The organism is Sinorhizobium sp. BG8, from assembly GCF_016864555.1.
Taxonomy (GTDB): domain Bacteria; phylum Pseudomonadota; class Alphaproteobacteria; order Rhizobiales; family Rhizobiaceae; genus BG8.
On the sequence record NZ_CP044011.1, the window covers coordinates 2,691,659 to 2,747,903 of the forward strand.

55 protein-coding genes, 2 tRNA genes and 2 pseudogenes (2 of these 59 cut by a window edge) are annotated in these 56,245 nt (G+C 59.7%); 31 read left to right on the forward strand and 28 right to left on the reverse strand.

The window, feature by feature from the left end; genetic code table 11:
- Positions 1-215, forward strand: partial view of a hypothetical protein gene (locus tag F3Y30_RS12755; RefSeq protein WP_203423076.1) — the 3' portion only. 1,396 nt of this gene lie to the left of the window's left edge; only the last 215 of its 1,611 coding nucleotides appear in the window; its start codon lies beyond the left edge, outside the window; it ends in the stop codon at positions 213-215.
- 131 nt (positions 216-346) lie between these two features.
- On the opposite strand, the gene F3Y30_RS12760 is transcribed toward F3Y30_RS12755, so the two are convergent.
- Complete coding sequence (locus F3Y30_RS12760) at positions 347-508, reverse strand: hypothetical protein (protein ID WP_203423077.1); 162 nt, start codon at positions 506-508, stop codon at positions 347-349.
- Positions 509-955: 447 nt separating this feature from the next.
- On the opposite strand from F3Y30_RS12760, the gene F3Y30_RS12770 reads away from it, so the two are divergent.
- From F3Y30_RS12770 to F3Y30_RS12800, 7 genes are all read left to right on the forward strand, one after another.
- On the forward strand, positions 956-1,282 hold the full coding sequence (locus tag F3Y30_RS12770; protein ID WP_203423078.1) for a hypothetical protein: 327 nt from the start codon (positions 956-958) through the stop codon (positions 1,280-1,282).
- Positions 1,279-1,665, forward strand: a complete 387-nt coding sequence (locus F3Y30_RS26715) for a Rha family transcriptional regulator (protein WP_348649843.1) — start codon at positions 1,279-1,281, stop codon at positions 1,663-1,665. The genes F3Y30_RS12770 and F3Y30_RS26715 overlap by 4 nt, the downstream gene beginning before the upstream one ends.
- 515 nt (positions 1,666-2,180) lie before the next feature.
- Entirely contained in the window at positions 2,181-2,531 is a 351-nt protein-coding gene (locus F3Y30_RS12780; protein ID WP_203423079.1) for a hypothetical protein, read from the forward strand.
- The gene (locus F3Y30_RS12785) at positions 2,528-3,136 is read left to right on the forward strand and encodes a hypothetical protein (RefSeq protein ID WP_203423080.1); all 609 of its coding nucleotides are present in this window, start codon (positions 2,528-2,530) and stop codon (positions 3,134-3,136) included. Before F3Y30_RS12780 ends, F3Y30_RS12785 begins: the two co-directional genes overlap by 4 nt.
- A 367-nt stretch (positions 3,137-3,503) precedes the next feature.
- Positions 3,504-4,070, forward strand: a complete 567-nt coding sequence (locus tag F3Y30_RS12790; protein WP_203423081.1) for a hypothetical protein — start codon at positions 3,504-3,506, stop codon at positions 4,068-4,070.
- 152 nt (positions 4,071-4,222) lie between these two features.
- A complete protein-coding gene (locus F3Y30_RS12795; RefSeq protein ID WP_203423082.1) occupies positions 4,223-4,684 on the forward strand; it encodes a BRO family protein in 462 nt (153 codons plus the stop codon).
- 514 nt (positions 4,685-5,198) lie between these two features.
- Positions 5,199-5,834 (forward strand): recombinase family protein, encoded by a 636-nt coding sequence (locus F3Y30_RS12800; RefSeq protein ID WP_203423083.1) that lies wholly within the window; start codon positions 5,199-5,201, stop codon positions 5,832-5,834.
- Between the two features lie 288 nt (positions 5,835-6,122).
- Here the strand turns inward: F3Y30_RS12800 and F3Y30_RS12805 are convergent, their stop codons facing one another.
- On the reverse strand, positions 6,123-6,836 hold the full coding sequence (locus F3Y30_RS12805) for a hypothetical protein (protein WP_203423084.1): 714 nt from the start codon (positions 6,834-6,836) through the stop codon (positions 6,123-6,125).
- Positions 6,833-7,960: an AAA family ATPase gene (locus F3Y30_RS12810; protein WP_203423085.1), complete on the reverse strand. Its 1,128-nt coding sequence runs from the start codon at positions 7,958-7,960 to the stop codon at positions 6,833-6,835. Before F3Y30_RS12810 ends, F3Y30_RS12805 begins: the two co-directional genes overlap by 4 nt.
- 808 nt (positions 7,961-8,768) lie before the next feature.
- Between F3Y30_RS12810 and F3Y30_RS12820 the strand changes: the two genes are divergently transcribed.
- A complete protein-coding gene (locus F3Y30_RS12820; RefSeq protein ID WP_203423086.1) occupies positions 8,769-9,305 on the forward strand; it encodes a transporter suffix domain-containing protein in 537 nt (178 codons plus the stop codon).
- Between the two features lie 103 nt (positions 9,306-9,408).
- Here the strand turns inward: F3Y30_RS12820 and F3Y30_RS12825 are convergent, their stop codons facing one another.
- From F3Y30_RS12825 to F3Y30_RS12835, 3 genes are all read right to left on the reverse strand, one after another.
- The gene (locus tag F3Y30_RS12825; RefSeq protein ID WP_246752739.1) at positions 9,409-9,534 is read right to left on the reverse strand and encodes an integrase core domain-containing protein; all 126 of its coding nucleotides are present in this window, start codon (positions 9,532-9,534) and stop codon (positions 9,409-9,411) included.
- Between the two features lie 108 nt (positions 9,535-9,642).
- Positions 9,643-10,245 carry a hypothetical protein gene (locus tag F3Y30_RS12830; protein WP_203423087.1) on the reverse strand — a complete coding sequence of 201 codons (603 nt, stop codon included), beginning with the start codon at positions 10,243-10,245 and terminating at the stop codon, positions 9,643-9,645.
- Between the two features lie 90 nt (positions 10,246-10,335).
- Entirely contained in the window at positions 10,336-11,790 is a 1,455-nt protein-coding gene (locus tag F3Y30_RS12835) for a TrkH family potassium uptake protein (RefSeq protein WP_203423088.1), read from the reverse strand.
- A gap of 201 nt (positions 11,791-11,991) precedes the next feature.
- On the opposite strand from F3Y30_RS12835, the gene ilvA reads away from it, so the two are divergent.
- From ilvA to F3Y30_RS12855, 4 genes are all read left to right on the forward strand, one after another.
- The gene (gene ilvA, locus F3Y30_RS12840; protein WP_203423089.1) at positions 11,992-13,242 is read left to right on the forward strand and encodes a threonine ammonia-lyase; all 1,251 of its coding nucleotides are present in this window, start codon (positions 11,992-11,994) and stop codon (positions 13,240-13,242) included.
- Between the two features lie 80 nt (positions 13,243-13,322).
- Positions 13,323-13,637 carry an HlyU family transcriptional regulator gene (locus F3Y30_RS12845; protein ID WP_203423090.1) on the forward strand — a complete coding sequence of 105 codons (315 nt, stop codon included), beginning with the start codon at positions 13,323-13,325 and terminating at the stop codon, positions 13,635-13,637.
- 377 nt (positions 13,638-14,014) lie between these two features.
- Positions 14,015-17,200, forward strand: coding sequence for an ammonium transporter (gene amt / locus F3Y30_RS12850; RefSeq protein ID WP_203423091.1), 3,186 nt, complete (start codon positions 14,015-14,017; stop codon positions 17,198-17,200).
- Positions 17,201-17,357: 157 nt separating this feature from the next.
- A complete protein-coding gene (locus tag F3Y30_RS12855; protein ID WP_203423092.1) occupies positions 17,358-18,605 on the forward strand; it encodes a GGDEF domain-containing protein in 1,248 nt (415 codons plus the stop codon).
- Between the two features lie 9 nt (positions 18,606-18,614).
- Here the strand turns inward: F3Y30_RS12855 and F3Y30_RS12860 are convergent, their stop codons facing one another.
- A complete protein-coding gene (locus F3Y30_RS12860) occupies positions 18,615-19,076 on the reverse strand; it encodes an Lrp/AsnC family transcriptional regulator (protein WP_203423093.1) in 462 nt (153 codons plus the stop codon).
- Positions 19,077-19,228: 152 nt separating this feature from the next.
- Between F3Y30_RS12860 and ald the strand changes: the two genes are divergently transcribed.
- Positions 19,229-20,347: an alanine dehydrogenase gene (gene ald / locus F3Y30_RS12865; RefSeq protein ID WP_203423094.1), complete on the forward strand. Its 1,119-nt coding sequence runs from the start codon at positions 19,229-19,231 to the stop codon at positions 20,345-20,347.
- Positions 20,348-20,456: 109 nt separating this feature from the next.
- On the opposite strand, the gene F3Y30_RS12870 is transcribed toward ald, so the two are convergent.
- From F3Y30_RS12870 to F3Y30_RS12900, 7 genes and pseudogenes are all read right to left on the reverse strand, one after another.
- The gene (locus tag F3Y30_RS12870) at positions 20,457-21,503 is read right to left on the reverse strand and encodes a phosphotransferase (protein WP_203423095.1); all 1,047 of its coding nucleotides are present in this window, start codon (positions 21,501-21,503) and stop codon (positions 20,457-20,459) included.
- A gap of 179 nt (positions 21,504-21,682) precedes the next feature.
- Positions 21,683-22,233 (reverse strand): annotated as a pseudogene (locus F3Y30_RS12875) (OmpA family protein).
- Positions 22,234-22,367: 134 nt separating this feature from the next.
- Positions 22,368-22,934 carry a GNAT family N-acetyltransferase gene (locus tag F3Y30_RS12880; RefSeq protein ID WP_203423097.1) on the reverse strand — a complete coding sequence of 189 codons (567 nt, stop codon included), beginning with the start codon at positions 22,932-22,934 and terminating at the stop codon, positions 22,368-22,370.
- A 4-nt stretch (positions 22,935-22,938) separates the two neighbouring features.
- Entirely contained in the window at positions 22,939-23,793 is an 855-nt protein-coding gene (gene sseA, locus F3Y30_RS12885; protein WP_203423098.1) for a 3-mercaptopyruvate sulfurtransferase, read from the reverse strand.
- Positions 23,794-23,806: 13 nt separating this feature from the next.
- The gene (locus tag F3Y30_RS12890; protein ID WP_203423099.1) at positions 23,807-24,550 is read right to left on the reverse strand and encodes an alanyl-tRNA editing protein; all 744 of its coding nucleotides are present in this window, start codon (positions 24,548-24,550) and stop codon (positions 23,807-23,809) included.
- Positions 24,551-24,555: 5 nt separating this feature from the next.
- A complete protein-coding gene (locus F3Y30_RS12895) occupies positions 24,556-25,596 on the reverse strand; it encodes a cysteine synthase A (protein ID WP_203423100.1) in 1,041 nt (346 codons plus the stop codon).
- 174 nt (positions 25,597-25,770) lie between these two features.
- Positions 25,771-26,595 (reverse strand): alpha/beta hydrolase, encoded by an 825-nt coding sequence (locus F3Y30_RS12900; protein ID WP_203423101.1) that lies wholly within the window; start codon positions 26,593-26,595, stop codon positions 25,771-25,773.
- Between the two features lie 403 nt (positions 26,596-26,998).
- Here F3Y30_RS12900 and F3Y30_RS12905 point away from each other — a divergent pair, with 403 nt between their 5' ends.
- The 3 genes from F3Y30_RS12905 (at position 26,999) to F3Y30_RS12915 (ending at position 30,715) form a co-directional block, all read left to right on the forward strand.
- Entirely contained in the window at positions 26,999-27,835 is an 837-nt protein-coding gene (locus F3Y30_RS12905; RefSeq protein ID WP_203423102.1) for an SDR family NAD(P)-dependent oxidoreductase, read from the forward strand.
- Between the two features lie 515 nt (positions 27,836-28,350).
- The gene (locus F3Y30_RS12910) at positions 28,351-29,397 is read left to right on the forward strand and encodes a hypothetical protein (RefSeq protein ID WP_203423103.1); all 1,047 of its coding nucleotides are present in this window, start codon (positions 28,351-28,353) and stop codon (positions 29,395-29,397) included.
- Positions 29,398-29,464: 67 nt separating this feature from the next.
- Entirely contained in the window at positions 29,465-30,715 is a 1,251-nt protein-coding gene (locus F3Y30_RS12915; protein WP_203423104.1) for a right-handed parallel beta-helix repeat-containing protein, read from the forward strand.
- 1,389 nt (positions 30,716-32,104) lie between these two features.
- On the opposite strand, the gene F3Y30_RS12920 is transcribed toward F3Y30_RS12915, so the two are convergent.
- Positions 32,105-32,917 (reverse strand): nickel-binding protein, encoded by an 813-nt coding sequence (locus F3Y30_RS12920; RefSeq protein ID WP_203423105.1) that lies wholly within the window; start codon positions 32,915-32,917, stop codon positions 32,105-32,107.
- A gap of 338 nt (positions 32,918-33,255) precedes the next feature.
- Positions 33,256-33,330: transfer RNA gene (locus F3Y30_RS12925), tRNA-Asn, on the reverse strand.
- Between the two features lie 166 nt (positions 33,331-33,496).
- On the opposite strand from F3Y30_RS12925, the gene F3Y30_RS12930 reads away from it, so the two are divergent.
- Positions 33,497-33,835, forward strand: a complete 339-nt coding sequence (locus F3Y30_RS12930; RefSeq protein WP_246752740.1) for a hypothetical protein — start codon at positions 33,497-33,499, stop codon at positions 33,833-33,835.
- A 446-nt stretch (positions 33,836-34,281) separates the two neighbouring features.
- A tRNA-Cys gene (locus F3Y30_RS12935) sits at positions 34,282-34,355 on the forward strand.
- Positions 34,356-34,532: 177 nt separating this feature from the next.
- Here the strand turns inward: F3Y30_RS12935 and F3Y30_RS12940 are convergent.
- The 5 genes from F3Y30_RS12940 to F3Y30_RS12960 all read right to left on the reverse strand — a co-directional run bounded on the left by F3Y30_RS12940 (position 34,533) and on the right by F3Y30_RS12960 (position 40,002).
- Positions 34,533-34,787 (reverse strand): DUF982 domain-containing protein, encoded by a 255-nt coding sequence (locus F3Y30_RS12940; protein ID WP_203423106.1) that lies wholly within the window; start codon positions 34,785-34,787, stop codon positions 34,533-34,535.
- Between the two features lie 618 nt (positions 34,788-35,405).
- Entirely contained in the window at positions 35,406-36,356 is a 951-nt protein-coding gene (locus tag F3Y30_RS12945) for a M15 family metallopeptidase (RefSeq protein ID WP_203423107.1), read from the reverse strand.
- A gap of 15 nt (positions 36,357-36,371) precedes the next feature.
- Complete coding sequence (locus F3Y30_RS12950; protein WP_203423108.1) at positions 36,372-36,704, reverse strand: M15 family metallopeptidase; 333 nt, start codon at positions 36,702-36,704, stop codon at positions 36,372-36,374.
- Positions 36,705-36,748: 44 nt separating this feature from the next.
- Positions 36,749-38,611 carry a lytic transglycosylase domain-containing protein gene (locus tag F3Y30_RS12955; protein ID WP_203423109.1) on the reverse strand — a complete coding sequence of 621 codons (1,863 nt, stop codon included), beginning with the start codon at positions 38,609-38,611 and terminating at the stop codon, positions 36,749-36,751.
- A gap of 407 nt (positions 38,612-39,018) precedes the next feature.
- Positions 39,019-40,002: an aldo/keto reductase gene (locus F3Y30_RS12960; protein ID WP_203423110.1), complete on the reverse strand. Its 984-nt coding sequence runs from the start codon at positions 40,000-40,002 to the stop codon at positions 39,019-39,021.
- A 69-nt stretch (positions 40,003-40,071) separates the two neighbouring features.
- On the opposite strand from F3Y30_RS12960, the gene F3Y30_RS12965 reads away from it, so the two are divergent.
- Entirely contained in the window at positions 40,072-40,467 is a 396-nt protein-coding gene (locus tag F3Y30_RS12965; protein WP_203423111.1) for a MerR family transcriptional regulator, read from the forward strand.
- Here F3Y30_RS12965 and F3Y30_RS12970 read toward each other — a convergent pair.
- From F3Y30_RS12970 to F3Y30_RS12985, 4 genes and pseudogenes are all read right to left on the reverse strand, one after another.
- Positions 40,455-41,486: pseudogene (locus F3Y30_RS12970) on the reverse strand (NAD-dependent epimerase/dehydratase family protein). The gene F3Y30_RS12965 and the pseudogene F3Y30_RS12970 sit on opposite strands and share 13 nt — an antisense overlap.
- Before the next feature lie 28 nt (positions 41,487-41,514).
- Positions 41,515-42,099 carry a TetR/AcrR family transcriptional regulator gene (locus tag F3Y30_RS12975; RefSeq protein ID WP_203423112.1) on the reverse strand — a complete coding sequence of 195 codons (585 nt, stop codon included), beginning with the start codon at positions 42,097-42,099 and terminating at the stop codon, positions 41,515-41,517.
- A gap of 110 nt (positions 42,100-42,209) precedes the next feature.
- Positions 42,210-42,494, reverse strand: a complete 285-nt coding sequence (locus F3Y30_RS12980; RefSeq protein WP_203423113.1) for a DUF1330 domain-containing protein — start codon at positions 42,492-42,494, stop codon at positions 42,210-42,212.
- 65 nt (positions 42,495-42,559) lie between these two features.
- Positions 42,560-43,264 carry an SDR family oxidoreductase gene (locus tag F3Y30_RS12985; protein WP_203423114.1) on the reverse strand — a complete coding sequence of 235 codons (705 nt, stop codon included), beginning with the start codon at positions 43,262-43,264 and terminating at the stop codon, positions 42,560-42,562.
- A 117-nt stretch (positions 43,265-43,381) separates the two neighbouring features.
- On the opposite strand from F3Y30_RS12985, the gene F3Y30_RS12990 reads away from it, so the two are divergent.
- The 5 genes from F3Y30_RS12990 (at position 43,382) to F3Y30_RS13010 (ending at position 48,345) form a co-directional block, all read left to right on the forward strand.
- Positions 43,382-44,293: a LysR substrate-binding domain-containing protein gene (locus F3Y30_RS12990; protein ID WP_203423115.1), complete on the forward strand. Its 912-nt coding sequence runs from the start codon at positions 43,382-43,384 to the stop codon at positions 44,291-44,293.
- A gap of 147 nt (positions 44,294-44,440) precedes the next feature.
- Positions 44,441-45,502: a DMT family transporter gene (locus tag F3Y30_RS12995; RefSeq protein ID WP_203423116.1), complete on the forward strand. Its 1,062-nt coding sequence runs from the start codon at positions 44,441-44,443 to the stop codon at positions 45,500-45,502.
- Positions 45,503-45,728: 226 nt separating this feature from the next.
- The gene (locus tag F3Y30_RS13000; protein ID WP_203423117.1) at positions 45,729-46,259 is read left to right on the forward strand and encodes a dihydrofolate reductase family protein; all 531 of its coding nucleotides are present in this window, start codon (positions 45,729-45,731) and stop codon (positions 46,257-46,259) included.
- A gap of 237 nt (positions 46,260-46,496) precedes the next feature.
- Positions 46,497-48,125 carry an arylsulfatase gene (locus F3Y30_RS13005; RefSeq protein ID WP_203423118.1) on the forward strand — a complete coding sequence of 543 codons (1,629 nt, stop codon included), beginning with the start codon at positions 46,497-46,499 and terminating at the stop codon, positions 48,123-48,125.
- The gene (locus F3Y30_RS13010; protein ID WP_203423119.1) at positions 48,118-48,345 is read left to right on the forward strand and encodes a hypothetical protein; all 228 of its coding nucleotides are present in this window, start codon (positions 48,118-48,120) and stop codon (positions 48,343-48,345) included. The genes F3Y30_RS13005 and F3Y30_RS13010 overlap by 8 nt, the downstream gene beginning before the upstream one ends.
- 146 nt (positions 48,346-48,491) lie before the next feature.
- Here F3Y30_RS13010 and F3Y30_RS13015 read toward each other — a convergent pair whose 3' ends face one another.
- Positions 48,492-49,010: a DUF6428 family protein gene (locus tag F3Y30_RS13015; protein WP_203426605.1), complete on the reverse strand. Its 519-nt coding sequence runs from the start codon at positions 49,008-49,010 to the stop codon at positions 48,492-48,494.
- A 42-nt stretch (positions 49,011-49,052) separates the two neighbouring features.
- Here F3Y30_RS13015 and F3Y30_RS13020 point away from each other — a divergent pair, with 42 nt between their 5' ends.
- The 5 genes from F3Y30_RS13020 (at position 49,053) to F3Y30_RS13040 (ending at position 53,911) form a co-directional block, all read left to right on the forward strand.
- Positions 49,053-49,406: a metalloregulator ArsR/SmtB family transcription factor gene (locus F3Y30_RS13020; RefSeq protein ID WP_203423120.1), complete on the forward strand. Its 354-nt coding sequence runs from the start codon at positions 49,053-49,055 to the stop codon at positions 49,404-49,406.
- Between the two features lie 8 nt (positions 49,407-49,414).
- Positions 49,415-50,122 carry an MIP/aquaporin family protein gene (locus F3Y30_RS13025; RefSeq protein ID WP_203426606.1) on the forward strand — a complete coding sequence of 236 codons (708 nt, stop codon included), beginning with the start codon at positions 49,415-49,417 and terminating at the stop codon, positions 50,120-50,122.
- Complete coding sequence (gene arsC, locus F3Y30_RS13030) at positions 50,119-50,547, forward strand: arsenate reductase (glutaredoxin) (RefSeq protein ID WP_203423121.1); 429 nt, start codon at positions 50,119-50,121, stop codon at positions 50,545-50,547. Before F3Y30_RS13025 ends, arsC begins: the two co-directional genes overlap by 4 nt.
- 241 nt (positions 50,548-50,788) lie before the next feature.
- Positions 50,789-52,417, forward strand: coding sequence for a DUF1254 domain-containing protein (locus F3Y30_RS13035; protein WP_203423122.1), 1,629 nt, complete (start codon positions 50,789-50,791; stop codon positions 52,415-52,417).
- Positions 52,418-52,762: 345 nt separating this feature from the next.
- A complete protein-coding gene (locus F3Y30_RS13040) occupies positions 52,763-53,911 on the forward strand; it encodes an MFS transporter (RefSeq protein ID WP_203423123.1) in 1,149 nt (382 codons plus the stop codon).
- Between the two features lie 141 nt (positions 53,912-54,052).
- Here the strand turns inward: F3Y30_RS13040 and F3Y30_RS13045 are convergent, their stop codons facing one another.
- Positions 54,053-54,943: a LysR family transcriptional regulator gene (locus F3Y30_RS13045; RefSeq protein WP_203423124.1), complete on the reverse strand. Its 891-nt coding sequence runs from the start codon at positions 54,941-54,943 to the stop codon at positions 54,053-54,055.
- 169 nt (positions 54,944-55,112) lie between these two features.
- Here F3Y30_RS13045 and F3Y30_RS13050 point away from each other — a divergent pair, with 169 nt between their 5' ends.
- Complete coding sequence (locus F3Y30_RS13050; protein ID WP_203423125.1) at positions 55,113-56,009, forward strand: DMT family transporter; 897 nt, start codon at positions 55,113-55,115, stop codon at positions 56,007-56,009.
- 102 nt (positions 56,010-56,111) lie between these two features.
- Here F3Y30_RS13050 and F3Y30_RS13055 read toward each other — a convergent pair whose 3' ends face one another.
- Positions 56,112-56,245, reverse strand: partial view of a DUF1194 domain-containing protein gene (locus F3Y30_RS13055; protein ID WP_203423126.1) — the end only. It continues 664 nt past the right edge of the window; only the last 134 of its 798 coding nucleotides appear in the window; the start codon falls outside the window, past its right edge — the gene reads right to left on this strand; it ends in the stop codon at positions 56,112-56,114.

Genomic DNA, 56,245 nt, shown 5'->3' on the forward strand with positions numbered 1-56,245 from the left:
GCAAGGATGTTGGCGTCAGGGACGAAGATATCAGGCCAAATCACGCTTGGCGTCATACCTTTAAGCGGAGGGCTGCTCGGGCTGGCATGGAGAAGCGCTTCAGGTTCGCCTTCTGTGGCCATGAGGATGGCGACGTAGGCGACCACTACGAGACGCCTACACTTGAGGACATGGCTGAAGAGCTGAAGAAGTTTCCAAGGTATGAGCTGGACTAATCTTATCTGTCCCCGGTTTCTTCCAGTATCGACCGTAGAGAGGCGTTTGGGGTGTGGCTGAACACAGGCCAGCCTAAGGGGACCGCGCGCCCACCCACGGTCGATGCAGCCCACGATGGATCGCAGCTTCGCTAGCCGTTGCCAATGATCTTATTTGCGTGCAGCGTACGTGCATCCTCTTCGTCAGACGACGCCTTGTCCTTCTCGTCTGCCTTTCTGTCCGAGGAATGGTCTTGCGCACCTGTGCCGGGGGCTTTCTTCTCAGGGGCAGATGGTTCATCAATCTTAGACATGTTCCTACTCCTCCACCTGTAAGGGCATCCTCAGTGTTGCACCTCGCACGGGTGGTGTCCAATCACACCTCTCGACACTGAACTCACCCCTATCGTCACCATCAAGAACAACGCAGTCGTCGCAGATAGCCGCAACGTTGCCGCCTACTTTAGCAAGCAGCATGCCCATGTCCTTCGTGACATTGATGACCTCATCTCATCGGCCCCAGAGGCAGCATCCAATTTTGGAGCCTGCGTTTATCAGGCTGTCGAAGGTGGCCGTGGATATCGGTTCTTCGACATGACCCGCGATGGCTTCTCACTCCTCGCGATGGGCTTCACTGGAGAGAAGGCACCGGTCCCAGCAGGTGGCCTTGTCGCAACAGAGCTTTACGCCTGAATGACAACTGTACTGATATGTCAGCTACGGCGTACTCTCCTGTCCTTGTGGTTGTTGGGAGGGGAGCCATGGAGACGGCATGGAACGTGAAGGATTGGGTGCAGATCATTCTGGTAGTGACCATACCGCTCACCTTGATCTTGATGAGTGCAGAGCGCGTCTATCTTGGAAAGGACTTTAAAGGCATCGGGTTACAGGTGCTGCGTCTTACCTCACTCGGTGTTGCCCTTCCGTTGATTGCCGTACTAGCTATCCAAGGCACGCTAGGAGGTGAGACGATTGGTACCCTCTTTGGGGCTGTCATCGGCTTCCTGTTTGGGCAGGGCGCACAGCAAGCCCAACCTGCTAGCGTTGTCCCCAGAGGTGAAGGGGACGGCAAGCCTACACAGCTTTGATAGGCAAACAGCCTTCCTCCGCAGTCCTCACCATGTCCAGCCGCGAGATCGCAGAGCTGACTGGCAAGCGCCATGACAACGTCATCCGTGACATCAAGGCCATGCTCACTGACCTCAGTTTTGAGGCAAGTGATTTCGCGGGTTCGTACATCGACCCAACCGGTCGGGAACTACCCTGCTTCAATCTCCCCAAGCGCGAGACCACGATCCTCGTCTCTGGCTACTCGGTCACCCTCCGTGCCCGTATCGTGGACCGCTGGATGGAACTGGAAGAGCAGGCTCGTTCTACGCCTATCACCACCCCGGCACTGCCTGACTTCTCGAACCCCGCTGAGGCTGCCCGTGCATGGGCCGAGCAGTACGAACATAGGCCCAGCCGTTGATCGATCCGGCTAAAGTCCAGTCACTGGAGGGACCATGCATGCGGCAACGCTACAACGCATTGAATTTCAACGAAAAATAATTACGCCGCCCTTAAGGAGAAAGAGAAGGACCGATTACCGTCCCCTAAAGGGAAAGGACAAGAAGGAATAGAGGATAACTTCAGGGGAGACTTCAAGCTGACTTCTTGAAGGAGGACTGAAGGGGATATCTCTATGAGGAATTGATGATGAAATACATCATGATCAATAACCCCTAACTCACCTTCTAGGTATCCCTCACGATACCCTTAACGTCCCCATCAACATGGCCCCATCGGGCACTCGATAACCGAGAATGTTCGTGGATGACATTCTTCCTTCTTTTTCTGTCCAGTCATGATTGACCCCGGCCCCTTGTCTTCGTGACAGGGCGTCGGGGTTTTTTCGTCCTGGCAGAACCTATCCACCATCCACAGCGACGACAGAGAAACAGAACCGACTGGAGCGTGACACCTCCAGCCTCGCAAGGAACATCCATGACCACCAAGATCACTATCACACCCCTGAAGCCTGACAGGCGGGGGCAGCCCTATGCTGTCTCCCTTCAGGGCCAGACCATCATTCCCAAGTCTCATGTCCCCTCCCATGATGCCTGCCGGTATCTGACCGAACGGGGATTTAGCGGCGCTGTCGAAGTCTGGTCAGATGGCGAAGCAAAACCCCGCCTGCTGATCGCAGACCTTCAGAAGGCTGCCAAGTTCACCGTGAGCGAGGACCAGAACCGTGGCCCCCGTGTCGTCCGATATCAACCGATGAGCATCGAAGCTCGCCAACGCCTGAGGGCATCACAGCGGCCTGCTGTCGAAGAGACAAGAGCCGCAGGATGATCTACATCACCGAGATATTGGACCGGAAGACCGGGGAACTGGTCTCGGTCGATCAGGGTGACTGGATCACCATCACAGAACTGGGGCAACTCTTCAGCCTCGGTCGTCGCCAGACCACCACTGTCCTACGCCAACTCGATTTCCTTCAGGTCGAAGGTGGTGGCCGCAACAGTCGCCACCGTATCGCTGATTGGGTCGTAGCCAAGGGCTGGGGGAAGCGGCTTCATCGCAAGTTCGACAAGTTCCCCTTCGATGTGATCAGCCCTGATGCTGTCGAGTGGATCAAGGAACGCTGGGCTGGTGCTGTCGCTGCCATCGAGCGGGAGACCCACAGCGGACCAGTTGCCGAAGCCAAGGCCGCACTGGCTGATTTCAAGTTGATGCATGGTCGTCGGGAAATGACGGTCCAGATGATGGTCTGCTGGCTGGCTGACTTCTTCCCCGATCTGACCCAGCAGCATATGGCCAGTGCGCTCGATGTCTCTCAGCAATTGGTCAGCCGGTTTCTGAAGATCAGGTCTGAGCAGTTGAAGGAAGCCAAGAACCTGAAGGTCAGCCGCTTCGATCCGGTTCCGGAAACTGCTTGTTGTACTCGTGTCGCCTAGGCCTATACGGAAGAGTACAACACCCCAGAAAATTACCAGATGACTGTCGGGCATCGTCCGGCGTCTCGACCCTGAGGCCTGATCTCCCCATTGACCATCGTTCTTTTGTGTCGGGGGTGGCCATTCTTAAGCGCCCTCGGTGCGGCTGGTGTCGTCCATCATCCAGACCCTAGAACCGCGTAAATGGTTACCCCCTGACAAGAAGCCAAAAGCCTTCTTCCGGTCCCTTTCATCGATCCCGCCCAGATTATCCAGATCATCCAGCGGCGTCAGTGAAGGGGCCGGGAGGTGGCCGGACTTCTCTGCTCTCCATGCAGCCAAACCAACCCCAATTGACACCACAATCCGACGCAGGACTGGACACCGCATGCCGAAGATCATGACCACCTTAAACGAGTTACGCCATTCGGGGCGGATGTGCCCGACTGGCTGGGCAACCATCTTGGCGGGGCTGAACAAGACGAAGGGCGATGATGCCCCCCTTGATGTGCTGCACTGCCTCCCGATCTGCGGCCACCATGACACCCTTTGGCATCTGCCGAACTGGCCACAGCATGACATGGAGTGTCGGTCGCTCGCACTCTCTTGTGCGAGCCGTGTGGTCCACATGGCGAATGACGAACGCGCTCACGCACTTCTCGCACTTGTCGAGAAACACGTAGCGGGGACGGTATCCTTCGCTACAGTTTGGGAGGGCATCCCTTCCCATTTCAGGCAAGTGCTGCATGAGCGTGGTCGTGACTGGGAAACTTGCAGCCAATCGGACGCGGCCATCTGTGCGGCCACCGTGACGGCCATGCGAGAAGGGTGTGCCACCCCGTATTTCGCAGCCATCGCAGCCGAGACAGCGGAGGGCAAGGCAGGTGGACAGGCTCAGCGTGCCGCCGAGGCTCGACACACAGCGATGCTCCATGAGTTTCTGTCGCAGGAGTAACATTCATCTCCCTGCGGGCCCAGGAATATCCGGTGAAAAATTCTGAGAGGGCAAATCATATAAGGGGAAAACGCACTTCCCCCGTGGCCCCCTCGATTTCATTGGCAGAGCAGTGTCCGTTTCCTGAGTGGGCCATTAGCAGGACACTTCCAATGACCAACCTCACCACCTTCAAATATCTCTCCAAGCTCGTCCGTGTGATCGAGATCGACGGCCAGCCGTGGTTCGCCGCTCGTGATCTCTGTGCCACCCTCGACATGTTCCAGCGCACACGGCGTGGCTACACCGAGGTAAACACATCCCGCTTCCGCGATGTCGTGGGAGATCAGGATGTTACCCACATCGCTGGTGTGGGTAATGGCGGAACAGGTCTGCTGTTCGTCTCCGAAGCGGGTCTCTACCGTCTGGTCATGCGCCCCGACAAACCGGAAGCCCGTGCGTTCCAAGACTGGGTCACCCGCGAAGTCCTCCCGGCGATCCGCAAGGATGGCATGTACGTGGCCGGTGAGGAGAAGCTGAAGACTGGCGATATGGACGAGGACGAGCTGACGCTGCTGGTTATGCAACGCCTGCGGTTTACTGACCTGCTAAGGTTCTTTCCTGCTTCAACCTAGCCAGCCGTTCATTCTCTTGTCGCAGTAGCGTATTGTACGTTTCCGTGCGCTTCTTATCGAGGTTTCGTTCTATAAGCCATGTGGTGAGACCGACCACGAAGACGACGATGTAAACAGCCCGTGTCTTCGCGATCCCGTCTCCAACGCCGAGCAGCTCTGTCAGCAGGAAGCAGATGAACCAAGTTATAGCAATGCTGGTTAGGGTAGGGATGATTGGCTGCCAGCTACCATGCTTCAGCCGCGTCTCACGTTCCACCATGTCGAAGTCAACTTGATCCCCAGTTCCCATTGTGCCCCCTCTGGTGACGTACACTTGACGACTTTATCGCACGTCAACGGCACTCACTAGTAGCGGAAGCCAGCGTCCACACCCTTTGTAGAAGCCGCATGTCCGATAGGGTATACCTAAGCGGACTGCCGGGAAGTGCATATGTTTTTGTCCGTTAGGGTTGACTATCGACTTTCGGACAATTATTCATTCGGACACAATCCATACGGACAGTCCGGAGAGAACATGTCAACCTTCCTCTATGCCCGCGTATCGACCGCAGAGCAGACCCTTGAGCATCAGCGTACCCAAGCGGAGCAGTCCGGCTTCAGGTTCGATTACATCATTGCAGACCATGGCGTTTCTGGTGTCTCCGTCTTGATGAAGGACAGGCCAGAAGGGAAGCGGCTCTTCGACATGCTGCGTTCAGGCGATACACTGGTGGTTCGCTGGGTAGACCGGCTGGGGAGAAACTATGCTGATGTCACGGATACTATCAGAGAGTTCATTCGGCGCGGCGTGGTGATCAAGACCATCATCAACGGCATGACCTTCGATGGCACAACTACAGACCCCATACAGATGGCTGTCAGGGACGCATTGATTGCCTTCATGGCCGCCACCGCACAGGCCCAAGCTGAGGCCACCAAGGAGGCCCAGAAGGCCGCCATAGCAACGATCAAGGCCCGTGACGATGGCACCTACAAGGGCAGGAAGCCTAGTTTCAACCGGAACCAAATGGCGTTGGTCATGGATATGGACGGCAAGGGAAACAACGTTTCCGAGATCGCCAAGGCTACGGGGCTTTCGCGGCAGACAGTCTATCGTATCAAGGATGATGCGGCAGGGGCAGAGAAGGCGCTGGCAACGTGGGGACTGTGAAGGTTTGTAAGCCTGTCTTTCACACCCTGATTATGCGTTTTGCCGGAAAAGGAAAAAGGCCACGGTCTGGATCACCGTGACCCTTTATCTAACCCTCTAGCGAAGGGGGATGGGGAGCCTAGCGGTTCCTCATCTCCTACATCTTACATGGAGTGTTGGCCACAGCAAGCAGGCAGCCTCCAACCCCACCACAGTCAATTACCGTCCAAGAAGGCGAGAGCAACAGACAGCCGTGGTTCGTTGTGCCTGACGCGTACCGCAGGACGACATTCCGGCCTATAACAGAAGTCAGCCTTGAAATATCTCTTCCACTCTGTCGATCAGGGGCACAACCGTTGGGGCTCTCTCCCCAGCGCTACCCTTAAATTCTGAGAAATCCAGCGCATCGACAGTACGTTGTATGTCGCCCCCCGTCTTTCCATACTCCTTGCCGACAATGCCATAAATTCTGTGGAGCTCAGTCGCTGGGGTTTCAATAATCTCACTATCGCCAGCGATGTTAACGCCCACGTCTTGCAGGATTTTTTCTACAGTTAGCGCCTCATCTATAGCGATAAAATGCTTATTCTCAGCAATAAACCAAGCCTCAACCTCCATCCTCGCGATTACGATCAGAGGTTTCAAAGCTTTGTTTTCGAAGTGTTTCACTGAGCCTTCTCTCAGCCTATCGTAGTCGTCATAGGTGAAGTTGGGCCGTAGGTCTCTGACCCCAATCAGATGCGTATATCCGTTCTTTATCAGCCCATCTATGCGATCGTTGATCATGGATATGACCCTCTCCTCGCCGCCGCAGTTCATGACAAGGAAGTAGAAGTCGTGGGGTTCGTTTTCCGCCACGCCTTCATGTTGGAGCCTAATCTCAATAAAGTCCGTCTTGCGCCCGCCGTACGCCGAGCTCTTTGTAACGTGGTAGGCCCTGTTGCCAGCAAAATGCTCAATCAATTTGCAGATAAACGACTGCTCGGTTTTGCCTTCTGTGAATATCGCAATTTTTTCGGTCAATGGCGTGTCACGTATGATTGGGAGAAAAAGTCAAAGTTGCTCAGCCCGGTAAACTTGAAATCTTTAAATTTTTCCGGAGAGTTAAACTTATTGAACGGCCTGACGGTTGTTTTATCTCTAACCAATACAGTCCAATAGTCCAAATTCATGGCGTTCATGATGAAACGATCATTTGACGTCATAATTATTTGTGCTTGGCTCTCAGTTATTTCTTCAACTAAAACCTCAATAAGCGCCGACGAGCGCTCAAAATCAAGCCCTTGCCCAATATCGTCTAGAAGAATGCATTCTGGACTTTGCGACAGCAGTCCATAAGTTAAATGAATAATAATGGCGAGCGCAGAGAACATGCCGTCGGACATGAACTGCTGTTCAACATATGTGTTTATTCCATCTTCTTTTACCCTAAGTGTTTCAACTTTGGCGTCCCCCCAACCCTGAATACGCAATTGGGTAGCATGCCCTACATCGACTGAATTAATCTTATAGCCGACGCGGTTCATAGACTTCAAAATCGAGGTTTGAAAACGACCCGAAAACCGTTTCATCCCCTCCCTAAAAATCTGAATAGTTTGGGTCTCATCCTTAAAATTGATTTCCGTTTCAATTCCAGACACAGGAAGAAGCAGATTGTTCTTGCCAAGCGTATGACCACCAAAGTGGAAGTGGTAGGTCTGGTCGGCCCACTTAACGAGTGGACCCAGAAATGCATGCTGTATTGTGTCGTATCGGGAGTACGCTGCCACTTGCGACTGTGGTGTCTGGAACTTCAGGTCCCGGTTCAGTTCCTCAGCCCAAATTTTACCCTCGCCGCCTTCACCGCGTTGCAGAAGGGTCTGATCGTTTCTAGTCAAGATTTCCTTCGTGACCAATTGGTCCTTGGTGTAGAGCTCGTAGCGCCACTCCTGATTGTCGTGTTCAAATTCGGCAATAAAGTCTCCCCCTGACAGGACAGGACCGCCATTCAGCATTTTGCTCAATGAAGATATCGTATTGAGGGTTCGCGACTTGCCCGTGGAATTGATGCCGACAATCAGATTGAGTTGTTGAAGATCGAGGGGCTCTAAAATCCACTCTTTCGGGGTGTCAACAAATTCGGTGTATGAATACTTCTTAAGGCGCATTGCAACCTCTTGTGGCGCTTCTTGCTGCACTTAAACCATATATCTCGCGCTCGGAAAAGAGACAGGAAACCTATTTCAGTTGTATCAAGCTCGCCGCTAAAAGTCATCCAATTCACTTGCGTACTATCTGTCCTACGGGAGTAGGCCCTGCATTGCCCACCGCTACAAAAAGCGCTACAAAGCGTCAAATCGCAGCGACGATTTAGTCAATGAAATCAATGTGTAGCGACGGTATCCCTCGACCCCCGTCGTCCGCACCATTTCAAATCAATCTCCTCGATCTTCCAGATAGCTCCGATATTCAGTGGCTTACCGTCGCCCTACCGTTACTAAGGGCACCTAAGGCGTTAGCCGTGATGAGCGTTTTCGCAAACCGTCGTCAATCTCCCTGTCGTCACCATCAAGAACAACGCGGTCGTCGCTAATAGCCGGGACGTCGCGGCCTACTTCGAGAAGGAACAAGGGAACATCCTGCGGGACATCGACAACCGGATCGAACAGGGTGTGCTCAATGTTGAGCTGGCCCCCTACATCAACGCTCAGAATTATCAGTCATATCGTGCACTCGATATGGCCCGTCATGGCTTTTCTACAGCGCAGCTTTCGCCTTCTCCTTAGTTCCAACACTGGCCACCTGCGATGTCCTCCCTGCTATCCGGAAGGATATCCTGTACGTGGCTTTAGGGTGTTGCATAGACGGATATGATACAACTTCATCTCGACGGTCTTGAATGCGCGTTACGTCTGCCAGAAACGATCAGTCCATTTGGAGAAGTGAAGCGGAAACTTGCGTCAGGGGGATGGAAGCATGAGAGACCACACGGCGGAACGTGATGAGCTGGGTAAGGCAACGTGGCGCTTCAAGCTCGGTATCCTATTGATCTGCCTGGTAGGGGCCGCGTGGCTGATAGTGCCAGCTCTAGCGTGGGCCGGAGCTTCTGCCGGGACTATCGCGACAGCAACCGGAATAATCTTCATCTGGAACAAGGTGGTCATACTGATAACCGTGGCAGTTATGGGAAAGCCGGGATTTCAGCAGCTCAAGAGCGCGGTCTTCGGCGTGTTCCGCCTTGGGCCCAAAAGCATCGTCGGGCCGCTACGTTACAATGTCGGCTTGGTGATGTTCACGGTCCCATTGATAGCCGCAATACTCGAACCATACATTGACGCTGCTTGGCCTGAACTTCGTCCCCACCTTTGGGAACTCCAACTGCTAGGCGACCTGATTTTCCTATCAAGCTTCCTCGTCCTTGGTGGGAACTTCTGGGAGAAAATCCGTTCGCTGTTCATCCGAACCGCACGAGTGGTTGATACAAAGGAGGAATTTCCAACGACCGCGAGCTGAGCAGTCTACATGCTTTAAGTCCTTCAGGTGACGCACTGAGCAAGTAACCTGAGCCCCAACTTCGTTCCAGTTTTCGGGAGAGTCGTGAGTTTTCGATCTGGCCTCATCTGGCCTCATGCGGCCTGTTTTCCATAGCCATTTTCATTGCGAGCTCGCCGGGAGTGATGTTGCCCAGCGATGAGTGCGGTCTGTTTCTGTTGTAATCCTCCGTACATGCGGTGTTGACCACAGGGCGATGCGGGAAGGCGAGGCTGGGACACGCGATGTTGCGGTGGCGGCGAAGGCCTCACTGCCGCCAACAGAAGGGGATGCACCCTCCCGGAGAAATGAGTGGACTCTAGGGCGTGATCTGGAACGGTTGTTCGCTTATCGCAACAGCGCCGCTTGCAGCGTCGCGGAAGCGGTAGCGCAGCACGTATGTCCCCTCCGGGGGAGAATCGAGATCGAGCGTCAGGTTGGCGAAGATCTCCTGGTTGCGGAAGCTTCCCTTGAAATTGAACGTGCCGAACGCCTTTTGCTCGGCCAGGATCTCGCCCTTGTCGCCCAGAAGCTCGAGATCGACCGTAAAAGCGGATTCGATCTTGCCGTCCGCTGTCGGTTTCCAGGTCAGCCCCACTGGCTCGACATAGGACATGAGCACCTCGCCGGGCCGAAAACTGTTCGATTCGCGAGGCTGGAACATGCCGTAGCCTTCCGGCGGCTTGTCGACGAAGGCCGTCCGGCCGATGCTGAAGGGTAGGGTGGCGCTGAAGTTGCCATAGGCGTCGCGCATCAGATCGTGGGCGCCCACGGGATCGCCGGCCGCGGCGAGTTCCTCGGCTTTCTTCGCGGCGTCGGCAAGCGGGCCGGCCGTTGCCACAGGCGGCACGGCGCTCACCGAAAACGCCAGCATGGCGGCGAATGCGGCCTTCGCACGTGATTCGAGCAACAACGAAAACATGACTGACTCCTCCGAGCGATGGGCGGAGGATGCGAAGAACCGCGCGGACAGTCAAGAATGCGCGGCCGCACTGCGGCATCTGTCCCCCGGTCAGCTACGCCAGAAGAGGGGCGTGAGCACCACGAGCACCGTCAGCACCTCGAGACGACCGAGAAGCATGAGGACGGAAAGAATGTAGAGGGCGGGATCCGAGAGCGTGGAGAAGTTGCCGGCCGGCCCGACGATTGGCCCGACACCCGGGCCGGTGTTCGAAAGCGCAGTGATCGATGCGGATATCGAGGTCATCACGTCGATGCCGAGAGCCCCGAGCGCCAGGCTCCCGAGCACCCAGAGCAGCAGATAGGTGCACACGAACATGAAGACGGTGCGCTGCGTGTCCGCATCGACGGTCAAGCCTCCGTAGCGGACGGTCTGGATGGCGTTCGGATAGATCAGCTTGTGAAGGCCGGCGCGGATCGAATTGAAAATAATGATGAAACGATACGCCTTTATGCCGCCTGCAGTCGAGCCCGAGCAACCACCCAGAAAGGTCGCGAAGAACGCGAGGACGACGACGAAGGGTCCCCAGAGCGTATAGTCCTCGCTTGCGACACCCGTGGTCGACATGATCGACGCCATCGTGAAGAAGGAGTGTGCGAGCGCGTCGTCGAAATCCACGCCGTTGACCAGCCGGTGATAGACCGCCGTCGCGACTGAAAAGGCCGTGAGATAACCGAGAAAGACGGCAATCTGGGGGTCGCGAAGCGCGTCCAGCCTTCCGCGGACGATGAAGACGATCAGGATGGAGAACGGCAGGCTGCACAGCGTCATGAAGAAGGTGCCTGCCCAAAGGATCGGAATGCTCTTGAAATAGCCGAAGGATGCGTCGTGGGTCGAAAAACCGCCGGTTGCGACCGTCGACATGGCATGGTTGATCGCGTCGAACCGGCTCATCCCGAGGAGATCGTAGGCAATGGCGCAAATGACCGTGATGAGCACGTAGACCAGCAGGAAGGCGCGCGTGAAGCTTGCGATGCGCGCGAAGGGCTTGTCGCCGGTGTCCGATGACTCCATCTTGAAGAAGGACATGCCGCCGACGCGAAGGTAGGGCATGACGAAAAGCCCGAGCGCGACGATGCCGATACCGCCGAGCCAGTGGAGCAGTGAACGCCACATCAGGATGCCGGGCGGCGCATGGTCTAGCCCCACGATGACGGTCGATCCCGTCGTGGTGATGGCCGAGACCGATTCGAACATGGCCTTGGCGAAATCCATCTTCATCGACGAGAGCATGAAGGGAACGGCGCCGACGAGGGAAAAGACAATCCACAGAAGGTTGACGAGCAGAAACCCCATCTTTTTGTTGAAGGGCGGGGGACCGGCGCGGGTCGCGGCCGCCGTCGCCAGCGAAAAGCCCCCGACGACGAAGGCCGAGATGACGAAAACGCGCCAGTCGGGATGACCGTAGTAGAGGTCGACCAACGCCGGGATGAGCATCGCCATCGAAAGGTAGAGACCACAGATCGCGGATATGTTGATGGCGGACCGGTATGTAGCTGCGTTCAACGGGGCACTATCCTGATGTTGCTGTCGGAATCTCGGTCCCGGCCCAGCGATGCGGCGGGTGGTATCGGTCGGCGCAATATGCAATAGCGGGTGACGGTTTCAAACTCAATGGACGCGGTTTCCCGCCCGTGCGGGCTCCGGGACGAAACGGGAGTTTCGGCCTGGCGAACGCGGACCGAACATCTGACCAAGGACGTGCCGATGCTGAAGCAGGAAGTCGATAGCGCCGCCGAGACCATGCGCGGGCTGTTTCCCGAAACGCCGTTGCAACTGAACGAGCACCTCAGTGCGCGCTATGGCGCCGAGATTTACCTCAAGCGCGAGGACCTTTCTCCCGTCCGTTCCTACAAGATTCGCGGCGCTTTCAACTTCTTCCGCAAGATCGTCTCTGAAGATGGAACCCAGAAGACCTTCGTATGCGCCTCGGCCGGCAACCACGCGCAGGGATTCGCCTTTGTATGCCGGCATTTCGGTGTCCAGGGTGTGGTGTACATGCCGGTGACGACGCCGCAGCAGAAGATCCAGAAGACCCGGACCTTCGGGGGCGAGTTCGTGACGATCAGGCTGGTCGGCGACTTCTTCGACCAATGCTACCAGGCCGCTCGAGACCATGCCGAAACGACGGGAGCGATCATGGTCCCGCCCTTCGACGATGCCGACATCATCGAGGGGCAGGCGACTGTCGCTGCCGAGATCGTTGCCCAGCTCGGGGAGGGCAATGCGCCCGATCTCGTCGTGCTTCCCGTCGGCGGCGGCGGGCTTGCGACCGGCGTGACCGGTTATCTGCAAGGCATCGTTCCGGACGACGGATTCCTGTTCTGTGAGCCCCAGGGGGCTGCAAGCCTCAAGGCCAGCATGACCGAGGGCAGGGTGGTCACGCTCGACCAGGTCGACAACTTCGTCGACGGCGCGGCCGTCGGGCGGATTGGCGACCTCAATTTCGCGGCTCTCAGCCGCTTTCCGGCGGACCAGGTGATGCTGCTTTCGGAGAACGCCATCTGCGTCACCATCATCGACATGCTAAATGTCGAAGGCGTGGTGCTGGAGCCGGCGGGTGCCCTGTCGCTGACGGCGCTGGAAGCACTCGGACGCGGCGGGCTCGAGGGCAAGAAAGTGGTGGCGGTCGTCTCCGGCGGCAATTTCGATTTCGAGCGGCTACCCGACGTCAAGGAGCGCGCGATGCGCCATTCGGGGCTGAAGAAGTACTTCATCCTGCGTCTTGCCCAGCGGCCGGGCGCGCTTCGCGATTTCCTCAACCTACTCGGTCCCGAAGACGACATCGCCCGCTTCGAATATCTGAAGAAGTCGGCGCGCAACTTCGGTTCGATCCTGATCGGCATCGAGACCAAGGCGCCCGAGAACTTCATCACCCTCAAGGCGGCCTTCGACCATGCCGGCCTTCGCTATCAGGACATCACCGAAAACGAAGTTCTCGCGAGCCTGATCATTTGATCGGGCGTCGTCGGACAATGTGATCGTTCGGCATGGGCGGAAGACGTTGACAGCGGCGCCGCCTGTGCTACCTCTCCCCCATGGCATCTTTTCTTTCGAGACTTTTCGGTTCCAAGAGCAGCTCCGGCGCTTCCGCGCCCGCGGACGAAGAAACCGAATCCTACAACGAACTCGTGATCGTCGCGGCTCCCATGCGGGAGGGCGCCCAGTATCGCCTGGCCGGCCGGATCGAGAAGCGCGATGGCGAGGCCGTGCTCGTGCGCGGATTCATTCGTGCTGACCTCTTCTCGAGCCGAGACGACACCGTTGCCGCGACGTTCCGCAAGGGCCGGCAGATCATAGACCAGCACGGTGTCGCCCTGTTTGCCGACGGCACCCCCTCGCGCCACGTCTGAGGACGGTATTCTCGCACTCTCTTTCTCAATGCGACCCGCCGGGCCAACCGGCGGTGCCGAATGACGTGCGCTCGACGCGACGGCTCATCGACAGCTTGAGTTGTGCTGATAAACGTCGACTTCGATCCAGGCCTCACCGAAAGTGGTGAAGTTTGAGGCAGGAGTGCTGGAAAATTGAGCATATGATCGAGAATTATTCAATAATATTAGTATATTAGGCGCTGTTTCTCGCCTTTTCAGGCAAGATAAATTTAAGGTGTTTTCACTAATGTCGGCCCCATCCTGGGGTTGGGTGACTCGGCGTGAGTGCTATCATAAGTCGTTTGTTTCGGCAGGGGCGGAGTCTGCGCTTCGTGTTTGGCTGTGCCGGGGCGGCAATGGCCGCGCCCGCTGTCGCGGCCGAGACGACGCTCGATGAGATCAAGGTCAACCTCGATCTGACCTGGATGCTGCTTTGCGCCGGGCTCGTCATGATGATGCAGGTCGGGTTCCTGTTGCTCGAGGCCGGAATGGTCCGCTCGAAGAACTCGATCAATGTCGCGCAGAAGAACCTCCTGGACTTTGTCTTCGGTGTCGTCGCGTTTGCGGCCGTTGGCTTCATGCTTGCCTTCGGTGCGTCGTCGTGGCTGCCGTTCGGCTTGAACGGTGATTTCCTCTTCCTGCACAATCTCACCTCCTGGGAACAGGGGTTCTTCGTCTTTCAGGTCATGTTCTGCGGAACCGCGGCGACCATCGTCTCCGGTGCGGTCGCCGAGCGCATGCGCCTGTCCGCCTATGTTTGGGGTTCCGTCGTGCTCTCGGCGGTCATCTATCCGGTTTTCGTGCACTGGGCCTGGGGCGGCGCGCTCGCGCCGAACGGCGGTGCGTTTCTCGCAAATCTCGGTTTCGTCGATTTCGCAGGTTCCACCGTGGTTCACTCGACGGGCGCGTGGGTGTCGCTCGCAGCGTGCCTCGTCATCGGCCCACGCCTCGGCCGCTTCGACGAAAACGGCCGCCCGGTGCGCATGTCCGGACACAGTCCCGTTCTGGCCACGACGGGCGCGCTGCTGCTCTTCATCGGCTGGATCGGCTTCAACGGCGGCTCGACGACGGCGGCACGGGCCGACATCGCGACCATCATCATGAACACGGTGCTGGCCGGCGGCGCGGGAGCGACGGTCGGCTACTTCTTCGGCTGGTATCAGGACGGGGTATACCTGCCGGAAAAGGCCAATTGCGGAATGCTCGGCGGGCTGGTCGCGGTGACTGCCGGTTGTCAGGTGCTGGAGCCGATGGGGGCTCTCGTGATCGGTGCGATCGGCAGCGTAGTTGCCACGCAGTCGAACATTCTTCTCGAGCGGCGCTTCAAGATCGATGATGCCGTCGGTGCGATCGGCGTTCATGGTGGTGCCGGGATCGTCGGCACGATCGGACTGGCCCTGCTCGCCCCGACGGAGCACCTGCCGCTCGGAGGTCGCCTTTCGCAGCTGTATATCCAGCTCTTCGGCTCCATTCTCAATTTCTACTGGGCGTTCTGCGCGGGCTACGCGTTCTTCTGGCTGCTCAACCGGTTCATGCCGATCCGCGTCGACAGGAAGGCCGAGGAGATCGGCCTTAACGAGGCGGAGCACGCAACCAGGCTCGGGGTCGGCCATGTCGAGGATGCGCTCGACAAGCTGGTGCGCGGCAATGCCGATCTTTCGATGCGCCTGACCGTCGACAGCGGCGACGAGGCGGAGAAGCTGACGCGCCTCTTCAATGCCCTGATGGACAACATCCAGAGCGAGGAGGCGGCAAGGGGCGCGCAGGCGGAACGGATAAGGGAGGCGGAGGAGGCCGAGCGGGTCTCGGCGATCGCCAACGCCACCTTCGAGGCGATCCTCATGCATCGCGACGGCGTGATCATCGACGGCAACGAACAGCTCGCTACGCTCTATGGCGCGCCCCTGTCCGAGATCATCGGCCGCCCGATCCGCTCCTTCGTGCCTGCGGAATATCAGGAACTCGTCGATATGCTCAGGGACAGCGGCGAGCATGTCAGCCGTGAGTTGGAACTCTTCGATGCTCAGGGCAACCGGATTCCCGTCGAAGCGCGAGGCCGCAAGATCGCCCTTGGCGGCGAAGAGGTCTACATCAGCTGCATCGTCGATCTCAGGGAGCGAAAGAAGGCGGAACAGAAGATCCTGCATCTTGCCCAGCACGATACGCTGACGGGGCTTGCCAATCGTGCCCTGTTCAACGAACGGCTCGTGCGCGCGGCGGAGCGGGCGCTTGCCGGCGGTGGCATCGCCGTCATCCTGATCGATCTCGACCGGTTCAAGGACATCAACGACATCCATGGGCATCCCGCCGGCGACGCCGTCATCCGCGAGGCTGCCGCTCGCCTGCGGCAGTTCGTGCGCGAGGGCGATACGGTGGCGCGTCTCGGCGGCGATGAGTTTGCCATTGTCCTGCAGCGCGTGGAGTTCCAGGCGCAGGCGACCGACATCGGCATTCGCATCGTCGAGGACATGGCGCGGCCGATCGACGTCGGCGGCGGCCAGATGGTACACATCGGCGCCAGCGTCGGCTGCGCTCTCGGCCCCCAGCATGGAGAGACCGCCGAAGCGCTGATCGCGCGCGCAGACATAGCGCTCTACCATTCCAAGAATGCTGGGCGGAACACGTTCACGCTGTTCATGCCCGGCATGAATGCGGTGCTCGAGAAGAGACGTGAGCTGGAAACGGCGCTGGATCGCGCCATCCTCAGGCAGGAATTCGAACTCTATCTCCAGCCGCGCGTCGACGTCTCTACCGCGATGATCTCCGGCTACGAGGCGCTGGTGCGGTGGAACAATCCGGAACGCGGCCTCATCGGTCCCAACGACTTCATCCCGGTTGCGGAAGCCTCCGGCAAGATCGTGCAGATCGGCGAATGGGTGCTGCGCGAAGCATGCCTCATCGCCGCTTCGTCCATCGAGGGACGCAGGATCAGCGTCAACGTCAGCCCGATGCAGTTCCGGCAGCTCAATTTTCTTCGGATCGTCGCCGACGTGATCGCCGAAACCGGCATCTCGCCGGAGCGCCTTGAACTCGAAATCACCGAGAGCACGCTGATCGACGACGACCGGCGCGCCCTGTTCATCCTGAAGGAGTTGAAGAAAATCGGCGTGGCGATCGCGCTCGACGATTTTGGAACCGGCTATTCGTCGCTGAGTTACCTCAGCCGCTTTCCTTTCGACACCATCAAGATCGACCGCAGCTTCGTCAACGGTCTCGAGACGAACGACAATGCGGCCGCCATCGTGCGCAGTATCATCGATCTGGGAACCGGTCTCGGGATGAAGGTCGTCGCCGAGGGTATAGAGACCCCAGAGACCGCCATCTCCCTGGTGCGTGCCGGATGCGACGAGCTTCAGGGCTACCTGCTCGGCAAGCCGGTGCCGGCAGGCGAGCGGCTGGCCGAAATCGACCGGAATACCTCCGACATGCTTGTTGCCGCGAGATCGACGACACCGGTCGCGCTCGATGAATTGCGTGCTTCATTGGAGCAGAGCGCCTCTTTCGGGAAAATTCCCTCGGATTCCCGGAGACAGACTGCTTGATACCGCAACAACGGAAGGCCATCCTGCACGCGAAAACGATTCCGGGCTGGCCGAGTGATTCGATCCTGGCATTCTCCATCCGAAATCGACAGTCTCCGGCAGAACGGTTCTATTTGAACGTCCGCCGATCCAACGTGCGGCAGTTTCCGGACAGGCCATGAATTCTATGAACCTGCTTCTGCTTTTCATCGAGGCCGTCTTCTACTTCGGCTTCATGATCGGACTGCTGCATATGAGGCATCGCGTTGGGATCGGCGTGTTCGTCACGGCGCTCGGCGTGATGCACTTCCTCGAGACCTATCTTGCCGCCGTCTTCTACATACAGGTGCCCTTCGGCGTGATTTCGCCGGGGTCGTCCGTGCTCTTTTCCGGCAAGCTGATGATGATCCTCCTCCTCTATGTGAAGGAGGATGCGGGGGTCGTCCGGGCGCCGATCTACGGTCTTCTTGCTGGAAACCTGCTGACGGTCGGCCTCGGCTTCATCCTGAGGTTCCACGAGACCGTCGGCGTTGTACCGGGTCGGGTGCCGGATCTCGCTTTCATGGACGAGATGGGATGGCTGATGCTGTGGGGCACGACCCTCCTTTATCTCGACTCGCTGGCGATCATCCTGCTTTACGAGCGGCTGGGCGCGATTTTCAGGTACCAGATCACCGCTCGCATCCTGCTTTCCAGCATGGTCGTCCTGACCTTCGACCAGGTGGGTTTCTTTTCGGCATTGCACTTCATCAACGGCGTGCCGCTTTCCGTCTTCTGGGGCGGATGGATGGCGAAGATGCTTGCCGCAGTGGTGTATTCCGTCCTTGCCGGCTTCTATCTGCGTTACTCTAGCCTGACGGCCGCTTCCGCTTCGACGCGGCCGCTCAGCGACATCTTCCAGGAGCTTACGTTTCGCGAGCGCTACGAAGATCTGCTGGACCGCTCCGGCCGTGACGCCCTGACCGGGGTCTACGATCGCAGCCGCCTCGAATTCGAGGGGCCGAAGCTCTTGCAGTCCCAGGTGGATGCAGGAACGGTCCTCAGTCTTCTGATCATCGATGCCGATCACTTCAAGGACGTGAACGATGTCTTCGGGCATCTCGCTGGGGACGACGTGCTGAAGGGCACGGTTGCGTGCATCGGCAGGAACATTCGTGCCGGCGATCGGGTGTACCGGTTCGGCGGCGAGGAGTTCGTGGTGCTGTGCGCCGGGCTTGCGAGGCCGGAAGCCGCGGACCGGGCAGAAACGATCCGCAGGGCAATCGGCAAGACTGTGCTGAGGCCGGACGGAAAGGCGATGACCGTCAGCATCGGTGTCGCCTGCAGCGACGCGGACGGTGGAACGCTGAATGCTCTTCTCTCTGCGGCCGATGCGCGGCTCTACCAGGCCAAGCGCGATGGCCGCGATCGGGTGGTCAGCGCCTGAGCGCTGCCCTCACATGCCGACATTAGGACGGTCGATGATCTCTCTGAGCGCAAAGCTGGAGTTGATCTTGACGACATGCGGCAAGGCGGAGAGCCAATCGCGATGGATCCGCTCGTAGTCCTCGAGGTCTTTCGCCGCCACGCGCAGGATGTAGTCATATTCCCCCGACATCAGGTAGCACACGAGCACATTTGGGCAGAGTTTGACCGCGGCCTCGAACTCGGACAGCGTCTTTGCGAACTGACCTGACAGCGAGATGTGGACGATCACCATCATCTTGTAGTCGAGCGCCTTGTGGGAAAGCCGCGCGTGATAGCCGCTGACGACCCCGGACTTCTCCAGGATGTCGACACGCCTCGAGCAGGCGGAGGCAGAGAGGCCGACCCGCTCCGCGAGGTCCGAATTGGTGATCCTGGCATTTTGCTGGAGGGCCGCCAATATCGCAGCATCGATGCTATCAAGGGTACTCAATCGGGATTCCTTCGAATATTGTCGAAACTACGCAAGAATATTCGAAAACCTGCTCTTCCACAAACCGGCTTTGCAAGGACATTCGACGGGCTTTCTGGTGTCATGTGTAATCCCCGAGGAGGGGGAGAAATCGAACTGGAGAGGAACGCTGTATGCGTGTCGGTTGCCCGAAGGAAATCAAGAACCATGAATACCGTGTCGGCCTGACGCCGGGCGCGGTGCGCGAATATGTGGCGCACGGCCATGAGGTCATCGTCGAGACCAAGGCGGGCAGCGGCATCGGCGCCGATGACGACGCCTATCGGGTGGCAGGAGCCAAGATCGTCCCGTCAGCCAAGGATGTCTTTGAAAAGGCCGACATGGTTGTCAAGGTCAAGGAACCGCAGCCGTCCGAATGGGTGCAACTGCGCGAAGGCCAGATTCTCTATACCTATCTTCACCTTGCTCCCGATCCGGATCAGACCGAGGGGCTGCTCAATTCGGGCGTGACCGCCGTAGCCTACGAGACGGTCACTGACGAGCGCGGCGGACTGCCGCTGCTTGCACCGATGTCAGAGGTGGCAGGACGACTTTCGATCCAGGCGGGCGCCACTGCGCTGCAGAAGGCACATGGCGGACGCGGCATCCTGCTCGGGGGCGTGCCCGGCGTGCTGCCGGCAAAGGTTGCAATCATCGGCGGCGGCGTCGTCGGCCTGCATGCGGCGAAGATGGCGGCGGGCCTCGGCGCCGACGTGTCGATCCTCGATCGCTCGATCCCGCGCCTGCGCCAGCTCGATGACATCTTCGGCGGTCGCATCCACACCCGCTACTCGACCATAGACGCATTGGAGGAAGAGGTTTTCTCGGCTGATCTCGTGATCGGCGCAGTTCTCATTCCGGGCGCAGCCGCACCGAAGCTGGTGACGCGCGAAATGCTGACAGGAATGAAGAAGGGCGCCGTGATCGTGGACGTCGCCATCGACCAGGGCGGTTGCTTCGAGACCTCGCACGCGACCACGCATTCCGATCCGACCTACGAGGTCGATGGCGTCATCCACTATTGTGTAGCGAACATGCCTGGGGCAGTTCCCGTCACCTCCGCCCATGCGCTCAACAACGCGACGCTGCACTATGGCCTCCAGCTCGCCGACAAGGGTCTGAAAGCCATTGCGGAGGACAGGCACCTTCGTGCAGGTCTGAACGTCCACAAAGGGCGCATCACCAACAGTGCCGTTGCCGAAGCGCTCGGCTACGAGATGCACGCTCCGGAACTCTCGCTGAACGTCGCCTGATTTCGATCGCGAGCAAAAAATGCCCCCGGACAGCTGCTGGCCGGGGGCAATTTATTGCCGTGAATTCAGAGAGGAACGCGGGCGGATCGCCGATGGCCTCGCAGGCCCATCATTTGTTGCGAAGGCTGATGAGGCTCTCCTTGATGAGCTGCAGTGGTTCGATGTCAGGTCTTTCGAGGCAGAGCCTGACGACGGCGCGGGCGATATGGCGGAAGTAGATCTCGCGATTACGTGCCGATTCGATCAGAGCGACGTTTTTCCTGTAGGTTTCGTGAAGCGCCGATCGGGTCTTCGCCGAGGGCGATAACCTGCTCTTCGCCCCGACAATGAAATTCTGGATCCTGAGGTTCCGGAAGCGGCGCGTCCTGGAGAGCGCAAGCCTTGCGGCTGCGGCAAAGACGAAGTCCCGGCCATGCCGCTTCCATGAGCGTCTGAGCTCCACGGGGCAGGTTCTGAGATAGGTCCTGAGAAGGAGTTTCCGGTTTTTCTCGCTCAGGCAGAACGGACGCAGCAGCGCGATCGCAAGTTCAATGCCGAAGGGTTCGTGGGCCAACAATTCATAGTCTATCAGCGCAACGGACTGGTCTTCGCCGACGAGTATGTTGCTGGCGTAGAGATCTCCATGGGTGAGCTGGGTCGCGCTGATAATCTCGAATCTGGCCGCACTTTCTTCGATCCAGCGCTGTGCCTCCGGCGGAAGATCGCCGTTGTCCTTCAGGAAGTCCTGATGCGGCAGGCGCGGTTCGGCGCTCTGGAAGAGGGCGTGATAGGCGGGTCCTTCGACCGAATGAAGCCTGGCGAGATTGTCTGCGAGCGAGATGACGCTGGCCGGGCTCGCGCTCCTTCCTCCGATCTTCTCGCCAGGCAGATAAGCAAGCGCTATCCAGTTGCCGAAACGCTTGTCATCGCCCGAAGTCGTGGAGATGCGGCCTTGTACGGCCTGGACCCGCGCGCCGGAACCCGCAATCCGGTCGATCGTTCGTTCGAGGAGCTCCATCTGCTCCCGGTCATGGAAGCGATACAGCACATAGGTGCCGTTGTGCTCGACGATTCGTTTTTCGAAGTAGGGGCGCCGCGTCGAATGCACGATCCTGACGTCGGGCGACAGCAGGTCGCGAATGTCGACGACGTATGTCGTTGGCGCATTGTCACTCAAGGCCTGGCTTCACTTCGTTCCCTGTGCGGCGCTTGGCAGTCGGCAGGCCACGTTGATGGATTAGTGCTGTATCGCCTATCCTAACGGCCGTTTCCAGCGCCGAAATGCAGAAAGCAGCGGACATCCAGTGGATGTGCGCTGCTTTCCGCATATCTGTTGAGGAAGTTGGCGCTGCTTGGTCAGCGGACGAATTCATCGATCCGGCGCAGCGTCACGCGGCGATTGCGCCATTCCGCGTTGGGTGTCGGAACGAGCAGGAACTGTTCTCCATATCCAACTGTCTCCAACGCATAGGCCTGGATGCCGAACTCCTGCACGAGCACCCATTTCAGCGATTCCGCGCGGCGTTCGGACAGGATCTGGTTGGCGTATTGTGTGCCGACCGCGTCGGTGTGCCCTTCGATCAGGAACCGTGCATGCCGGCGCCGGCGCAGGATCTGCTCCATGGCGCGTGCGATCTGACGAACCTTGCGGTATTCGGTACGCGGAATCTCGGCCGATCCGAAGGCGAAGTTGATCGACTGGATATCGATGGACGGTGCCCGGCGGCGCAAGTCCGGCCGGCGCTTCAGTTCCTGAACCGTCACCTTTTCCTCCGGCCGCATGCTCCTGGCGGGTGCCGCGTCCAGGCGGCGCATGATCATGTCCTCGGACGGCGTTTCCTGCGCCAGGGCGAGCCGGGGGCGCCCACGGCGGCGGCAAGGGCGACGAGGAAGAAGCGGCGGTTCATCGGAATGTCCCTCTCACATGCTGGAGTTGTCATGCGGGGGACAATGCCGGATGGTCATTGAAGGCAGGCTGAACCGCGTGTTGAGCTGGCGTTCATCTTTCTTAAGGTTGCATTTGCCGTCTCCCGGCAGAGCCTCAGTCTCGCTTGGCGAGCTCCAGCAATTCCTTGTCGCTCAAGGGAACCACATCCCCGTCGCTGGTCGAGACCGGGGAAAAGCCGAACATCTGGTAGAGCTGAAGGGCACGCGGATGATCCAGATCGTTAGTGGTGACCGTGACGCGCTTCGGGTTCATGGCCCATGCCGCATAGAGCGTCTGCAGCAGGAACCATTTTCCGAGCCCGAGACCAAGGGCGTGCTCGAACAGGCCGAAGTGCACGAGCTCGATCGTTTCCTCGTTCTCCTGGAAAAGTTCGAAGAAACCGGCGGGCGCGCCATCCACGTACAGCACGCTGATGCTGGTGCGCTTTTCGTGGAGGATGGACGCGAGCGCATCATCCTTCATCCGGAGCCGGTCGACCCAATGCCAGCGGCTTCCGACCTGTCGATAGAGGAAGCGATAGAATGGTAACGGAATATTGGTTACCCGCATGATGGCGGTATGAAGATTGACCGGCATCGGCAGGCTCTGCTTTGGCGGAGCAGTCATCTCCAATGCCGTGATATGGACCGCCAGCGGCCCGGCCTTGCTGTTCGCTGCCATAGGATCAGGCCTCGCCGGTAACGACGGGCGTGTCGGTCCGTCCGCCCCATTCCGCCCATGAGCCGTCGTAGAGCGTGTTGTCCTCATGGCCGAGCGAATGGAGAGCGAGCGTGATGATGGCTGCCGTGACGCCGGAGCCGCAACTGGTGACGACCGGCCGGGAGAGATCGATTCCTGCGTCCTCGATCGCCTGTTTGAGCGAGGCCAGATCCTTGAAACGGCCGTCGGTCGACAGCAGTCCCACGGGCAGGTTTCTCGCGCCCGGCATGTGACCGGAGCGCAGGCCGGCGCGCGGTTCAGCCTCCTTTGCGGTGAAGCGTCCCGCGCTGCGCGCGTCTGCGATCTGGCGCGAGCCTGTTGTCACGATCCCGCGCATCTCCTCGAACGACGTCACCGCATAGGGGTTGAAATTGGCGTGGAAGTCGGCGGGTGCGGGCTCGGGAAGATCGGTCTGGAGCGGCCGTCCTTCGCGTTTCCATCCGTCGAGCCCCCCGTCCATGACGTAGACGTTCTTCGCCCCCATGAGGCGAAACAGCCACCAGGCGCGCGGGGCGGAAAAGATGCCGGGGCCATCGTAGACAACGATCGTGTCGCTCTCGGAGATTCCGAGCTTGCCGACCTCCGCCGCAAAAAACTCCGGCGAGGGCACCGTGTGCGGCAGGGGGCTGGTACGGTCGGTAACGACGTCCTGGTCGAAGAAGACGGCGCCCGGCACGTGCCCGGCGGAATACTCGGCTGCTCCGTTCCTGTTCTGCGCCGGCAGGTACCAGGATGCGTCGACGACGCGAAAGCCCGGCGCGCCAAGCTGCCTTTCGACCCACTCGGCAGACACGATGTACTTGCTCTTCTCGCTGCTCACGGCTTTCCTCCGGTCAGGCTGCGGAACCGGGCGCGCCGAATCGAATCCGGAACCTCCGGTTCTCCTTGCCCTTCTTTTCTATCTTTGAAATGTGGATGGCGCCGACTTCCTGCGTCTCGGAAACATGTGTGCCGCCGCAGGGTTGGCTGTCGATCGCCGAGTTCTCGCCGATGCACACAAGGCTGACACGGCCGAGCCCCATCGGCGGACGGACATTCTTGGACTTGACGATGCCGGGGTTGGCCGCCAGTTCCTCATCGGTGATCCATTGCACGTAGACGGGGTGGTTCTCCTCCACCAGTCTCATCAACCTCGCGGTCACGTCGTCGCGATCGATGGTTTCGCTCATGTCGAAATCGACACGGCTTTCTTCCTCACCGACCGCCGCACCGGTGATGGGGAAGGGACAGACGACGGAGAGGAGATGGCAGGCCGTATGCATGCGCATCAGCCTGTAGCGGCGCGGCCAATCGATGTGGAGAACGAGTTTCTCGCCCAGCAGCGGTGCGGGCTCGCCCTCGAGCGGGCGGTGGATGATGATGTCCTTGTTCTCGCCGTGCGTGGTCTGGCCGAGCGTTATGCGGCTGCCGTCGGCGCGCTCGAAAAAGCCCGTGTCTCCCGGCTGGCCGCCGGACGTCGCATAGAAGCACGTCCGGTCCAGTTCGATGCCGCCATCGTCGTGGATCGCCGTGACCACCCCTTCCGCGGTCGAGAGGTAGAAATCGTCACGGAAGAGGGCGGTTACGGGTCTGGTCATGAAATCTATTCGACTGCCTGATAGGGTACCTCGATCGCCGATTTCCTGGTGAGCCAAGCCGGTACCGGCAGGCCCTTCGAATCGAGGAAGCCCGGATTGAAAAGCTTCGACTGATAGCGGTTACCATAGTCGCAGAGGATCGTCACGATCGTATGGCCGGGGCCGAGATCCTTGGCGAGGCGAACTGCGCCCGCGATGTTGATCCCGGAGGAGCCGCCGACGCAGAGACCTTCGTTCTCGACGAGGTCAAAGACGTAGGGGAGGGCCTCGGCATCCGAAATCTGGTAGGAGTAGTCCGGCGTGAAGCCCTCGAGGTTCGCGGTGATCCGCCCCTGGCCAATGCCTTCAGTGATGGACCCGCCGGACGCCTTGAGTTCACCGTGAGCGTAAAAATTATAAAGCGCGGCGCCGTCCGGATCGGCAAGCGCGATCTTCACCGAGGAGTTCTTCTCGCGGAGACCGGCGGCGACCCCCGCGAGCGTTCCGCCGGAGCCGACCGCGCAGACGAAGCCATCGACCTTGCCATCGGTGTCGCGCCAGATTTCCGGGGCGGTCGTATCGATGTGGGCCTGGCGATTGGCGACATTGTCGAACTGATTGGCCCAGATCGCTCCGTTCGGTTCCGTCTTCGCAAGCTCTTCGGCGAGCCTGCCGGAGAGCTTCACGTAGTTGTTCGGGTTCTTGTAGGGAACCGCCGGAACCTCGACCAGATCGGCGCCGAGGAGCTTGAGGGCATCCTTCTTTTCCTGGCTCTGGGTCTCCGGAATGACGATCACCGTGCGATAGCCGAGCGTCGAAGCGACGAGAGCAAGGCCGATGCCGGTATTGCCGGCGGTACCCTCGACAATGACGCCACCGGGCCTCAACTCGCCGCGAGCCTCGGCGGCGCGGATGATCCAGAGCGCGGCCCTGTCCTTCACCGATTGGCCGGGGTTCAGGAATTCCGCCTTCCCGAGGATGGTGCACCCTGTCTGTTCGGACACACCTTTGAGCCGGATGAGCGGCGTATTGCCGATTGCATCCAGTACAGACGGAAGAATTGCCATGACCTCGGGCCTCGCGCTTTGCAAATAAATTTAGAGGTGTCTTTTCGGCGTGCAAGCTTGGTTTTGCAAGAAAATCTGTTCCGCCTCTCCTCAAATGGATGGGAAAATTTGCGGAAATGCGTAGCAAATGCCACAAAGCTTTCAGTACGCGCACATTGGCAGGAGCCCTCGCGCTTATCGACGGTGCACCAGAAATTTCCGAATTAGGTCGGCCAACTTTTCAGGGTCCTCCCAATGGGGGTTGTGACCGTGGCCGGGAAGGGAAATGAACTCCGCGCCGACGATGCCGTCCTTCATCTCTGTCTGATGTTCCTCGGTCGCGATCAAATCCTCCTCCCCTCGCAAGATAAGCGTCGTCGCGGAAATGTCCTGCAGAAGTGGCGACGGATCATAGGCAAGCTGTTCGTAGTAAATTGAATGCCAGATTCGTGCCGGGACAGCGGCACTTTCTCGGCGAACATGAGTAACGAACCGCTCTTCGACCGGCATCGCGCCAGAGCACCATTCCCGGATGAAAGCGCTTTCTGGATCAATTGGATCGCGCAGCACCTGGATGTTCTCCCACAACCAGCCTCGACGCTCACGCAATGTGGCGGATGTGGACATAAGAACAATTTTGCCGACGATATCGGGCCAACGCTCGGCGATCGCCTGCGCAAGCCGCCCTCCAAGCGAATGGCCGACTATGTGCGTCGGCGCAAGGCCCAGGACATCAATCAGGAACCGGACATCGTTCGCCATTTCGGGAATGGTGTAGCAACCCTCAGGTTTGTCCGAATTTCCGTGACCGCGAAGGTCTGGCGCTATAACGCGAAAGCCCGTTGCGAGATATGGCGCAGTGAGGCTCCAGCTTCGAGCGCTGTCTGTAAACCCGTGCAGCAAGAGGATGGGCACGCTATTGGGGGCGCCCATCTGCACGTACGCGAGTCGGAGTCCGTTCTGCAGCACAGCGTACCGCTTCAGCGCCGAAAAGTGCTCTTGGGAAATCGGTTCAATCACGTTCACCCTCGTGCCTTGCAGCAACTATCTGGACGCCATTGGCCGACAATTCCGTAGAAATGGCCCGGTCGCGCCGTGACTGCCCTGTGGTATCTGCTACGTAGGTCCGAAAATTTGGCTTCGTTCTTTTTGGCCCCGCCGCCTGGCGGAGTTCGCGACGCTGAACGCGCGACCGCGGATTGTCGCAGTTGCCGGGCCAGATCGCAATGATCCAGTGTGTTCAAGAAGCGGCGCAGTGCTGTCTCGATAGGGTATCCGCGATACCTCTCCGAGGTTGCGATCCGCTGGCTGGTCCATCGGCTGATTGAGGCCATATTGCTCCGTTATCCTTGGTCACGGAAGATGGGCCGCGTTCTCCGGCCGTCACGGAGAGGCACCTTTTCGGGAGAGAAAGGACGACTGCATGATGGACTTCACTGCGCTGCCTGAACATGGGCCGGCCTGGATCACCGGAGCGAGTTCTGGCATCGGGCGCGCTCTGGCGAAGCGCCTGGCGAGCGAGGGGTTTGTGGTCGCCGTGACTGCCCGTGATCTCGATCGCTTGCTCGACCTTCAGCGCGAAGTGGCGGAGGAGGGCTTGCCCGGACGAATCATCGTGCTCGATGGCGACGTGACCGATCCGCGGGACATGGAGCGAATCGTCGCCGTCCTGGAGTATGAGCACGGCGGAATCGCACTCGCGGTGCTCAATGCCGGGATTTTCATCCCGATTGCCGGCGACGATCTCCACAGGAGGGATTTCGAAAGGACTTTCGCAGTCAATCTCCATGGCGTCGTCAACTGCCTGCTGCCTGCGATCGACCACATGAAGGCGAACGGGCAGGGGCAGATCGCCATCGTTTCCTCGGTTACGGGTTATGGCGGCCTGCCGACCAACGCCGCCTATGGTGCAACCAGCGCTGCCCTCACAAACATGGCTGAAAGCCTGAAGTTCGATCTCGATCCGCTTGGCATTCGGATACAGGTGATCAATCCGGGCTTCGTGGATACGCCGGCGACGCAGGGGGCCGCCTTGGCAATGCCTGCCATGGTCAGCGCGGAGACGGCGGCAGACCAGATTGCCGCCGGGCTGAAGTCGCGACGCTTCGAGATCTCATTTCCCAAGCGATTCACCTTCATGCTGAAGGCGATGGGATGGTTGCCCTATACGGCTTATTTCCCGCTCGTCGCACGCGCTACCGGCTGGAAGATCCGATCCCGCCGCGCAATCGAGGCACCTGTGGTGGAAACTGCAAGGTAACGATTTAGCCTTGCCGAAGAAACGTCATCAGATTGACAGCAGATGCCGCAGACCGAGCAATCCGACCCACCCAGGCCGGTTGATCTCTCGTGTTGGTTCCTCTATTCGCTAGCCTTCGACACTGCGGCTGGGACATTTCGTATTCGGGCGGTACACGCTCGTTTACGCAGCTTGCCATAGGCGTGCCACAGTGATTGGGATAGACATGAACGACAGATTGTCAGGAGCCCGACTGAATGGCCTCGGTGGTGAAGCGTATCCGGAATTTAATGCACTATTGGCGGCTTTCTAACAAAGACAACAAATCGCATGTTCCGACAGAGTATCAGCGCCCTCCCAGCTGGTTCTGTGAAAACAAGCTCGATGACTACGAAAGCCTGACGAGGGCTTCCTTTCTCTTTCAGTCTTGGATTCCCCAGCATACGGACAAGCTCATTCGCAGCGTGTACTGCCCGGAGAAGTACGGTTTCGTCGACCTCGGCATGTCCAGCGCGCTGGCGAGCAAGGAGACGCGCGTGGCAATGCTTCGCTACGCCGAGAACAATCCGGAAAGCTACCGCCGGTTGGTCATGCACAAGCTTTCTCCCTTCCGCGACATCGCGAAGGGCGTCGTCGTGACAATGGATTGGGTTCCACTCACCAGGCACATCGTCTATGCGGCGGCAAGCCTCGGCATTCCCACGATCCTCCTGCCACACGAGTCCGTGTTTGCAAGGGAGAGCATGTATTACGTGCACCCCAGGTTCGGCATTAACCTCCCGGCCTGTGACATCATTCTGGCCTGGGGCGACCTACAGGAATCGATCTTCGTCGAGCGCGGTTACCCGCGGGAGCGGATCATCAAGCTCGGTGCACCCAAGTTCGACTACATCAGCCGGATCAGGGGGCGCGGCAACCGATCGGCCGTTCGGCTTCTCGGTCTTGATCCGTCGAAACCCGTCATCAGCTTCGCTGCTCAGCCGCTCGACAGCCAGTATGACACGCAGTCGGCTCGCGCGGCTCAGAGCCAGGCCATTGTCGACACGATTGCCGCCGCATCGACGCTCGGCGCCCAGGTGATCGTCCGCACACCTCCGTCGAAGGACAAGATCTTCGGCGCTGACGTCTACGGCGCGATTGCCGCCAACCCGAACGTGGCGCTCGACGACGCCAATCTCTACATTCTCACCCCTGAGGAAACGATCGAGGTGAGCGATGTCGTCATGTCCGTGAACAGCACGATGCTATTGGAAGCCGCGCTGTCCGGAAAGGTTGCGATCACCACGAAGTATCTCGAGTTCGATCAGATCTGGGATAAGCTCAGAATTCCGGTCGTGCGGAACGCCGGCGAACTGAAGGATGTCCTGTCGCGCGGGCTGACTAGTCCGCAGCCGCTCCTGGACCGCTATGATACCGCCTGGGCTGCGACGGCCTTCTCGAATGGCGCGTTCGACGGGAATGCGGCGAACCGCGTTCGCGAAGTCCTCTCCGAAATCGCGGACGGGAGACGTGACGTTCACGCCGGTTTTGCGCTCACGCAGCCGTTCCTGCCGGTGGTTTCTTCCGCCAGGGCGGCGGAGTAAGCCGTCCGGTCTGAGGCGGAGTAGAATTCACCCGATATCGCGTCCGATGGTTCAAGGAGGCTTCCGAGTGAAACGAAACGATGCTCGACTGTCCCGCAATGGGGTTCAGGCGGCTCAGGCAAACCTGCTGTGGGCCGCCCTGGGCGCGATTGTGCTGCTTGCCTGTGCATCCGGCGCCGGCGCGCAGGAGAACGCGCCTTCCGCCGATTTCCCCGCGTGCAAGCTGCCGCAGCATATCGATCGCGACCTAACTCTAGACAAGCGATGCGTCTACGAGGGCGGTATCGAGATCGGGGCCTCCAATGTCGTGTTGAACTGCAACGGTGCGAAGATCGACGCGCGGTCTGCGCGCAACGGCATCCGCGTCAGGGGCAAGAATATACGCGACGTCAAAATACAGTCGTGCAACGTCGACGGCGCCTTCCGGCAGGGCATTCTCGTGGATGCCCCTCTGACGGACAAGGAAATCACCGCACTGCCGATGCCCAGGCGCTATGAGATCAGTCCGCGCGGCGTCGAGATCACCAATACGACGGTTTCGAGATCCGGATCCGTCGGCATCTACGTCGATTCCTATGCCCAGGACACCATTCTCTCGCACGTACGCATCCTGCAGGCCGGAGGCGCGGGCGTCTACCTGGAGCATTCGTCCGTGCGCACGACGATCGAGAACAGCCTGATCAGCCGCAGCGGGCACGGCGACGCGCTTGGCCGCCACAAGCGCGGCATGCGGCGCGAAGCGATCGCGATCGATTCCTCCGCCTACAACCGGATTCGAGACAACGTGATCGAGGACAGCCTCGCCGGCGGCATCTTCCTCTACAAGAACTGCCAGGAGCACCATCAGAAGCCGGATTCCGTCCCGCGATGGCAGCACTCCAGCTTCAACGAGATTGTCGGCAACGAATTTCGCAACGAAAAGGTCGGCGTGTGGATTGCCTCGCGCCAGACGAAGAACATGAAGACATGGGAGTGCGGTGATCCGCCGCTGGCGGAGGGCTACTACCGCGACTATGCCGAGAACAACGAGATAAAGGGAAACCGGTTCATCGGCGGCAGGGTCGGAGTTCGAATCGACGACAGCCTAACTCGGATCGTCGACAACACATTCGTCCGCCCGAAAAAGGCCTGCGTCGAGCTCGGATCGATCGTTCGCGACCGCGTGGTGGGGGCGCCCGTCGCCTCGACCGTGCTTGCCGGAAATCAATGCGATACACGCGGGTCGGCAGAGACCTATCGGGAGATCGGCAAATCGCGCTACGCCGTTTGCAAGGACAACAGCGTGAACGGTGACAGGTTCGCGTGCGGGGCGGAGTGACCCTCTTCCCTATCATTGCCGTGCGCTGATCATCCTGCTTCGAGCCGAACTCTTCTCGAACCTCGTTACTGCGCTGGGTGGAAGATGTAGAGCATTCTTGCTCCGCGCAACCAGAGGGGGCGACGTTCCACCGCATGGTAGCAGGCAAAGATCTTTTGCCAGTATAGATTTTGGATGGAAAATCGGCGATATCTAGGAGGGTTTCCTTGTTGTTTGAGTACTACCGGCAGATTTCCGCCCCGGTACACTTGGATCAGGGGAGTTTGATCGCAGTCCTGCCGCTCGTCTGTACGGAATAGGAACACGTGGTGCATTCGTGCGAGGAAGGTACTGATTTCAGCACTGGTCCCGAAGAGCTTTGCTTCAAGTCGATCCAATGCTGCGATGAGTGCCAGAGTACCAGTTGAGTTATTGAGGGATTCAAGGTGCGCGCAATTGCCATTACGCTAATCGCTCTGGGACTGCTCGGTGGGGAGGTGATTGCATCTCCTTCTGTTGCTCAGGCCGTCACCATCAACATTCAAATCGGTACGAACCTCAGTTCGGGCAGGCCGATAAGCTGCCGCGAAGGAGAGAGGCGGCTGCGCAACCGTGGCTTTCGCGATATTGTCCGACGGGACTGCCGCGGTCGGTTTTTCGTCTATCGTGCTTGGCGCGGCGGTCAGCGGTTTGAAATTGCGCTCGACAGCCGGAATGGCCGCGTCGTCGACGTTCGGCGGATATGGCGGCGCTAGGCTGACGACCCTTAAATCCGCGTTGATTCTCGCTCCTGGGCCATGAGCCTGCTCCTCATGACCAGCAAGAGGGGGCAACGGCTGCTATGTCCGATGTCTCGACTGGCCGCGTCAGGTTGCGTCGGCCTCTAGTGTGCTGTCCGCAAAGCTGAGTGCACACGGCTCGTTTCGACCCCACTCTCTCTCCAGAATGCGAAGGTGAACGGACGCGGGATCGAGCCGGCGTATCCGTGTAATCGGCTGGCGGAAGCAGAAGTGCCGTACCGAGATCTCTGCAACCATTAGGAGATGCGCATGAGACGATCGAGGGCGCTCTCAAAAAAAAGCCCCGCGCATCGGCGGGGCAAAAGCGCCCTTCATTGGCTATTGGGGCGCGGGGAAGTTGTGGTCCAGAGAGGAACCACGAAGGGTTTCTATGATGTCGCACCCAGGAAAGGGAAGGTCGGATTCCGCGATTCCGGTACGGTTGAGCAAAAATAGTCGCGTCAGTGCGGGAAAAAATAAGGCGGATGCGCGAATGCTGTACCAGCCGCGCCCGGCACGATGGATCAACCTGGGCGGATATGCCTGGTGTGTCGATGCCTGGTTCAGTCGTCGTCATTGAACCCTACGCTTCCGGTCGTTGCCGCGACGGTGATGCGGAGGTAGTCGCTGGCTAGCTCGTCCACGCGCACTGATAAGCCATGACAGGCTCAGCAAAGCCCTTCAGGCGGCGGTGGCTGCTGCGGGTGAAGAAGCTGGCGGCACCGTACTCCCGATGAATGTTTTCGGAGACAAGAATATGATCGCTGCTGGCGGCGGCGCACAGTCTTGCCGCCAGTTGAACAGTCGTTCCAAAGAGATCGTTGCTGTCCTCGACGGGTTCGCCGCAGTCCAGCCCGATCCGGACGTGAATTGGCTCGGGATTGCCCGCGTTATAGCGACCGAACTCTCGCTGTATCTCCACTGCGCAATCCACTGCGGACGTCGCTGAGGCGAAGGCGGCCATTATCCCATCGCCCGTATGCTTGATCTCACGGCCGCATGCTTGTCTCAGGCACGTACGAACGATCGCATCGTGCGCCCTGACAAGTTCAGTCGCCATCCGATCGCCCAGTCGAGACGTCATTTCGGTCGAGCCTACGATGTCGGTAAAAAGAATCGCCCGGTGCCCGGCATCCATCTCGGTGGTGCCTGTTCCCTTGGCTTCCGGATCCTGAATTCGACCGAGAAAGGCTTCGACGGCGGATAGCGCCACCTCCACGACCTCGTTGGCCACAAACCCGTGAGCCTCACGATGGACGCACTGCGCAGTTTCCGCATCAGGTGCGTCCATGAGGCAGAACGTCGTTCCGTTACGATGATCGAACCAGTAGGTGAGGAACTTGACCCCATACTGATCCTGTATGCTCAGGTCCTTGAGATGAGCTGCGGCCACATCCGCTGCCGTGGCTCCTTCAAGATTGTGCCGGTCCATGTAGATAGGCATCTCTTCGCTCCGACGGGGATCATAGTCCTGGATTCGGGAAGATTTTAGGGCAGCACGGTTCCATCGTCCACACTTCCTCGGAATTGCTCGCCCGAATCGACGATCGCAGCAAACTGGAACGGGAGGGCGCTTCCGGTAGATGAACACCGGCACAGAAACCTCAGGAAGTGACAAATATTCCGGTCGAACGGCACCAGTACCCGAAGCGTTCCTGCCCTAGGAGGCCCGATACGCCGCCGCAGGCAGGGCAGAGAGCATCCGCGATATGGCAAAATAAAAGAAGCCGGTTCGTTTCCGAACCGGCTCCTCAATATAATCAGCCGTTTAGCTGAAGAAACTGGCTCCCCGGGCCGGATTCGAACCGGCGACCTGTCGATTAACAGTCGAATGCTCTACCGCTGAGCTACCAGGGATCATCCGCTCGCTGCGGAATGAGCGCGTAATACAAATGCTGGATCGATTTGCCAAGCGATTTTTGACAAAAAAATGCGGGAACCTTGAATGCCTGTGGATTTTTCACCAGTTGATGGCTGGCAAGTGCCGCATTTCCAGGGCTTTGGCCCGACAAAAGAGAGTGAGATGGCAGACAGGAAAAAGAAGATACATTTCGGAATTGACCCGAAGACCCACCATCTCGTGATTGGAACATGGCGCATGCGGCTGCCGAAGTCCCGCCTTTGGCGCACGGTTATCGGCTCCGTTCTCATCTTTTTCGGCTTCCTGGGCTTTCTCCCGGTCCTCGGGTTCTGGATGATTCCTCTCGGCCTGCTGGTGCTTTCGCATGACTCGCACCTGGTGCGCCGCCAGCGCCGCCGCTTCACCGTCTGGTGGGCAGCCAGGAAGGCGGACAGGTCGCGCTCGAGCGAAGGCGGCCCGAAGCATGAATCTCCAACGGTCCCGGCGCGACGGACAAAGTAGGCCGGCCGACGGTTCGGTGGCCGCCTTCCTCCCAGGCGCGACTGAATGGACGGCGGCGCGCTGCAGCCAATAGACCCTTGGTCGCGACAATCACCGTGAGCAAGGGCCCCCCGGACAAAGTGTCCTCCTCGGTCGCAATCACTCTTCCGTCACGTACCGCCCGTTCCGCTGTGTCGATCTGGCAGGAAACAAAAGAAGGGGGCGAGTTCACCGTCGTTGCTGCGATCGAACCCTGCCACTGCGATCAGTTCGCCCGCGAGCGTCCGGCCGGTGCGGCAGCGCGGCTACCCTCGCGGACGCTCCTGTTGCCTTCGACAGACTGCGCGGAAGAACGCTGTGGAAACATCATTTCAGAAATCGAAGAGGCGGGATTTCAGAAATAGCCCCTTGCACCAAAAATGGATTCGTTCTAAACGCCCGACACCACTCGCTTTATAGCATCGGATGGCCTCGTGGCGGAGTGGTTACGCAGAGGACTGCAAATCCTTGCACCCCGGTTCGATTCCGGGCGAGGCCTCCACTCATTTTCCTAAGTAAAATCAATGGATTGTGGTTGTCGTCATCCCGCGCGACAGCCGTTTCATGTGGCGACTGTGTCGCAATCAAGATTTGCTCGAGTGGCCTGTGAGTACTTTCGGAATCGAGCAAGATCGGCGTTTGACCCGGACATCGTTCGCGCAGGCGGCGCTTCTATTGCTCAGTGCGTGTGAACAACGATGCCAGCTTCCTCAGCCGCTGCGAGGAACGCAAGACGAAACTCCTCGTGGGTCGCGTCACCGTGCAGAGCATCGGCACAAAGCATCAAGGCCCTGGCAAAGGCAGGGCCGCCGTCGTCCGGCCACAGGCCAATGAGGTGTGCTGCAGCCTGGTGGGTATTCGAGACCAGGCGGAAGCCGCCTTCCTTGAGTTCGATGCCGACAGCAGTGCTCCAGTCGCCTTCAATGTGTTCCATGGTTCTTTAGCTCCTGCTCCTAAACGCCGGGCGGGGGCGGGTGTTCCCGATGCAGGGTGGAAGCCGTGGCGGTTTCCGTTTCCCGGCCGGGCGAGGGGAGCGGCACAGTCTCACGATGGCCCCGCCCGCGGCGTCTGTCGACCAAAAAACGAAGGCTCCAGGCCATGGCCCGCGGCCCTCAATGCCAGGTGCCTGGTTTCCGCGACAGGGCGGATGGCCTCATCCGGCATCGGTCCGGCGAAGCCGGTTGGTCCCGATACAGCGGGAGGCTTGCCTCCCGCCGGGGCAGAAGCCGGAGTTCACGCGAGAGGTTCCGGCCGATCCAAAGGGCCTCGATGCCACTGGACTCCTCGCGACCGTCGGGCCGACAAGCCTGGTGTTGAACGAATTTAACTTGCGGCACGACTGGGTACTTTCAATCGGGGCCCATGCGCACGCAGCCTCCGCTGACGCCTCTGGCACCAAGGTGAAGGCGAGCCGCGGACCGATCGGAGTACTCCGCTCCATTCAAGCGCACACCCTGAAGGTCGAGACCTGCGAGGCGATCCGGCTCGCCGTATCGGTCGACGTCACGCGGAGACGGGCCGTGGCCCGCGCACGCGGCCGTCGCCGCAGTGCTTATTGCGCTTCCACGAGTTTGGTTCGGTCCGCGAACTCGAAATGCATCGGATCCTGCACGCCGCCTTCACGCCCGCCCCAGGAAAACCCGTGCTTTTCAAATATCGGCGCAACGCGAAACAAGGATCCTTCCTGGCCGAGTTCCGGCGGTGGCTTCTGGAAGGGATTCGATTTCGCGTTGAGGTCTATTGCGATGCCGAGGGCGTGTGCTGACAGGCGATTGATTGAGCCAACCAAAACTCTTGGGCGGAAGGCGCCGTCGAACGTGACGATGTCAGACAGAAAGCCGGATGCTTCGATTTCCTCAAATGCCTCCTGCAAGGACAGTGCCGCAGTCTTGTGGAATTTGATCCTTGCGGATTTTGCCGGGTTCTGAATCTTCAGTAGCTGGGGGATTTCGATTTCTACGAGGTTGGCCTGGTACCAGGGATCGTCGATCGACACCCTGTCATTCGGGTCGCTTGACGACTTCACTGTCGGTTGACCGAGGAGATCGTCTCTTTCCGACTGCGAGAGTGGGCGCTGAAACGACGTGGCCGCCGGCAGGCTGGGCAGTTCGTCGGCACCGCGTGTCGCAATGAAGTTCGAGATCTTCTCCCTCACATCGGTGCTGGAGATCAGCCCGGCCTCGACAAGGAAGGCGAGGTTTGCTTTCGCCTTCTCGGTGTCATCGGTCTTGATCATTTCCAGAATTCGCGCTGCCTCCGCCTTGCTTTCCTCGAGGGCCCGTTGTTGCCTGGCGCTGACATAGGTCACCAGGGCATTGCCGGTTGCGGCCAAGGCAGCCGTCGCGATGGCCAGTACGATGGGATTCGTCCAACCTGCTACGCGCCGGGTGCGATCGGCGTCCAACTCCTTCAGCGAGAGTTCACGCTCCTTCAGCTTATGTTCTCTCTGCGCGCGCTCGCGTTCCTCTTCCCAGCGCTCCCTGTCCGAAACCGGCTCGGTCATGGCTTGCTTTCCGCACTACAAGAGCTTTGCCACTTCGAAATGCATGCCGTCTTCACGCACCAGGAAATGACCGCCCCAGTAGAACCCGTGCTTGTTTGCGATCGATACGAGTTCTCTTATGCAACCCTTCTGACCCATGAGCGCAGGCTCGGCTCCGAGTGGATTGAAAGCCGCGTTGATGTCGAAAGCGGTCCCGAACGCATGGTTGCTGAGCTTCGTCTTGCTCTTGCGCTGGAAACGCGGGACGTACGCACCGTCGTAGGTGAGGATCCTGTCCAGGAGCCCGCTGCTCTCCCATTCCAGCCACAGGGCGGTAAGCTGTCTTTCGGCGGCCCGGTGAAAACGCATGGAGAGAGGCCCCGACTTGCCTAGAAACCCTTGCAGCGGAATCTTCACGTTGACGATATTCTTCTGCTCCCAGTCACCAAGTATGCGGATGTTTTCCGGATTGCCGGGTACGGGGTCGGACTGGAAGCTGAACTTGCCGAAAATTGCCTGCTTTTCCTCGAGGCTGAGCAAAGGCCGGAAGGCGGGACGAGGGGGAAGTCCGGCGATGCTGGATCCATCGCCTCCGTGCTCGGCCCGATGCCGCCAAGGGCCGCGGCGAAGCTCGGACATTCGCTGGGCCCGCTCCAGTCATCGGCATCCGAAACCCGCATGGCATCATTGAACCAACTGACGAAACGATCGATGTGTTGGCCCGTGCCCAACGGGAAACAGCGCAGTTTCCATCGATTTGCCTGCCCATCATCTCGCTTGAGCGATCCGGCGTTGTAAGCCGCGGAAACAAGGACCGCATCGAAGTGGGTCGACCCGCGTTGCGATGCGATGTAGGCCGTTCCCGCATCGATAGACGTGCGGGGATCGAGAAGATCGTCGCCCCGCAGCGTGCTCCTGCCCGTGGCCGAGCGAGCCGTCGTCACCAACGTCTGCATCAGTCCGACGCTTTCGTCGTTGATTCTGGGCTCGGCACGTCGCGCATTCGGGTTGCCGCTGCTTTCGGTCGCGATCGTGGCCACGATGAGTTCCACCGGGACACCAAACTGCTTGGCGGCGCTCGCGCAGAGCTCGCCAAAGCTTGTCCAAATCTTCCGGACCGTGTCCGGTTCGCCGGGCGTGCCCTGAGCCCTCGCGCCTTCGATGGAAATGCCGCCAGCGGTGAGCGCCCAGCTCACTGCGTCTGGAAAGTGCTTGTGCGGACGGGTCAGCTCCGGCAGCACTTCGTTGACCAGTTTGGACGAGGCCGGCTTTACGGGCTCCGTCACCATCACGTCGGGGGTGGCCGTCGTAATGACTTCCGTGGTCTCGACCGTGCTGGTCTGGACGATGACGGGTGTTGGTATCGATGTCGGCTGTTCGACGACCTGAGGCTGCTGCACGGCGCTCCCCGTCACGGAGGATATCAGCGCATCCTTCACGCTTGCGTCCTTGGCAATCGTATCCCTGACCAACACAGCACTCTCTCGTGCTTGTGCAGCCTGGCTTTCTGCGGTGCGCTCCTGAATGCTGGCCGCCAGAAGGTCCTTGTTGCGCGAGCCTTGGGACGAACCGAGCCAATAGCTCACGACGGTCGCAAACGCCGCAGTGAGCGACCCGACGCAGATGTTGATGATCTGGATGATGAAATCGGAACGCGGCGCTGTAAATGCGCTGATCTGATCGCGATTGAGCGTCTTCACCATGTCGCGCATCTCTGGGGACATGTCAGGTATGATCGGTGCCTCGAGCTTGTTCTTCATCACGACGAACATTCCGAGCACCGCAAAGAAACCGACGGTGACAGTGATCGACAGAACGGCGGGAACCCAGGCGAGAGACGAGCGTTTTTCGACCAGCTCGCCCAGCATGCTGCGCGCGCCCTGGGTGTTCCGAAGATCCTGAAGGCTCTTGTCGAGTTCGAACTTGTGTTCAGCGGTCGCCCGCTCGAGCTCCGCCTTGATGGTCTCGATCTCCGCCGTCATCATGCTCTTGCGGGCTTCCGACTCGGCATCGAGTCGGGTCTTCATGGCAACTGCTTCCGCATCGAGAACAAGCTTCTTTTCGTCGAGCGCTATTCGGGCGAGTTCGATGCGGAGTTGGGAGGCGGCTACCGGATCCGCCTTGAGGCGCTCTTCGGCAAGAGCCGGGTCGGATACGCCGGTGACCGTCGTCACTGCTTTCTCGACGACATCGGAAATCTTCGTGGAGCGTCCTCCAGCGATCGCATCCAGAATGGAAGGAAATATCGAACCTGCAATTGCGATCAAAGGCGACATGTTCATCTACCTTTCTCACGTCAGATCTCGTTCGTTCGGCATTTCTCCTGGGTAAAGGACTAAATCTTGGGTGCACATTAGTGCACAGGGCAAAGAAAGAGGGCGCGAAAGAGCATTTCTCTGCCCAATCGCTATCCATCAAAACCTTGGGGTTAGTGAATTTCCCCCTCGAATTACGAGAGTATTACCAATATTGCTAATATGCGCCGGCTTAAGTGTTGAGTCAAATATCTCAACTTTGACGGTGTCCGGACAATCGACGTGACTGCATCGCTTATCCGTCAAAACTCGCGCAGTTACTTGGCAGCAACTCGCTCCTACGCCACTTCCACGCGCAGCCGGCATTCAGAAATGAAACTGCCATCTTCAGCATTTGGTGCGCGGCCTTTCAGCCGCGCAATGCTTCCTCAGACTGCCATCCCTTTGACCGCCCCAGCGAGCGGCTCGAGCGCGGCGCGGTCGTCCTCGGTGAGTACCATCGATGTCGCGGCAATGTTCTCTTCCAGTCGGCCACGTTTCCGCGTGCCGGGTATGGGAACGGTCCTGACGTTCAGCTTGCGGCCCTGGGCATAAAGCCAGGCGAGCGCGAGCTGCGCAGGGGTGACGCACCTTTCAGCCGCCATTTCCTCGATCTTTGCGACCAGGCGCATGTTCGCCTCGCGGTTCTCCCCGGAAAAGCGTGGGAAATTCTGGCGCGCGTCGTCGCCCGTCAAAGCGTTCGTGATTGCCTGACCTGTCAGCATTCCACGTACGAGCGGAGAATAGGGAACGATTGTGACGCCGAGGTCGACGGCGGTGGGAACGACTTCGTCCTCGATGTGGCGAGTGAACATCGACCATTCCGATTGCAGGGCGGCAATCGGATGGATCGCATGCGCGGCTCGCAACTCCGCCGCAGTGACTGCCGAGAGCCCGAGCCACTTCACCTTTCCCACCGTGACCAGATCGGCCATCGCGCCGACGGAATCCTCCAGAGGTACGGCATCGATCCTCCGATGCATGTAGTAGAGGTCGATGACGTCGACGCCGAGGCGCTTCAGAGAGCGGTCGACTGCGGCGCGAATGAATTCGGGACGGTTATCGATGCTCCAGTCGTCAGGGTTTTCGGGAGTGCGCGTGTAGCCGAACTTCGTGGCGATGAGCACCCGGTCCCGGTTGGCGGCGACGAAGGGTGCCAGGAATTCCTCGTTCGCGCCGACACCGTACATGTCGGCGGTATCGAACATGGTCACGCCGAGTTCCAGCGCCCGTTCGAGCGTCGCACGGGATTCAACTTCGTCCGTTGCGCCGTAGAATTCGCTCATGCCCATGCAGCCCAGCCCCTGGGCACCGATCATGGGGCCATCCCTTCCAAGTCGGACCTGAGGCATGGTGGTGATTTCGCTTGTCATTATGGGTCTCCAAATTTCGACAAGCACCCCTTATAGGTATGGAGTATAGTCCATGGTCAAGGGTTGAAGATGCTGATCTCGGAATTCTCAAGAGCCACCGAACTACCGATCGACACGATCCGCTTCTACATCTCCAAGGGGCTCCTGAAGCCCGAGCGCAGCGTCAAAGGCGGCTCGAAGCCCTATCAGATGTTCAAGCAGGATGACGTGACCACTGCCCGGATGATCCGGCTGCAGCAGACGCTTGGCTATTCGCTTGGCGAGATTCTGGCGCTCAATGAAGAGTATCGCGCGGGCGAGCATTCGCCGGAGCGGACGATCGAGGTCCTGCAGGCCCAGATCGAGAGACTGGAGGAGCGAAAGGCTGCACTGGACGCCGCCCTGTCGTTTCTTCGCGGCAAGGTGGACTGGATCAAGGCGGGCAAGCCCGAGGGCGCGCCGCGCCTCGAAGACTACAAGTGCTGAGCGGATCGAAGTTCTTCCAACCCTTGCTCCAGAGAGATCACAGGGGCATATGCCAACTCGTGCCGCGCCTTGCCGATGTCCAGGGACACTTCCACCGCAGATGCGGCGTATGACTGCAGCGTGAGAGGCGGAACGATCTTTCCGCGGGAGAGAGCCGCAAGCAGATCGCCGATCGCCGCGACAGTCCTGACAACGGCACGCGGAACGGATTTCTCCGGTGGAACCAACCCCTGCGTTTCCAGCAAGGCGGATACGAAGGTCCTGAACCGGACGGGCGCTCCATCCGAGATGAAGTAGACCTCGCCGCCGCGTCCGTTGGCGAGCGCGAGTTCGACTGCCGCGCACAGATTGGCGATATGCGTGGTCGAGGTCAGGTATGTGCCGCCGCCGATCCAGGCGAGCTTGCCCGATCGGGCGGCATCGAGCAGGGCGGGAAGCGCTGTCGTGTCGTCTCTACCCCAGACGAAGCGCGGGCGCAGGACGACCACGGCAAGCCCCGGTGCGTTGCCGGCGAGAGCGATGCGCTCGGCAGCCGTCTTGCTGCGCGAATAGCCGCCTGCGGGTCAGTCGGGGAGGGGCGTGGTCTCGTCCACGTTGACCAGCGGCTTGCCTGTGGCGAGCACGGATTCCGTGCTGATGTGGATCGCCTTGCGGATTCCAGCGAAGCGGGCGGCCTGCATCACTGCCCGCGTCCCGTCTTCGTTCACTCGCGCCTGCCTTTGCGTGGCCGGCCCATGGTCGGTATCGGCAGCCGCATGGATGAGAGCATCGCAGCCCGACATCCCTGCTGCGAGACCGTCGTCGAGGATGTCCCCTCTATACAGTGCCGCGCCGAGCGCCCGCACAAGGTCCGCCGATCGGTCGCTGCGGGCGAGGGCGGTGACCTCGACGCCACGGGCAACAAAGTGGCGGATCAGGTTGCGGCCGATGAAGCCGCTCCCTCCAGTTAGGAATAGTCGTCCGAGCGGGACGCGTTCATCCGTGGCCGCTGAGGGCGCGGCGATGCGGGTATCAGTCATTTCATGTCACCTGAAGTGCTTGGGGTCGTCAGCTCGCCGATGAATCCGGCAGATCGATCTCTTGGGGGTCGGTCGTCACGAGCCAGTTTATTTCGCGAAGAACCCTGTCCCTGTCCTCGCGTGCGAAATGGTGGAAGTCGAGATGTTCGAGGAACTTCAGCCCCTCGAGGGCGAGGTAGGCAATGAGGGCCCCGCGCGGAGACGGCGAGGTCTCGATTATGCGCGCGATCGTCGAGGCCTGGTTGGACTGCATCTTCTCGCGCAGGCCGGCATCGAGCACCAGGGCGGCGCTGAGGTTCAGGGCAACCGCCCGGAACTCTTCCGGTGGCGGTTCGGCGGCAGCGACAATTCGTCCCCTGATTGCCCGACCTTGGGGATCGGCGATCTGCTCCTCGATGCGCTTATGGTGGGCATTGTCGCGCTGGAAGGCGCGATCGACGACGGCCTCGACGAGCGCTTGTTTCGACTTGTGGTCGTAGAGGACGCTCGCCTTGTTAACGCCCGCTTCCTTCGCGACCGCATCGATCGTCAGGTTCGCCGCACCGTCTCGCCCGACGACGCGCTCGGCGGCGTCGAGCACGGCCTGTTGATCGATGACACGCTTCCTGCCCATCGCTTCATCCAATTTATTTCCAACCGGATGGTTATGAATAATCAACAACGAACTTTGTCAAGACCGGGACCGCGTGTGAAGGGGAAGCCGGCGATATGCGGTTGAGGACGCTATCCTTCGAGGATGGACAGTTCCCGGGAGTATGTTCGTGCGGCGAGTTCCTGGGATGCCTGATATTGCGGGTCGTCGTAGCACGCCCCGGCCGTCTCGTAGCTATCGAACCTGAGAATGAACTGGCGTGGGAAATGCGGTCCCTCGACCGTCTCCACCCGGTTTCGGCCTGCGATGATCTTCACGCCGTAGCGCTGCGCGATTGACGAGAAGGTATTGTTGTAGGCCTTTAGCGCTTCCGCGTCCGCGATATCCCCGCCTCTGACGATCCAGTAGCCAGGCATTCCGGTGCTCCATCCGGCGCGAGGTGGCTCCCGGCGCCGAGGGGAGCCACGACCATGATTCTGGATCAGACCGATCGGGTCAGGCCGCCATCGACCTTTAGGTTCTGCCCGGTGATGTAGCCGGCGCCATCGGACGCGAGGAATGCGATCGTTGCCGCGATTTCGGCACTCGTGCCGTACCGCTTCATTGGCACCGCATCGCGGCGTTCCTCTGTCGCGGGCAGGCTGTCGATCCATCCCGGCAGAACGTTGTTCATGCGGATGTTGTCACCGGCATAGGTGTCGGCATAGATCTTGGTGTAGGAGGCAAGCCCCGCGCGGAACACCGCGGAGGTGGGGAACATGGCCGCCGGCTCGAAGGCCCAGGCGGTGGAGATGTTGACGATCGCGCCCGACTTCTGCGCCTGCATGATCGGCGTGACCAGCCTGACGGGCCGGATGACATTCATCAGGTAGACGTCGAGACCCGTGTGCCACTGCTCGTCGGTGATTTCGATGATTGGCGCACGCGGGCCGTGGCCAGCGCTGTTGACCAGCACATCGACCCGTCCCCATTTCTCCATCGTGGCATCGACCAGCCGCTTCAGATCATCGTTCGACTGGTTGGAGCCGGTAACCCCGATGCCTCCGAGTTCGGCGGCCAGCGCCTCGCCCTTGCCGGAGGACGACAGGATTGCGACCCTGTACCCATCTGCGGCCAGTCGCTTGGCCGCTTCCGCCCCCATGCCGCTCCCGCCAGCAGTGATGATCGCTGTTTTTTCTACTGCCATGGTCTTGTCCTCTTGGCTTCGTTGTGTCGATTGAATGTCCTGATATCCTCTAATATCACTCCATCCATGGAAGGGCGAAGCAGTTCTCCTCTCCATTATCAGTAGAAAAACTATCGGATGACAACGCCCCTTGGAAAACTCCCTTCGCTCAATCGCCTCAAGGCATTCGAGGCTGCGGCGCGCCATCTGAACTTCCGGCTTGCGGCGGAGGAACTCGGCGTAACCCAGGGCGCCGTCGCGCAGCATGTGCGGGGTCTTGAAGTCGAACTTGGCGTCGTGCTGTTCGAACGCCTTCCCCGCACGCTCGCGCTGACGGGCGAAGGTCGCAGCTACATAGCCGATATCCGGCGCGCGTTCGAAATCATCGCGCGGGCCACGGGCGACCTGAAGCCGCAGCCGGCCAGGGTGACGATCAGCACGACACCGACCTTCGCGGCCAAGTGGCTCATCCCGCGTCTGCCGGAGTTGACCGCACGTCATCCGGACCTGGATATTCACATCGTGGCGACCGATCGGATTTCAAACTTCCAGATCGACGGCGTGGACCTGGCCGTTCGCTACGGGCGTCCGCCCTTCGGACCTGGGCTGGGCGCCGAACTGCTGTTCGAACAGGAGATCATCGCAGTTTGCAGCCCGATGCTCCTCAACGGCCGGCAGCCGCCGGCGACGATCGGTGAACTGTCGGGTTATGCGCTGCTCCATGATGTGCACAACTTCTGGCCGGAATTCATCGAAAGGCACTACGGCGTCAGCGCCTCACAGCACGATCCGCTGAACTTCAGGGGCATCAGTTTCAATCAGACAGCCCACGCCATCGACGCCGCCGTCGCGGGGCAGGGCATCGTTCTCGCCACGGGCAACTTCGTCGCCCGCGACATTGCTGAGGGCCGGCTGGTACGAATGGTATCGACCTCGCTTCGCGGGCCCTCCGATTTCTATCTCGTCTGGCCCAAATATCGAAAATCGGCGGCACTGCAGACCGCGCTGGCGTGGCTGCGGGCAGACGTAGATACGCGCCCGCCTGAATGAGCGCAGTCAGGACGGTGCCGACGAGCGCCGACGCCTGTTTTTGGGTGTCCCGACGAGTGCCATCGTCAGCCTGTGGCTCCATGCAATCATCGATGACGGATGAGAACGTGATGGCTGTTTCGACGCTAATTGTGATAGTCCATGGCCATGATTGACCAGCATAAGCACCTCTGGCCGGGCGTCCCGCTCGCTCTCGGCTCCGCCATTCTGTTCGGGGCATCCGCACCGCTTTCCAAGCTGCTCATGGGATCGATCGATCCCTGGCTGCTGGCGGGCATCTTGTATGTGGGAGCTGGTCTCGGCCTTGCTGTTGTTCATTGGGGACGCCGACTGATCGGGCTTCCCAACGTCGAAGCCCCGCTTCAGAAGGCGGACACTCCCTGGCTTGCCGTGGTGGTGTTGTTTGGTGGCGTTCTCGGCCCGCTCTTCCTGATGCTGGGTCTTTCGCGTACCTCCGCATCGTCGGGATCGCTGCTCCTCAATCTTGAGGGACTGGCGACCATGGGCATTGCGTGGCTCGTCTTTCGGGAGAATGTCGACCGGCGGCTGTTGCTGGGCGCTGCTGCCATCCTCGCGGGCGCGGTCCTGCTGTCGTGGAACGGCGAAACCCTCCAGCTCGATGTGGGCAGCCTGCTGATCGCAGCCGCCTGCCTGTCATGGGGCATAGACAACAACCTGACCCGCAAGTTGTCGTCGGCCGATCCAGTTCAAATCGCCATGATCAAGGGCCTGGTCGCCGGTGCGACCAATCTTGTGCTGGCGCTCGGATTTGGCGCGACGCTGCCGAACGCCGTCCTTGTCGGAGCCGGCGGCCTAGTCGGATTCCTGGGTGTTGGGGTCAGCCTCGTAATGTTCATGCTGGCGCTTCGCCATCTGGGGACGGCCCGGACGGGGGCGTACTTTTCCTTGGCGCCGTTTATCGGTGCGGTGCTGGCGATCGTTGTTTTTGGTGAAGCCGTGACGGTCCAGCTGGTCGCGGCCGGCGTCCTCATGGGAATTGGCCTGTGGCTGCATCTGGCCGAGAGGCACGACCATGAGCACGAACACGAGGCTCTCGAACATGAGCACGCGCATGTCCATGATGAACATCACCAGCACACGCACGACGGCCCGGTCACCGAACCCCATTCGCATTGGCATCGTCATGCCCCTCTGAGGCACAAGCACCCGCATTTCCCCGACCTGCACCATCGCCATTCACACGACTAGCGGATAAAAATCTGCCCCTTGGATCCCGGCAGTTACCTCCGTCGCTGTCGCTGAAAAGCGTCCGGACACGGCCGGGTGCAGAAGTTCCAATGCCGCACGAGGGTGTCCGGCGCCCCTTCGGTTGTTCGTCACACCGAGGAAGCGGCGTGCAGTTTATGCCCGGCGTCACTTTTGCGTTGTGTCGCCGCAAGCTATTGTGAAGACCCCGCGGTGGAGGTTTTGCAGCATGGCGAAGCTCGTCTTTGGAATGAACCAATCGCTGGACGGCTACGTCGACCACACGGCGTTTGGACCAAGCCCCACGCTCTTCCGTCACTTCATCGAGGAGGCGCGCGCTCAGGCGGGCAGCGTGTACGGTCGTCGCCTCTATGAGGTCATGCGCTATTGGGATGAGGAACATCCCGAGTGGGACGCGGAGGAGCGCGACTTTGCGGAGGCGTGGCGGAACCAGCCGAAGTGGGTCGTGTCGCGCTCGTTGAAGTCGGTCGGCCCCAACGCCACACTTGTCGCCGATGACCTCGAGGCGGTGATCCGTGGGCTGAAGGCACAACTCGTCGGAGAGATCGAAGTCGGCGGACCGGACCTGGCCCGGAGCCTGACCGACCTCGGCCTTGTTGATGAGTATCGTCTCTACATCCACCCCGTCGTGCTTGGTAGTGGAAAGCCATTGTTCGCCGGCCCGCGGCCACGGCTTCGCCTCGTTTCCACCGACCAGATTGACGAGGACGTGGTCAGGTTGACATACGTTCCGGCTTGACCGCGCGTCTTGCAGACGGACTGCGGTGACCGCCAGGCCCGCGTCCAGCATGAGCCAGGGGTGCAGGCTTGAAATCGTGTACCCTCCGTTACCGCTCATTTGCCGGTTGCATATTTCGATGAACGGCTCATCCTGCCCACCGAACTTTGGCTTCTGAGCGAGTTCACTTCAGAGAACCCTACGCAATGGTCAGCCTGCAAGCTTGCAGTGCATTTCATCCAGTTGGAGGGAGAAAACATGAACATTCGGGATGGAGAGACACCTAGGAAACAATCGCTGAACATCAACCGGCGCGACCTGCTGCTTGGCGGAACCGTGTTGGCTGCCGCCGCAACAGCGGCTGGAGGCACTGCAGTCGGCACTGCACTTGCCCAGGAAACGGGCGCTGCCGCAAGCATCAAGCCCAACATCCTTGTCATCTGGGGAGATGACATCGGTATCTGGAACATCAGCCACAACAATCGCGGCATGATGGGATACATGACCCCGAACATCGACCGGATTGCTGATGAAGGCCTGTCCTTCACCGATTACTATGGCCAGCAAAGCTGCACCGCGGGCCGGGCAGCATTCATCGGTGGCAACGTCCCGGTTCGCACCGGCATGACGAAAGTCGGTCTTCCAGGCGCCAAGGAAGGCTGGCAGGCGAGCGACGTGACAATGGCCACGATCCTCAAGAGCCAGGGCTATGCCACAGGTCAGTTCGGCAAAAACCATCAGGGCGACCGTGACGAACACCTTCCGACCAATCACGGCTTCGATGAGTTTTTCGGAAATCTCTATCACCTGAATGCCGAGGAGGAACCCGAGAACAGGGACTATCCGAAGAACCCGGAGTTTCGAAAGAATTTCGGTCCGCGCGGCGTCATCAAGGCGAGTGCCGACGGAAAAGTCGAAGATACCGGTCCGCTGACAAGGAAGCGGATGGAAACGGTCGACCAGGAGACACTCGATGCGGCGAAGAACTTCATCACGCGCCAGAATCAGGCTGGACAGCCGTTCTTCGTGTGGTGGAACGCGACACGCATGCACTTCCGTACCCACGTGAAGGAGGCAAACACCGGCATTTCGGGGCCTGACGGCGACGAGTATCATGACGGCATGGTCGAGCACGATAGGATGGTGGGCGATCTCTTGAAGCTGCTCGACGAACTCGGCATCGCCGACAACACCGTCGTCATGTACTCGACCGACAACGGACCGCACTACAACACCTGGCCCGACGCAGGTACGACACCTTTCAGAAGCGAGAAGAATTCGAACTGGGAGGGTGCCTATCGTGTTCCGGCCTTCGTGCGCTGGCCCGGTCACTTTCCAGCCGGAAAAACCCTGAACGGGATCGTCGCCCACGAGGACTGGCTGCCGACTTTCGCAGCCATCGCCGGCGCACCGGATATCAAGGACAAGCTCTTGACCGGCGTCGATCTCAATGGTCGCCACTACCGCAACTACATCGATGGCCACAACCAGCTGGATTACCTGGAAGGCAAGGCCGACAAGTCGCCACGCAGCGAGTTCTGGTATGTGAACGATGACGGCCAGATCGTTGCGGCGCGCTATGATGCGTGGAAGGTCGTGTTCCTCGAGAACCGGGGCGAAGCCTTCGGTGTCTGGCGCGAGCCCTTCGTCGAACTGCGCGTGCCACTGCTTTTCAACCTGCGCCGCGACCCGTTCGAAAAAGCGCAGCATAACGCCAACACCTACAACGACTGGTTCCTGGAACGCGTCTTCGTCATCGTTCCGATCCAGGGCATGGCGGCACAGTTCCTGCAAACGATGAAGGACTATCCGCCAAGCCAATCGCCCGGATCGTTCAACCTCAGCAAGATCGAAGCGAGCTTGCGGGGAGCAGGCGGAGGTGACTGACCTCACGTTCTCCTCGTCCGGCCCTCCGGGGCCGGACGTCCGTTCTCGGCCAACCTGGCCTGGCGATTCCTATCTCATTGACATCAGGGTCGTGATCAGCCCGGCCCAGCCAGGCTTCACGATCGAGCAATATCGCTCGCTGCCATTCTTTCGGGACCTGTCGAAATGGGCGGACCAGGTGGCCGAAGCCTTGAGGCTGGCGGGAATGCCCGAGCGCTGATCAAGCGCAACATCGGCAGGCCGGTTCTTGCGCCGAAGAGCACTCTCCGTCGCGGCGGAATCAGCCATTCGAAACCGGTCGATTCCGGCCCGCTGACCGGAAAACCTCGAGCGGTCGCTTGTGATCGATTGCGAACGCAATCGGCTTTAACCGCAGCATTTTGTGGTGGACGCAGGATCGCAACAGGACGACGACCTGGTTTGCTCTTCCGGCAAGCGGTCACGCGGTTTGCAGGTCGCAGGCCGCGGAACCAATTCAACATGCACGGTCCCGCTGCGAACGATCGGGGCAGTCGCGCAATAGAGCTGCATCGGGCGCTCGCCGTCGCTGACCTCAAAGGTCAATCGGGCCGATCCATCGAGCTTCACGTGCTCGGACACTTTGCCGATGATGGAGCAAAATTTCCCCGCGGGCATGTGAGTGCGGTCGCTTTCCTGGATATCCCACAGCTGCACGAAGATTTCGAACCAGGCTTCAGGATTGGCCCCGCAGTCGAGCGCCGAGAATTGCCCGGCCTTCACCTCGGTGACGTGGTAGCCGGATTTGATCGGGCGTCCATCGTAGTGAAACACCAAAGGCAAATCCGTTGCCTCGCTCAATCCATCCAACAATTCACCGAGAGTCAGGTCGCTGGTCCGGACAGGGGGCTTGTCGTGAACATTCATCTGCGTTAATCCATATTTCAACGTTTCAAGGATTGTTGAAATATGGATGAACGTCAAGCCCTCGACGCATTCGGTGCGCTCTCCCAGGAAACACGTTTGCAGATTATCCGCATGCTCGTCGTGGCAGGACCGGAGGGCATGGCGGCAGGGTCGATTGCCCAACAGCTTGAAGTCTCCGCCTCGAACGTCTCGTTCCATCTCAAGGAACTGGATCGTGCAGGCCTTGTCAGCCAGCAGCGCGACGCGCGCTCGATCATCTATACGGCCAACTATGAAGCGCTGAGCGGTCTGGTCCGCTTCCTCATGGAGGATTGCTGCTCTGGTCATCCCGACGTTTGCCTGCCAGCCACTGCGGCAGCAGCGTGTTGCCCGCCCTTGAAGGACAATGTGCGGTGACGGAACCGATGGCCATAAACGATTTTCCGATCTCGCGCCGGCTCGTGTCGGAGGCCCTCGGGACGGGACTTTTGGTCGCTACCGTGGTCGGTTCGGGCATCATGGCGGACAAGCTGACTACCGACGTGGCTCTCGCGCTGCTTGGCAATACGCTTGCGACGGGTGCAATGCTCGTCGTCTTGATATCAGTGCTGGGGCCAATATCAGGTGCCCATTTCAACCCGGTCGTTTCCCTGGTCTTCTTCATGCGTCGGGAACTCGGCGCAACGCGGGCTCTTGCTTATATGCTTGTGCAGGTTCTCGGCGGCATCGCCGGGACACTGCTTGCCCACGCGATGTTCGAGCTGCCATTGCTGCAAATTTCGACGATGAGCCGCACCGGTACGGCGCAATGGCTGGCTGAGGCGACCGCCACCTTTGGCCTCGTCTTTGTGATCCTTGCCGGGCTGCGGTTCCGCGCCGAGACTGTCGCCTGGCTGGTCGGTCTCTACATCGCCGCCGCCTACTGGTTCACCGCCTCCACCTCGTTCGCCAACCCGGCCGTGGCAATCGCCCGTTCGCTGACCAACACCTTTTCCGGCATCCGTCCGGTCGATCTCCCGGGCTTCGTTGCCGGGGAAGTCCTTGGCGCATTGCTGGCGTTCGCACTGGTGCGATGGCTTCTGCTCGAGCCTCGCACCGCCCAGTCTCCATCCGGACAGGAGTTTGCCCCATGACCATGGACGTCACGATCTATCACAATCCGGACTGCGGCACCTCACGCAATGCCTTGGCGATGATCCGGAACGCCGGCATCGAGCCGACCGTAGTCGAATATCTCAAGGCTCCGCCAAGCCGCGAACAACTCGCAAGGATGATTGCCGATGCAGGTCTGACCGTCCGCCAGGCCATCCGTGAGAAGGGTACGCCCTACGTCGAGCTTGGTCTCGATAACCCCGCCCTCACTGACGATGAGTTGCTCGATGCGATGGTGAGGGATCCGATCCTGATCAACCGCCCGTTCGTCATCAGCTCCCTGGGCACGCGCCTCGCACGGCCTTCGGAGATGGTCCTGGACATCCTGCCTGATGCGCCGAAAGGTCCCTTCACGAAGGAGGACGGCGAACAGGTTCTGGACGCCGGAGGTAAGCGCCTTATCTGAAGACATGCATCTTTGATCTCAGCAACTGAGCCCATCGCCGGTTCCGGCAGCCGATCACACATCTTGAACCAACCGCGCGTGGCCTGTTGCGGTCATTCGATAATCCCAAGATTGCAGCGCCGATCTCGTCAACTTCAGCAGGAAAGTGTATTTTCAGGCGCGTTCCTGTTGATGCACAGCGTTCCAGGAACCTGCATGCACAGCCGTATTCGTCCCGATATCTTCAGTGGAGGGAATAGAGATGGCATCGATAGCACGCACCCTTGCAGTCGCAACCATGGTCTCGGCAACCGCCGCTGCATTTGGCGGGTACGAGGCCGCCGCTGAAACGGAAGCCCTGAGACCACCAGCCATCCTCACGCCCGACACGGTGGACACCCGGATCGGAAAGCTCGAGTTCAATGATGGCGCACCGAGCAGCGAGACGCTTCAGAGGGTCTACGACAATCTCGATTTCTCCCACGCATTCGAAGCGTTCATGAACACGATGCAAGGGGTCAGCATCGCAGCGCTGGACAAGGGCCTTCAGAGCATCGGAGTGAAACACAATGAAGTTCTGATCTACTCCAAGCTCATGGACGCCAGTTCGCTGTTCCTGACCGCCAACGCCGACACCATCTACTTTTTCGGCGTCCTCGATCTGAGCAAGGGCCCGATGGTGCTGGAAGTGCCGCCCAGGGTGCTCGGCGCCATTGATGACTATTGGTTTCGCTGGGTGACGGATTTCGGCGCTCCAGGGCCTGACCGCGGGGAGGGCGGCAAATATGTCATCGTGCCTCCGGGCTATGAAGGTCAGTTGCCGGAGGGAGGATTCTACGTTGCCCGTTCCAGAACGAACAAGGTTCTGTGGTTTGGCCGCGCTTTCATGGAGAAGAGCGATCCCGCTCCCGTGGCGGCTGCCATCAAGACGCAAACCAAGGTCTTTCCCTATCAGGTCGGGGGCGTGGGAACGAGCGTCGCGTCGTTCCTGACGGGCAAGGCCAGGATGGGCAAGATTGCCGAACCGCCCGCGACCGTTTTCCATGAGGGCACCGGCGTGCCCGTCAATACGGTGCCTCCGAGCGACTATAGCTACTACGAGATGCTGAACGAGATCGTGCAAAACGAGCCAGCAACGTCTCTCGATCCGGAGCAGGCGGGATCACTGGCCGCGATCGGCATCGTCAAGGGCAAGCCGTTTGCACCGGACGAGCGCATGAAGAAGATACTCGAAGAGGCGGCGGCTCTGGGGAACGCATCGTCGCGGAGCCTCTTCATGGCTCCGCGCGATGAGAGCTGGTTCTACTATCCCAATTCGTCATGGTCGAACCTGCTCTTCCAGACGGGCTATCAGTTCGAAACCCCGATCCCCGAAATCACCACGAGTGGTGTGAAGCCCTATCCGAGCACCGGATATCGCACTCTCGATGGGCGAACCTATTTCTTCTATGGGATCACCGGCATCACGCCGGGAATGGCGATGCGACTGCCGGGGCTTGGGTCCCAATACCTCCTGACGATGGCGGATTCGAACAAGGAGTTTTTTGACGGAGGCAAGACCTACAAGGTGGTGCTGCCGAAGGGAATTCCGGAGGCGAACTTCTGGTCGTTCACGCTGTACGACAACCAGACGCGGTCCATGCTCGACACGCCCCAGCGTTATCCCCGCGCGGGCAGCCAGAGCTTCCCGTCACCTGCCGCTAAAGCCGGCGCCGATGGTGTCACCACCATCTATTTCGGGCCTTCCCAGCCGAAAGGGATTGCACGCGGAAACTGGATACAGACGATGCCCGGTAAGGGGTACTTCGTGATCTTACGTCTCTACAGCCCGCTGGAACCTTTCTTCACCAGGGAGTGGCGACCGAGCGAAGTCGAACTCGTCAGGCAATAGAGCTTCGTCGAGTGCAGGAGTTCTCAACGCCCTTTACGTGCATCCGACCGTCCCTCTTTCACCAACTCCGCGGTGGCGACTGTCCGTTCGTCACCGGCCAATTGGGCCCGCGCCGGCACGTTCTTCGGAGATGCTTCCGGAAATCCTAAAGCCGTAGGGGCGAGCAACCGGCGCGAGTAAAGACTGCTTCAGGCCCGAAGCAGGCGAACCGAAACATCCCGACGCGCAAGGGCGTTGACGGCATTAGGCCCCGGCACTATTCGATCCATCGGCAAGGGGCGCACCGTGACATCATACTCCGCACTATCATCGACTGCACGAACAGCCATTCCTCGCACGGTATGGATGCTCGGTCTCGTCAGTCTCTTGATGGATGTTTCGTCAGAGATGGTGCAGACGCTTCTGCCATTCTATCTTGTTTCCGGCCTTGGTGCCTCGGCCCTCGCGGTCGGCATAATAGAAGGATTGTCGGTTGCCATCGCGACAACCACCAAGCTCTTCGCGGGGGTGATTGCGGACTGGACCCACAATCGTAAAATGCTCGCTGTGTTCGGCTATGGTCTTGGCGCGATTTCAAAATTCCTTTTTCCTATTGCCTCGTCGGTAGATTGGATCGTCGCGGCAAAGGCCATTGACCGTGTCGGCAAGGGACTCCGCGGAACCCCGCGTGATGCCCTCATCGCCGATGTGACGCCCCCAGATATCAGGGGCGCTGCATTTGGGCTTCGGAAATCGCTGGATACGGTGGGAGGGTTTGCAGGGCCGCTCGCTGCAATCGCGTTGATGCTTGCGTTGAACAACGATGTGAGCGTGATCTTCTGGATCGCGACTATTCCTGCCCTCCTCTCCGTCATTGTCCTGGTCTGTGGAGTGTCAGAGCCGAAGCGGCCACCTCGCGAGAGCGGTCCTGCGCTTCGCGTACGGGACATCATCAAGCTGAATAGCTGGACATGGATTGTAATCGGTGCGGCGTGTGCGCTCACCTTTGTTCGCTTCAGTGAAGCGTTCCTGCTTCTGAAGTCACAAGACTCGGGTTTCCAACCCGCGTGGGTGCCAATCACAATGGTGATTATGCATGCCGTGTATGGACTGACCGCTTACCCGGCAGGGCGGTTGTCGGATACGATCGGCCGAACCGGTCTTCTTGCCGCAAGCGTTGGCATTCTTGTTCTCGCCTATGCGGTTCTGGCATATGCTAACTCAATCAGTATCTTCCTGCTCGGCACTATCCTGTGGGGTCTTCACATGGGCCTGTCGCAAGGCTTGCTTGCGACGCTCATTTCAGAGGCCGCGCCGCAGCATCTGAAAGGTACAGCATTCGGCGTTTTCAACCTGATGACCGGTGTAGTGGTGTTGATCGGTAACATCATCGCCGGCTTGTTGTGGGACCGCTATGGCTCATTCGCTACATTTGCGGCGGGCGCAAGCCTCTCGTTACTAGCGCTGCCCGTGCTGATCGCTGTTTCACGATATCCCGCCAAATTGGATCGTTGATTTTAAGTGACAAAGGCCATCCGCCCTCAAACAGGTGCCACAGGGTTGAATCTTGTCCTTCAAGTTTACGCTAGCGGCGCGAAGCCGACGTCCTGATCGCGAAGCCCGCAATCGACTGCGCAAATTGCCCGCGCGCCTGACCTAACTCGCCAGGGCGAGCCCGCCGTAGCGGGTGACTTCGTTCTTGATTTCGGTGACGAGGGTGTCGAGCGCAGGGTTCCTCGCCTTTCTGGCGCGGCGCACGACGTAGGCCAGGGCAGGAGGCGCGGGAAGCCCGTGGGCAACGATCTGCATCTGCGAATTGAGGTGGCGCTGGCTGAGGAGCGCTACCCCCATGGCAGAGGTAACCGCGGAGACTATCCCCGCGGCGCTTGCACATTCGAATACGGTTTCCAGGACCACGCCGCCGTCTTGCCCTATGTCCAGGGCCCATTTGCGGTAGAAGCACTCGTCGTCGAAAGACAGAAACGGGATCGGGCCGTGCTCCGACAATGACAGCTCCGCATGCTTGACCCAATGAAGCTGCTCGCGGAAGAGAACGGCATCCGTCGGGCGGACCTCATGGGCGAAAACCTGCACGATGGCAGCGTCCAGCTCTCCCTTTTCCAGCATCTCCCGCAGAATCAGGCTCATGCGCACTTTCGTCCGGACCGAGACCTGAGGGTGCAGACGGCGGAAGCGTCCCAATATGCGGGCGAGGTCTGTGCAGGCCGTGTCCTCGGTGAGCCCGAGGGCGATGCGTCCCGAAAGCGAGGTCTTGGACAGGCTCGAGAGCGCCTCGTCGTGGAGGCCGAGGATACGTCCCGCATAGTCCAGCAACTCCTCTCCGGCGGCCGTGAACGTCGGTCCGGCCGATTTGCGGCCGAGCAGTTCGCAATCGAGGCTCGTTTCCAGCCGCCGGATCTTGTGGCTGACGGCGGATTGCGACAGGCCCAGCGCCTCGGCGGCACGCGTGACCCCGCCATGATGGCGCACTGCGCACAGCGCCCTGAGGGCATCGATATCCAGGCGTCGGCTGTTGAACTTGGTCATTTCTCATGTTCCGGCACGATCTGGCCAACATGGTGCAGATCTTCGGCCGTCTACACAAGTTTCCATTAAAGTTTTGACCTGTTTGTCATCGCGCCATCGAAATTTGTCATGTGCGTCGGCATGAGCAGTCGCGTATCAGCGGGTGACAAGACCGACATCCGGGATCCTCATGACCAACCAATCTGCAGTCCACGCCGCACCCGCCAAGCATCGCTTCCTTTGGCCCCTGATGGCCTCCCTGCTGGTGATTGGCTGGAGCTCCGGCTTCGTCGGTATTCGCTATGCGAGCGAGGAGGCGAGCGTGGTGCTCGTCCTGTTCTGGCGCACGCTTCTTTCTGGGCTGATCCTGCTGCCCTTTGCGCTGGCGATAGGCCCGCGGCTGCGGCTGCGCGCGGTGCGGGACCAGATGCTTTTCGGCGTGATGTCGGTATTCCTGTATCTCGGTGGCTTTGCGCTGGCGATCGAACAGCGGGTACCGACCGGGCTCGTTGCCCTGATCTCCGACCTTCTTCCGCTGGCGATTGCGGCCTTGTCCCAACCGGTTCTCGGCGAGCGGTTGAACGCGCGGCAATGGACCGGCACGGCCATCGCGGTGGCAGGCGTACTGATCGTTTCGTTCGATAGCCTGAGCATCGGCAGTGCTCCGGTCTGGGCCTATGGTCTGACCGTAGGCTCGATGCTTGTCTTCGCGGTCGCCTCCGTTCTGCTCAGGCGGAGCCGGGCGACGCAGATGCCCGTGCATCAGAGCCTTTGCATCCATACGCTTACGGGCTCGGTACTGTTTGGTCTCTGTGCCCTGATGCAGGGCAATGTGGCCCCGCCGATGACCGAGAATTTCGCGATCGGCATGCTGTGGCTGGTGCTGATCGCAACATTCGCCGCGTATTCGATCTATTACACCAGCCTGCGCCTGTTTCCGGTGGCGCAGGTCAGCGCCGCCATCTACCTCAGCCCGCCGGTCACCATGCTGTGGGCCTGGGCACTTTTCTCCGAACCCTTGACCACGGCAATGTTTGTCGGATTGGCGGTGACGATGGTGGGCGTCTGGATGACCACCCGAGGCTGATCGGCTGCGGCGTGCCCCAGGCTTCGAACATCCTCTCCCTCTGCATTGCGGGCGAGGGCGCACTTCTGCCCTTGGCTCATAGCGAGGCGGACCGGGACCAAGCTATTGTCCTTTTCGATGCTCCTGCATTTCCTCGCCTACGAAACAATTGTAGCCCGCGCGGTCATCCACGCGTTTCAAGGGTCCCTCCAACCGTTTCAGTTCGCTGACGTTCGGTCCCAGTATCTCGACGATGA

Excerpts from the sequence above, each read along its gene's own strand:
- F3Y30_RS12760 (WP_203423077.1), bottom strand. The coding sequence starts at position 508 with ATGTCTAAGATTGATGAACCATCTGCCCCTGAGAAGAAAGCCCCCGGC.
- F3Y30_RS12770 (WP_203423078.1), top strand. The coding sequence starts at position 956 with ATGGAGACGGCATGGAACGTGAAGGATTGGGTGCAGATCATTCTGGTA.
- F3Y30_RS12780 (WP_203423079.1), top strand. The coding sequence starts at position 2,181 with ATGACCACCAAGATCACTATCACACCCCTGAAGCCTGACAGGCGGGGG.
- F3Y30_RS12785 (WP_203423080.1), top strand. The coding sequence starts at position 2,528 with ATGATCTACATCACCGAGATATTGGACCGGAAGACCGGGGAACTGGTC.
- F3Y30_RS12790 (WP_203423081.1), top strand. The coding sequence starts at position 3,504 with ATGCCGAAGATCATGACCACCTTAAACGAGTTACGCCATTCGGGGCGG.
- F3Y30_RS12795 (WP_203423082.1), top strand. The coding sequence starts at position 4,223 with ATGACCAACCTCACCACCTTCAAATATCTCTCCAAGCTCGTCCGTGTG.
- F3Y30_RS12800 (WP_203423083.1), top strand. The coding sequence starts at position 5,199 with ATGTCAACCTTCCTCTATGCCCGCGTATCGACCGCAGAGCAGACCCTT.
- F3Y30_RS12810 (WP_203423085.1), bottom strand. The coding sequence starts at position 7,960 with ATGCGCCTTAAGAAGTATTCATACACCGAATTTGTTGACACCCCGAAA.
- F3Y30_RS12820 (WP_203423086.1), top strand. The coding sequence starts at position 8,769 with ATGAGAGACCACACGGCGGAACGTGATGAGCTGGGTAAGGCAACGTGG.
- F3Y30_RS12830 (WP_203423087.1), bottom strand. The coding sequence starts at position 10,245 with ATGTTTTCGTTGTTGCTCGAATCACGTGCGAAGGCCGCATTCGCCGCC.
- ilvA (WP_203423089.1), top strand. The coding sequence starts at position 11,992 with ATGCTGAAGCAGGAAGTCGATAGCGCCGCCGAGACCATGCGCGGGCTG.
- F3Y30_RS12845 (WP_203423090.1), top strand. The coding sequence starts at position 13,323 with ATGGCATCTTTTCTTTCGAGACTTTTCGGTTCCAAGAGCAGCTCCGGC.
- amt (WP_203423091.1), top strand. The coding sequence starts at position 14,015 with ATGGCCGCGCCCGCTGTCGCGGCCGAGACGACGCTCGATGAGATCAAG.
- F3Y30_RS12855 (WP_203423092.1), top strand. The coding sequence starts at position 17,358 with ATGAATTCTATGAACCTGCTTCTGCTTTTCATCGAGGCCGTCTTCTAC.
- ald (WP_203423094.1), top strand. The coding sequence starts at position 19,229 with ATGCGTGTCGGTTGCCCGAAGGAAATCAAGAACCATGAATACCGTGTC.
- F3Y30_RS12880 (WP_203423097.1), bottom strand. The coding sequence starts at position 22,934 with ATGGCAGCGAACAGCAAGGCCGGGCCGCTGGCGGTCCATATCACGGCA.
- F3Y30_RS12890 (WP_203423099.1), bottom strand. The coding sequence starts at position 24,550 with ATGACCAGACCCGTAACCGCCCTCTTCCGTGACGATTTCTACCTCTCG.
- F3Y30_RS12895 (WP_203423100.1), bottom strand. The coding sequence starts at position 25,596 with ATGGCAATTCTTCCGTCTGTACTGGATGCAATCGGCAATACGCCGCTC.
- F3Y30_RS12905 (WP_203423102.1), top strand. The coding sequence starts at position 26,999 with ATGATGGACTTCACTGCGCTGCCTGAACATGGGCCGGCCTGGATCACC.
- F3Y30_RS12920 (WP_203423105.1), bottom strand. The coding sequence starts at position 32,917 with ATGCCTATCTACATGGACCGGCACAATCTTGAAGGAGCCACGGCAGCG.
- F3Y30_RS12930 (WP_246752740.1), top strand. The coding sequence starts at position 33,497 with ATGGCAGACAGGAAAAAGAAGATACATTTCGGAATTGACCCGAAGACC.
- F3Y30_RS12940 (WP_203423106.1), bottom strand. The coding sequence starts at position 34,787 with ATGGAACACATTGAAGGCGACTGGAGCACTGCTGTCGGCATCGAACTC.
- F3Y30_RS12945 (WP_203423107.1), bottom strand. The coding sequence starts at position 36,356 with ATGACCGAGCCGGTTTCGGACAGGGAGCGCTGGGAAGAGGAACGCGAG.
- F3Y30_RS12950 (WP_203423108.1), bottom strand. The coding sequence starts at position 36,704 with ATGCGTTTTCACCGGGCCGCCGAAAGACAGCTTACCGCCCTGTGGCTG.
- F3Y30_RS12955 (WP_203423109.1), bottom strand. The coding sequence starts at position 38,611 with ATGTCGCCTTTGATCGCAATTGCAGGTTCGATATTTCCTTCCATTCTG.
- F3Y30_RS12960 (WP_203423110.1), bottom strand. The coding sequence starts at position 40,002 with ATGACAAGCGAAATCACCACCATGCCTCAGGTCCGACTTGGAAGGGAT.
- F3Y30_RS12965 (WP_203423111.1), top strand. The coding sequence starts at position 40,072 with ATGCTGATCTCGGAATTCTCAAGAGCCACCGAACTACCGATCGACACG.
- F3Y30_RS12975 (WP_203423112.1), bottom strand. The coding sequence starts at position 42,099 with ATGGGCAGGAAGCGTGTCATCGATCAACAGGCCGTGCTCGACGCCGCC.
- F3Y30_RS12980 (WP_203423113.1), bottom strand. The coding sequence starts at position 42,494 with ATGCCTGGCTACTGGATCGTCAGAGGCGGGGATATCGCGGACGCGGAA.
- F3Y30_RS12985 (WP_203423114.1), bottom strand. The coding sequence starts at position 43,264 with ATGGCAGTAGAAAAAACAGCGATCATCACTGCTGGCGGGAGCGGCATG.
- F3Y30_RS12990 (WP_203423115.1), top strand. The coding sequence starts at position 43,382 with ATGACAACGCCCCTTGGAAAACTCCCTTCGCTCAATCGCCTCAAGGCA.
- F3Y30_RS12995 (WP_203423116.1), top strand. The coding sequence starts at position 44,441 with ATGATTGACCAGCATAAGCACCTCTGGCCGGGCGTCCCGCTCGCTCTC.
- F3Y30_RS13000 (WP_203423117.1), top strand. The coding sequence starts at position 45,729 with ATGGCGAAGCTCGTCTTTGGAATGAACCAATCGCTGGACGGCTACGTC.
- F3Y30_RS13005 (WP_203423118.1), top strand. The coding sequence starts at position 46,497 with ATGAACATTCGGGATGGAGAGACACCTAGGAAACAATCGCTGAACATC.
- F3Y30_RS13015 (WP_203426605.1), bottom strand. The coding sequence starts at position 49,010 with ATGAATGTTCACGACAAGCCCCCTGTCCGGACCAGCGACCTGACTCTC.
- F3Y30_RS13020 (WP_203423120.1), top strand. The coding sequence starts at position 49,053 with ATGGATGAACGTCAAGCCCTCGACGCATTCGGTGCGCTCTCCCAGGAA.
- F3Y30_RS13025 (WP_203426606.1), top strand. The coding sequence starts at position 49,415 with ATGGCCATAAACGATTTTCCGATCTCGCGCCGGCTCGTGTCGGAGGCC.
- arsC (WP_203423121.1), top strand. The coding sequence starts at position 50,119 with ATGACCATGGACGTCACGATCTATCACAATCCGGACTGCGGCACCTCA.
- F3Y30_RS13035 (WP_203423122.1), top strand. The coding sequence starts at position 50,789 with ATGGCATCGATAGCACGCACCCTTGCAGTCGCAACCATGGTCTCGGCA.
- F3Y30_RS13040 (WP_203423123.1), top strand. The coding sequence starts at position 52,763 with ATGCTCGGTCTCGTCAGTCTCTTGATGGATGTTTCGTCAGAGATGGTG.
- F3Y30_RS13045 (WP_203423124.1), bottom strand. The coding sequence starts at position 54,943 with ATGACCAAGTTCAACAGCCGACGCCTGGATATCGATGCCCTCAGGGCG.
- F3Y30_RS13050 (WP_203423125.1), top strand. The coding sequence starts at position 55,113 with ATGACCAACCAATCTGCAGTCCACGCCGCACCCGCCAAGCATCGCTTC.